At 68.9% G+C, this 54,868-nt stretch carries 56 protein-coding genes (2 of these 56 running past the window's edge); 28 read left to right on the top strand and 28 right to left on the bottom strand.

The window, feature by feature from the left end; all coding sequences use genetic code 11:
- Window positions 1-124, bottom strand: partial view of a hypothetical protein gene (locus ACSFA0_RS07070; protein WP_435449497.1) — the 5' portion only. 245 nt of this gene lie to the left of the window's left edge; only the first 124 of its 369 coding nucleotides appear in the window; it begins with the start codon at window positions 122-124; the stop codon falls past the left edge of the window.
- Window positions 125-243: 119 nt separating this feature from the next.
- Here ACSFA0_RS07070 and polA point away from each other — a divergent pair, with 119 nt between their 5' ends.
- From polA to ACSFA0_RS07100, 6 genes are all read left to right on the top strand, one after another.
- Window positions 244-3,060: a DNA polymerase I gene (gene polA / locus ACSFA0_RS07075; RefSeq protein ID WP_435449498.1), complete on the top strand. Its 2,817-nt coding sequence runs from the start codon at window positions 244-246 to the stop codon at window positions 3,058-3,060.
- Between the two features lie 5 nt (window positions 3,061-3,065).
- Window positions 3,066-4,319 (top strand): Lcl C-terminal domain-containing protein, encoded by a 1,254-nt coding sequence (locus ACSFA0_RS07080; protein WP_435449499.1) that lies wholly within the window; start codon window positions 3,066-3,068, stop codon window positions 4,317-4,319.
- A 56-nt stretch (window positions 4,320-4,375) separates the two neighbouring features.
- Window positions 4,376-5,278 (top strand): LysR family transcriptional regulator, encoded by a 903-nt coding sequence (locus ACSFA0_RS07085; protein WP_435449500.1) that lies wholly within the window; start codon window positions 4,376-4,378, stop codon window positions 5,276-5,278.
- 34 nt (window positions 5,279-5,312) lie between these two features.
- On the top strand, window positions 5,313-5,669 hold the full coding sequence (locus tag ACSFA0_RS07090; RefSeq protein ID WP_435449501.1) for a DUF2946 family protein: 357 nt from the start codon (window positions 5,313-5,315) through the stop codon (window positions 5,667-5,669).
- 97 nt (window positions 5,670-5,766) lie between these two features.
- The gene (locus ACSFA0_RS07095; protein WP_435449502.1) at window positions 5,767-8,100 is read left to right on the top strand and encodes a TonB-dependent receptor; all 2,334 of its coding nucleotides are present in this window, start codon (window positions 5,767-5,769) and stop codon (window positions 8,098-8,100) included.
- Between the two features lie 26 nt (window positions 8,101-8,126).
- Entirely contained in the window at window positions 8,127-9,005 is an 879-nt protein-coding gene (locus tag ACSFA0_RS07100) for a copper chaperone PCu(A)C domain-containing protein (protein ID WP_435449503.1), read from the top strand.
- Between the two features lie 6 nt (window positions 9,006-9,011).
- On the opposite strand, the gene ACSFA0_RS07105 is transcribed toward ACSFA0_RS07100, so the two are convergent.
- Window positions 9,012-10,229, bottom strand: a complete 1,218-nt coding sequence (locus tag ACSFA0_RS07105; protein ID WP_435449504.1) for a D-amino acid dehydrogenase — start codon at window positions 10,227-10,229, stop codon at window positions 9,012-9,014.
- A gap of 222 nt (window positions 10,230-10,451) precedes the next feature.
- Between ACSFA0_RS07105 and ACSFA0_RS07110 the strand changes: the two genes are divergently transcribed.
- The 5 genes from ACSFA0_RS07110 (at window position 10,452) to ACSFA0_RS07130 (ending at window position 14,441) form a co-directional block, all read left to right on the top strand.
- The gene (locus ACSFA0_RS07110) at window positions 10,452-11,330 is read left to right on the top strand and encodes a transporter substrate-binding domain-containing protein (protein ID WP_435449505.1); all 879 of its coding nucleotides are present in this window, start codon (window positions 10,452-10,454) and stop codon (window positions 11,328-11,330) included.
- A gap of 13 nt (window positions 11,331-11,343) precedes the next feature.
- Window positions 11,344-12,114, top strand: coding sequence for an aspartate/glutamate racemase family protein (locus ACSFA0_RS07115; protein ID WP_435449506.1), 771 nt, complete (start codon window positions 11,344-11,346; stop codon window positions 12,112-12,114).
- Between the two features lie 68 nt (window positions 12,115-12,182).
- On the top strand, window positions 12,183-13,094 hold the full coding sequence (locus ACSFA0_RS07120; protein WP_435449507.1) for a dienelactone hydrolase family protein: 912 nt from the start codon (window positions 12,183-12,185) through the stop codon (window positions 13,092-13,094).
- A gap of 108 nt (window positions 13,095-13,202) precedes the next feature.
- On the top strand, window positions 13,203-14,075 hold the full coding sequence (locus ACSFA0_RS07125) for a ZIP family metal transporter (protein ID WP_435449508.1): 873 nt from the start codon (window positions 13,203-13,205) through the stop codon (window positions 14,073-14,075).
- Between the two features lie 123 nt (window positions 14,076-14,198).
- Window positions 14,199-14,441 carry a hypothetical protein gene (locus ACSFA0_RS07130; RefSeq protein ID WP_435449509.1) on the top strand — a complete coding sequence of 81 codons (243 nt, stop codon included), beginning with the start codon at window positions 14,199-14,201 and terminating at the stop codon, window positions 14,439-14,441.
- A 43-nt stretch (window positions 14,442-14,484) separates the two neighbouring features.
- On the opposite strand, the gene ACSFA0_RS07135 is transcribed toward ACSFA0_RS07130, so the two are convergent.
- The 7 genes from ACSFA0_RS07135 to ACSFA0_RS07165 form a co-directional block, all read right to left on the bottom strand.
- Window positions 14,485-15,051, bottom strand: coding sequence for a DUF3299 domain-containing protein (locus ACSFA0_RS07135; RefSeq protein ID WP_435449510.1), 567 nt, complete (start codon window positions 15,049-15,051; stop codon window positions 14,485-14,487).
- Between the two features lie 41 nt (window positions 15,052-15,092).
- Entirely contained in the window at window positions 15,093-16,355 is a 1,263-nt protein-coding gene (locus ACSFA0_RS07140; protein WP_435449511.1) for an ABC transporter permease, read from the bottom strand.
- Window positions 16,352-17,050, bottom strand: coding sequence for an ABC transporter ATP-binding protein (locus ACSFA0_RS07145; protein WP_435449512.1), 699 nt, complete (start codon window positions 17,048-17,050; stop codon window positions 16,352-16,354). Before ACSFA0_RS07145 ends, ACSFA0_RS07140 begins: the two co-directional genes overlap by 4 nt.
- Before the next feature lie 7 nt (window positions 17,051-17,057).
- A complete protein-coding gene (locus ACSFA0_RS07150) occupies window positions 17,058-17,603 on the bottom strand; it encodes a DUF2796 domain-containing protein (RefSeq protein WP_435449513.1) in 546 nt (181 codons plus the stop codon).
- Window positions 17,600-18,508 carry a sulfurtransferase gene (locus ACSFA0_RS07155; RefSeq protein WP_435449514.1) on the bottom strand — a complete coding sequence of 303 codons (909 nt, stop codon included), beginning with the start codon at window positions 18,506-18,508 and terminating at the stop codon, window positions 17,600-17,602. The genes ACSFA0_RS07150 and ACSFA0_RS07155 overlap by 4 nt, the downstream gene beginning before the upstream one ends.
- Window positions 18,509-18,533: 25 nt before the next feature.
- Window positions 18,534-19,466, bottom strand: a complete 933-nt coding sequence (locus ACSFA0_RS07160; RefSeq protein WP_435449515.1) for a DMT family transporter — start codon at window positions 19,464-19,466, stop codon at window positions 18,534-18,536.
- 120 nt (window positions 19,467-19,586) lie between these two features.
- Window positions 19,587-20,729, bottom strand: coding sequence for an aromatic ring-hydroxylating oxygenase subunit alpha (locus ACSFA0_RS07165; RefSeq protein WP_435449516.1), 1,143 nt, complete (start codon window positions 20,727-20,729; stop codon window positions 19,587-19,589).
- 236 nt (window positions 20,730-20,965) lie between these two features.
- Between ACSFA0_RS07165 and xseB the strand changes: the two genes are divergently transcribed.
- The 4 genes from xseB (at window position 20,966) to ACSFA0_RS07185 (ending at window position 25,224) form a co-directional block, all read left to right on the top strand.
- Entirely contained in the window at window positions 20,966-21,235 is a 270-nt protein-coding gene (gene xseB / locus ACSFA0_RS07170) for an exodeoxyribonuclease VII small subunit (protein WP_435449517.1), read from the top strand.
- Window positions 21,232-22,152, top strand: a complete 921-nt coding sequence (locus ACSFA0_RS07175) for a polyprenyl synthetase family protein (protein ID WP_435449518.1) — start codon at window positions 21,232-21,234, stop codon at window positions 22,150-22,152. Before xseB ends, ACSFA0_RS07175 begins: the two co-directional genes overlap by 4 nt.
- A gap of 10 nt (window positions 22,153-22,162) precedes the next feature.
- Complete coding sequence (gene dxs, locus ACSFA0_RS07180) at window positions 22,163-24,025, top strand: 1-deoxy-D-xylulose-5-phosphate synthase (protein ID WP_435449519.1); 1,863 nt, start codon at window positions 22,163-22,165, stop codon at window positions 24,023-24,025.
- A gap of 116 nt (window positions 24,026-24,141) precedes the next feature.
- Entirely contained in the window at window positions 24,142-25,224 is a 1,083-nt protein-coding gene (locus ACSFA0_RS07185; RefSeq protein ID WP_435449520.1) for a TRAP transporter substrate-binding protein, read from the top strand.
- Window positions 25,225-25,329: 105 nt separating this feature from the next.
- Here ACSFA0_RS07185 and ACSFA0_RS07190 read toward each other — a convergent pair whose 3' ends face one another.
- Both ACSFA0_RS07190 and ACSFA0_RS07195 read right to left on the bottom strand, forming a co-directional pair.
- Window positions 25,330-27,168 (bottom strand): TRAP transporter large permease, encoded by a 1,839-nt coding sequence (locus ACSFA0_RS07190; RefSeq protein WP_435449521.1) that lies wholly within the window; start codon window positions 27,166-27,168, stop codon window positions 25,330-25,332.
- Window positions 27,169-27,192: 24 nt separating this feature from the next.
- Window positions 27,193-27,807 carry a TRAP transporter small permease subunit gene (locus ACSFA0_RS07195; RefSeq protein WP_435449522.1) on the bottom strand — a complete coding sequence of 205 codons (615 nt, stop codon included), beginning with the start codon at window positions 27,805-27,807 and terminating at the stop codon, window positions 27,193-27,195.
- A gap of 127 nt (window positions 27,808-27,934) precedes the next feature.
- On the opposite strand from ACSFA0_RS07195, the gene ACSFA0_RS07200 reads away from it, so the two are divergent.
- Window positions 27,935-29,215 (top strand): SUMF1/EgtB/PvdO family nonheme iron enzyme, encoded by a 1,281-nt coding sequence (locus tag ACSFA0_RS07200; RefSeq protein WP_435449523.1) that lies wholly within the window; start codon window positions 27,935-27,937, stop codon window positions 29,213-29,215.
- 15 nt (window positions 29,216-29,230) lie between these two features.
- On the opposite strand, the gene ACSFA0_RS07205 is transcribed toward ACSFA0_RS07200, so the two are convergent.
- The 3 genes from ACSFA0_RS07205 to modA form a co-directional block, all read right to left on the bottom strand.
- Window positions 29,231-29,935, bottom strand: a complete 705-nt coding sequence (locus tag ACSFA0_RS07205) for an ABC transporter ATP-binding protein (RefSeq protein ID WP_435449524.1) — start codon at window positions 29,933-29,935, stop codon at window positions 29,231-29,233.
- Window positions 29,936-30,083: 148 nt separating this feature from the next.
- Window positions 30,084-30,737, bottom strand: a complete 654-nt coding sequence (gene modB, locus ACSFA0_RS07210) for a molybdate ABC transporter permease subunit (protein WP_435449525.1) — start codon at window positions 30,735-30,737, stop codon at window positions 30,084-30,086.
- 16 nt (window positions 30,738-30,753) lie between these two features.
- Window positions 30,754-31,515 carry a molybdate ABC transporter substrate-binding protein gene (gene modA / locus ACSFA0_RS07215; protein WP_435449526.1) on the bottom strand — a complete coding sequence of 254 codons (762 nt, stop codon included), beginning with the start codon at window positions 31,513-31,515 and terminating at the stop codon, window positions 30,754-30,756.
- An 88-nt stretch (window positions 31,516-31,603) separates the two neighbouring features.
- Between modA and ACSFA0_RS07220 the strand changes: the two genes are divergently transcribed.
- Complete coding sequence (locus tag ACSFA0_RS07220; protein ID WP_435449527.1) at window positions 31,604-32,392, top strand: TOBE domain-containing protein; 789 nt, start codon at window positions 31,604-31,606, stop codon at window positions 32,390-32,392.
- A gap of 3 nt (window positions 32,393-32,395) precedes the next feature.
- Here ACSFA0_RS07220 and ACSFA0_RS07225 read toward each other — a convergent pair whose 3' ends face one another.
- Window positions 32,396-33,442: a formylglycine-generating enzyme family protein gene (locus tag ACSFA0_RS07225; RefSeq protein ID WP_435449528.1), complete on the bottom strand. Its 1,047-nt coding sequence runs from the start codon at window positions 33,440-33,442 to the stop codon at window positions 32,396-32,398.
- A gap of 106 nt (window positions 33,443-33,548) precedes the next feature.
- Here ACSFA0_RS07225 and ACSFA0_RS07230 point away from each other — a divergent pair, with 106 nt between their 5' ends.
- Complete coding sequence (locus ACSFA0_RS07230) at window positions 33,549-33,941, top strand: MerR family transcriptional regulator (RefSeq protein ID WP_435449529.1); 393 nt, start codon at window positions 33,549-33,551, stop codon at window positions 33,939-33,941.
- Window positions 33,938-34,921 (top strand): aldo/keto reductase, encoded by a 984-nt coding sequence (locus ACSFA0_RS07235; protein WP_435449530.1) that lies wholly within the window; start codon window positions 33,938-33,940, stop codon window positions 34,919-34,921. The genes ACSFA0_RS07230 and ACSFA0_RS07235 overlap by 4 nt, the downstream gene beginning before the upstream one ends.
- Window positions 34,922-34,930: 9 nt before the next feature.
- Here the strand turns inward: ACSFA0_RS07235 and ACSFA0_RS07240 are convergent, their stop codons facing one another.
- Window positions 34,931-36,055 (bottom strand): helix-turn-helix domain-containing protein, encoded by a 1,125-nt coding sequence (locus ACSFA0_RS07240; protein ID WP_435449531.1) that lies wholly within the window; start codon window positions 36,053-36,055, stop codon window positions 34,931-34,933.
- Window positions 36,056-36,219: 164 nt separating this feature from the next.
- Here ACSFA0_RS07240 and ACSFA0_RS07245 point away from each other — a divergent pair, with 164 nt between their 5' ends.
- The 9 genes from ACSFA0_RS07245 (at window position 36,220) to ACSFA0_RS07285 (ending at window position 44,424) form a co-directional block, all read left to right on the top strand.
- Complete coding sequence (locus ACSFA0_RS07245; RefSeq protein WP_435449532.1) at window positions 36,220-36,708, top strand: (2Fe-2S)-binding protein; 489 nt, start codon at window positions 36,220-36,222, stop codon at window positions 36,706-36,708.
- A gap of 13 nt (window positions 36,709-36,721) precedes the next feature.
- Complete coding sequence (locus ACSFA0_RS07250; protein ID WP_435449533.1) at window positions 36,722-39,166, top strand: xanthine dehydrogenase family protein molybdopterin-binding subunit; 2,445 nt, start codon at window positions 36,722-36,724, stop codon at window positions 39,164-39,166.
- Window positions 39,167-39,180: 14 nt separating this feature from the next.
- Window positions 39,181-39,972 (top strand): FAD binding domain-containing protein, encoded by a 792-nt coding sequence (locus ACSFA0_RS07255; RefSeq protein WP_435449534.1) that lies wholly within the window; start codon window positions 39,181-39,183, stop codon window positions 39,970-39,972.
- Between the two features lie 7 nt (window positions 39,973-39,979).
- A complete protein-coding gene (locus ACSFA0_RS07260; protein ID WP_435449535.1) occupies window positions 39,980-40,879 on the top strand; it encodes an AAA family ATPase in 900 nt (299 codons plus the stop codon).
- An 18-nt stretch (window positions 40,880-40,897) separates the two neighbouring features.
- Window positions 40,898-42,091: a vWA domain-containing protein gene (locus tag ACSFA0_RS07265; RefSeq protein ID WP_435449536.1), complete on the top strand. Its 1,194-nt coding sequence runs from the start codon at window positions 40,898-40,900 to the stop codon at window positions 42,089-42,091.
- A gap of 37 nt (window positions 42,092-42,128) precedes the next feature.
- Complete coding sequence (locus ACSFA0_RS07270; RefSeq protein WP_435450917.1) at window positions 42,129-42,692, top strand: SRPBCC family protein; 564 nt, start codon at window positions 42,129-42,131, stop codon at window positions 42,690-42,692.
- Window positions 42,692-43,711: an XdhC family protein gene (locus ACSFA0_RS07275; RefSeq protein WP_435449537.1), complete on the top strand. Its 1,020-nt coding sequence runs from the start codon at window positions 42,692-42,694 to the stop codon at window positions 43,709-43,711. Before ACSFA0_RS07270 ends, ACSFA0_RS07275 begins: the two co-directional genes overlap by 1 nt.
- 6 nt (window positions 43,712-43,717) lie before the next feature.
- The gene (locus tag ACSFA0_RS07280) at window positions 43,718-43,972 is read left to right on the top strand and encodes a YkgJ family cysteine cluster protein (RefSeq protein ID WP_435449538.1); all 255 of its coding nucleotides are present in this window, start codon (window positions 43,718-43,720) and stop codon (window positions 43,970-43,972) included.
- 131 nt (window positions 43,973-44,103) lie between these two features.
- Window positions 44,104-44,424 (top strand): hypothetical protein, encoded by a 321-nt coding sequence (locus tag ACSFA0_RS07285; RefSeq protein WP_435449539.1) that lies wholly within the window; start codon window positions 44,104-44,106, stop codon window positions 44,422-44,424.
- Between the two features lie 16 nt (window positions 44,425-44,440).
- Here ACSFA0_RS07285 and mnhG read toward each other — a convergent pair whose 3' ends face one another.
- The 12 genes from mnhG to lapB all read right to left on the bottom strand — a co-directional run.
- A complete protein-coding gene (mnhG, locus tag ACSFA0_RS07290; RefSeq protein ID WP_435449540.1) occupies window positions 44,441-44,809 on the bottom strand; it encodes a monovalent cation/H(+) antiporter subunit G in 369 nt (122 codons plus the stop codon).
- A 13-nt stretch (window positions 44,810-44,822) separates the two neighbouring features.
- Entirely contained in the window at window positions 44,823-45,101 is a 279-nt protein-coding gene (locus ACSFA0_RS07295) for a K+/H+ antiporter subunit F (protein WP_286648696.1), read from the bottom strand.
- Entirely contained in the window at window positions 45,098-45,589 is a 492-nt protein-coding gene (locus ACSFA0_RS07300) for a Na+/H+ antiporter subunit E (RefSeq protein ID WP_435449541.1), read from the bottom strand. The genes ACSFA0_RS07295 and ACSFA0_RS07300 overlap by 4 nt, the downstream gene beginning before the upstream one ends.
- Window positions 45,589-47,286 carry a monovalent cation/H+ antiporter subunit D gene (locus ACSFA0_RS07305; protein ID WP_435449542.1) on the bottom strand — a complete coding sequence of 566 codons (1,698 nt, stop codon included), beginning with the start codon at window positions 47,284-47,286 and terminating at the stop codon, window positions 45,589-45,591. The genes ACSFA0_RS07300 and ACSFA0_RS07305 overlap by 1 nt, the downstream gene beginning before the upstream one ends.
- Window positions 47,283-47,639 (bottom strand): Na+/H+ antiporter subunit C, encoded by a 357-nt coding sequence (locus ACSFA0_RS07310; protein ID WP_435449543.1) that lies wholly within the window; start codon window positions 47,637-47,639, stop codon window positions 47,283-47,285. The genes ACSFA0_RS07305 and ACSFA0_RS07310 overlap by 4 nt, the downstream gene beginning before the upstream one ends.
- Window positions 47,639-50,587 (bottom strand): monovalent cation/H+ antiporter subunit A, encoded by a 2,949-nt coding sequence (locus ACSFA0_RS07315; protein ID WP_435449544.1) that lies wholly within the window; start codon window positions 50,585-50,587, stop codon window positions 47,639-47,641. The genes ACSFA0_RS07310 and ACSFA0_RS07315 overlap by 1 nt, the downstream gene beginning before the upstream one ends.
- 93 nt (window positions 50,588-50,680) lie before the next feature.
- The gene (crcB, locus tag ACSFA0_RS07320) at window positions 50,681-51,052 is read right to left on the bottom strand and encodes a fluoride efflux transporter CrcB (RefSeq protein WP_435449545.1); all 372 of its coding nucleotides are present in this window, start codon (window positions 51,050-51,052) and stop codon (window positions 50,681-50,683) included.
- Window positions 51,053-51,061: 9 nt separating this feature from the next.
- Entirely contained in the window at window positions 51,062-52,363 is a 1,302-nt protein-coding gene (locus ACSFA0_RS07325) for a TRAP transporter large permease (protein ID WP_435449546.1), read from the bottom strand.
- Window positions 52,356-52,862, bottom strand: coding sequence for a TRAP transporter small permease (locus tag ACSFA0_RS07330; RefSeq protein ID WP_435449547.1), 507 nt, complete (start codon window positions 52,860-52,862; stop codon window positions 52,356-52,358). The genes ACSFA0_RS07325 and ACSFA0_RS07330 overlap by 8 nt, the downstream gene beginning before the upstream one ends.
- A gap of 21 nt (window positions 52,863-52,883) precedes the next feature.
- Window positions 52,884-53,864: a TRAP transporter substrate-binding protein gene (locus tag ACSFA0_RS07335; RefSeq protein WP_435449548.1), complete on the bottom strand. Its 981-nt coding sequence runs from the start codon at window positions 53,862-53,864 to the stop codon at window positions 52,884-52,886.
- A gap of 139 nt (window positions 53,865-54,003) precedes the next feature.
- On the bottom strand, window positions 54,004-54,327 hold the full coding sequence (locus tag ACSFA0_RS07340; RefSeq protein WP_435449549.1) for a ComEA family DNA-binding protein: 324 nt from the start codon (window positions 54,325-54,327) through the stop codon (window positions 54,004-54,006).
- A 147-nt stretch (window positions 54,328-54,474) separates the two neighbouring features.
- A protein-coding gene (gene lapB, locus ACSFA0_RS07345) for a lipopolysaccharide assembly protein LapB (RefSeq protein ID WP_435449550.1) crosses the window boundary here: on the bottom strand, window positions 54,475-54,868 show its end. 788 nt of this gene lie beyond the right edge of the window; 394 of the gene's 1,182 nt are visible here — the last part of the coding sequence; its start codon lies beyond the right edge, outside the window; it ends in the stop codon at window positions 54,475-54,477.

Here is a 54,868-nt window from a genome sequence, read left to right on the forward strand (position 1 = left end):
TGGCTTCTGCAGGCGGCACCGGCACAGGCTGCGCGGCGGTCTGGGCCTGGACGGCAGCGACAGGCGCGGCGCAGACGAGAGCCAGCAGCGCGCAACGGAAGAAGGAGAGGGGGGTGGAGGCCATGGCCAGATTGTAGGTGCCGGTCTGCATTCCCGCTGTCGGCGCTGGGCGTGAGAGAGCGTACTGCGGGCACGCACGCCGGCGGGCCCCGACCGTCGCGCCCGGGCGGGCAAAATGACCGGATGACCGACAAGAAAACGCTGCTGCTCGTCGATGGTTCGAGCTACCTCTACCGCGCCTTCCATGCCATGCCCGACCTGCGTGCCGTGCCCGGCGACCCGAGCAGCCCCGCCACCGGCGCCATCCGCGGGATGATCAACATGATGCAGTCGCTGCGCCGCGAGGTGCGCGCCGACTACGCCGCCTGCGTGTTCGACGCGCCGGGCAAGACCTTCCGCGACGACTGGTACCCGGATTACAAGGCCAACCGCTCACCGATGCCCGACGACCTGCGCAGCCAGATCCCGCCGATCCACGAGGTGGTGCGCCTGCTCGGCTGGCCGGTGCTGCACGTGCCGCTGGTGGAGGCCGACGACGTGATCGGCACGCTGGCCAAGACCGCCGCGTTGCAGGGCATCGAAGTCATCGTGTCCAGCGGCGACAAGGACATGAGCCAGCTGGTCGACGAGCACATCACCATCATCGACACGATGAACGGCAAGAAGCGCGACGTGGTCGGTGTCACCGCCGAGTTCGGCGTGCCGCCCTCGCTGATGGTCGACTATCAGACGCTGGTGGGCGACACGGTCGACAACGTGCCCGGCGTCGACAAGGTCGGTCCGAAGACGGCGGCCAAGTGGCTGCTGCAATACGGCTCGCTCGACGAACTGGTCGCGCACGCGGACGAGATCAAGGGCCAGGCCGGCGAGAACCTGCGCAAGGCGCTCGATTGGCTGCCGCAGGGGCGCCGGCTGGTCACCATCCGTACCGACTGCGACCTGGCGGAGCACATCGCCGGCCTGCCCGCGCTCGACAGCATCGCCATCGGCCCGCAGCAGGTCGACGCGCTCAAGGGCTTCTACGAAACCTACGGCTTCAAGAGCCTGGTCAAGACGCTCGAGTCCCACGCGGTGCCGCCCGAACTGATCGAGGAGAACAACCGAAAGAAGAAGAGCAAGGCCAGCGACACCGGCCCCGGCCTGTTCGACGAACCTGCGGTCGACAACCTGGGCGACGAGGCGGCAGAGAAGGCCAGCAACCTGGCCTACGACACGGTGATGACCTGGGAACAGTTCGACGCCTGGCTCGCCAAGATCGAGGCCGCCGACCTGGTGGCGATCGACACCGAGACCACCTCGCTCGACGAGATGCGCGCCGAGATCGTCGGCCTGAGCTTCAGCGTGACGCCGGGCGAAGCGGCCTACATCCCGGTCGCGCACAACTACCCCGATGCGCCCGAGCAACTGCCGCGCGACGAGGTGCTCGCGCGCCTCAAGCCCTGGCTGGAGAACGGCGCTAAGAAAAAGCTCGGCCAGCACATCAAATACGACCGCCATGTGCTCGCCAACCATGGCATCGAGGTGCAGGGCTATGCCCACGACACCATGCTGCAGAGCTACGTGCTCGAAGTGCACCGCCCGCATGGCCTGGCCAGCCTGGCCGAGCGCCACCTGGGGCGCAGCGGCATCGACTACGAAGACCTCTGCGGCAAGGGCGCCAAGCAGATCTCCTTCAGCCAGGTCGCGATCGACAAGGCGGCGGAGTATTCCTGCGAAGACAGCGACCAGACGCTCGACGTGCACCGCGTGCTGTGGCCGCAACTGGAGGCCGACGAGAAGCTGCGCTTCGTCTACGAGTTGGAGATGGCCAGCAGCGAAGCGCTCTACCGCATCGAACGCAACGGGGTGCTGATTGACGCGCCCACGCTGGCCGCGCAGAGCCACCAGCTCGGCACGCGCATCATGCAGCTGGAGCAAGAGGCGTACGAGATCGCGGGGCAGCCCTTCAATCTCGGCAGCCCCAAGCAGATCGGCGAGATCTTCTTCACCAAGCTGGGCCTGCCCGTCGTCAAGAAGACGCCGAGCGGCGCGCCCAGTACCGACGAAGAAGTGCTGGAGAAGCTGGCCGACGACTATCCGCTGCCGGCCAAGCTGCTGGAACACCGCAGCCTGTCGAAGCTCAAGGGCACCTACACCGACAAGCTCGGGCTGCTGGCCCACCCGCGCACCGGGCGCGTGCACACGCACTACGCGCAGGCGGTGGCGGTGACGGGCCGCTTGAGCAGCAACGACCCGAACCTGCAGAACATCCCGATCCGCACCGCCGAAGGCCGCCGCGTGCGCGAGGCCTTCGTGGCGCCGGCCGGCAGCGTGATCGCCAGCGCCGACTACTCGCAGATCGAGTTGCGCATCATGGCCCACATCAGCGGCGACGAGTCGCTGCTCCGCGCCTTCACCGAAGGCATCGACGTGCACCGTGCGACGGCGGCCGAGGTGTTCGGCACGGCGGTCGACCAGGTGTCGAGCGAGCAGCGCCGCTACGCCAAGGTCATCAACTTCGGCCTGATCTACGGCATGAGCAGCTTCGGCCTCGCGAAGAACCTGGGCATCGAGACCAAGGCCGCCGCGTCGTACATCGACCGGTACTTCGCGCGCTACCCGGGCGTGAAGGCGTACATGGACGAGACGCGCATGAGCGCCAAGGAAAAGGGCTACGTCGAGACGGTGTTCGGCCGGCGCCTCTACCTGCCCGAGATCAACTCGCCCAACGGCCCGCGCCGCGGTGGCGCCGAGCGCGCGGCCATCAACGCGCCGATGCAGGGCACGGCGGCCGACTTGATCAAGCTGAGCATGGTCAAGGTGCAGGACGTGCTCGACGCGGAAAAGCGCGCAACCAAGATGATCATGCAGGTGCACGACGAACTGGTCTTCGAGGTGCCCGAGGCCGAGGTCGAGTGGGTGCGCAGCGAGATCCCGAAGCTGATGGCCGGTGTGGCCGCGCTCAAGGTGCCGCTGCTGGCCGAACTCGGCGTGGGGCCGAACTGGGACCAGGCGCATTGAGCGCGATGCGCGCCATCGTGCGAGCAGGGGCCCTTCTGCTCGGGTTGACCACGACATGGGTTGCCGCTCAGCCGTCCGCAGCCGGGCCTGTCCCCTTGGTGAAGGTGCCGCCCACGGGGGTGCGGACCTGCCTGGCTTTCGATGCGAAAAAGGACGACTGGCCGACGCCGCAATCTTGTGCGGGCGGCGGCGCGCTGCGCCTTCTCCCCAAGCAGGACGGCATGCTGGGCGCGGGGGCGCCCGCCTACGAGGCCGTAGACGGCCGACCCTTGACTGAGTGCGTGCGTGATCGCGTGTCTGGCCTGGTCTGGGAGGGCAAGCTCGACAGCGGCAAGCTGCAGCGGATGGCGACGACATCCGGGCTATCGGTCGCGGGTGGCTTGCTCGACAGCTATGGCCCGGACAACGAGCCCCAACCCGGCAGCCGGGCCAACACCGATGCCTACTCCTACCATGGCGACGCTCGGCCCGGTGACGCCATGGCCTATGTGGCGCAAGTGAACGCCATGAAGCTGTGCGGCTACACCGATTGGCGCCTGCCCAGTGTCTTCGAGCTGTTCGGCATTGCCGACGTGAACACGCTGATGGGCGTCAGCGAGCGGTCCCTGCGGCTGGCACGCGGGCAGCCGGCCATCGACAGCCGATGGTTTCCCCATACGGTGCCGGGGCGTTACCTCGCCTCCGAGCCAGCGGACCAGACAAGCATGTGGTGCGTGGACTTCCGGACGGCCTATGTGTTCACCTGCCACCGTCGCATGCGCAGCAACACGTCCCCGCTGTTCGTGCGCCTGGTGCGCGGTCCCGAAGCGCTCGAAACCGGCCGTTGGCGCGAAGCGGCCGACGAGCGCGGCGTGCCAGGCGGAGTGGTTGAAGATCGCTACACCGGTCTGGTGTGGCGCCGTTGCGAGGAGCCCCAGACCTGGAATGGCAAACGCTGCACCGGTACCGCCAAGATTCACAACTATGTGCAGGCCGTGCAGCATGCGGGCGCCGTGCCGGGCTGGCGCCTCCCCACCATCAAGGAAGTGAACAGTCTCGTGGAGCGCTGGCTCGACAAGCTGGAAATCCCCCCCTCGGACTTTCCTGCGGCGGGTGCCGAGCCGCTCCACGGTGGCTTTTGGTCCTCCACGGTGTGCGCCGGCAGCCCCGAGACCGACACGGCACGCGCCGCCATCAGCGCTTGGGCGTTGAGCAGCGAAGGCAATCTGTACTGCGAGTCGCGCATCATGAGACTCGGTATTCGGCTCGTGCGCGAATGAGGGCGCCGCGATGCGTCCCGTGCCCGGATTTCCCCACCTGATCGTCGTCCTCCAGCATGCGCCTGCGCCACATCGAAGTCTTCAACGCCATCATGCTCACCGGCAGCGTGAGCGCGGCGGCGCGGCTCATCAACATCACGCAGCCGGCCGTCAGCCGCACGCTGCAGCACGCGGAGCTGCAGCTTGGCTTCTCGCTCTTCGCGCGCACCAAGGGCCGGCTCACGCCGACCACCGAGGCGCTCACGTTGTACCCGCACATCGAGCGACTGTTCGCGCAGCTCGACGAGGTGCAGCGGCTCGCGACCAACCTGCGTTCGTCCGGCGCGGCGGGTGAGTTGCGCATCCTCACCGTGCTGGCGCTCAGCTACGAGGTGCTGCCGCGCGCGCTCAAGGCCTTTCGCGAGAAGCACCCGGGCGTGGCGGTCATCGTCGAATCGCTGCACTCGCCGCAGATCATGTCGGCGCTGCTTTCGCAGCAGGCCGACGTGGGCTTCGCCTTCAGCCCGGCGGTGCATCCGTCGCTGCTGCAGGAGTCGATCGCCGACAGTCGCATGGTCTGCATCGCGCCCAAGGGCCTGCTGCCGCGCGCATTGGTGCGCAACGGCTCCGTGGCTCTGCACGACCTGGTCGATGTGCCGGTGGTCGGGCTCGACGGGCGCGACCCGGTGGGCACCAGCCTCAGCCAGGCCTGCCGACAGGCGGGTGTCGGCTTCCACCGCGCGGTGGTCACCGTGCAGACCTACCACGCGGCACTCGCGATGGCGCACCACGGGCTCGGCGTGGCGCTGGTCGATGGCTGCACTGCGGGCTCGGCCGACCGTGCCAAGGTCGACGTGCTGGCGCTGGAACCGCACATCCCGGTGCCGGTGCGCGCCCTGCGGCTGTCGGGGCGGCCCGATTCGGTGGCGGTGCGCGCGATCACGCAGGCGATGCGGGAAGCGATCGAAGCGATGGCCTGAGCGCCGGTCGAGCCAGCCCGCATAATCCGCTCCCATGTCCACCCTGCGCCACCTCACCATCCTGCACCGCTGCGTGCTGGCGTGGTTCCTGTTGTCGCTGGGCGTGGCCGTGGCCGCGCCGGTGGTGCATCCGCAGGCGATGGAACTCGTGTGCTCCTCGGCCGGCGCGATCAAGGTGATCGTGCAGACCGACGACGGCGCGCAGGAGCTGGCCCCGAGCCACATGGACTGCCCGCTGTGCGTGCTGACCGGCGCACCGCCGCCCACCGTCGGCTTCACGCTGCCGACCCCGTTGCCGCTCGCACGGGCGGTTCAGTCGATCCCCGCGGCGCGGATCGCCGCCGCCACCGCCGCGCCGCTGCCGGCGCGCGGGCCGCCTTCTCTCCTCTGACCCTGCATTCGACGGTGTAGCGCAACGCCCGCACGACGGAGCGTTGTCGCACACCTTTCGCATCGAGGCGGCACCGCGCGTGCCGAGGAGAATCTTCTTGAAGAAACGTGTTCTTTCGCTGGCGCTCGGCGCCGCATTTCCCTGGCTGGCCCTGGCGCAGCCGTCCGCATCCACCGAACCGGCGACCGATGCCGACGGCGCGCCCGCGCGCAGCCGCTCGCTCGGCGTGGTCACTGTCACGGGTGGGCAGCCCACGTCGCTGCCGACCCAGATTCCCACCACCATCGAGGGCGTGACGCGCGAGGAGATCGAGACGCGCATCAACGCCACCGACAGCGAGGACGCGCTGAAGTACCTGCCGAGCCTCTTGGTGCGCAAGCGCTACATCGGCGACTACAACCACGCCATCCTGTCGACGCGCGCCTCGGGCACGGGCAACAGCGCGCGCTCGGCGGTGTATGCCGACGGCATCCTGCTGTCGAACTATCTGGGCAACGGCATCGCCAACGGCAGCAACTTCGCGCCACGCTGGGGCCTGGTCACGCCCGAGGAGATCGAGCGGGTCGACGTGATGTACGGGCCGTTCTCCGCCGCCTACCCGGGCAACTCGGCGGGCGCCGTGGTCGACTTCGTCACGCGCATGCCGACGCAGCTCGAAGCCCATGTGAAGGCCGGCTACTCGTCGCAGCCCAACGACCTGTACAGCACGAACCGCGTGTTCAACAGCTGGCAGACCAGCGCATCGCTGGGCAGCAAGAGCGGCGACTGGTCGTGGTGGATCGACCTGAACCGCACCGACAGTCGAGGCCAGCCGCTGACCTTCGCGACGGCGACCGTGGCCTCGGGCACGCCAGGTTCGGCCGGTGTGCCGGTGACGGGCGCGGTGCGTGGCCTGAACACCACCAACACGCCGTGGGTCATCCTCGGCACCGGCACGCAGTACCACACGGTGCAGGACCACGCGAAGCTCAAGCTGGCCTACGACCTCACGCCGACCGTGCGCGCGACCTACACGCTCGGCGTGTGGCAGAACACCTCGGAAGGGCGCTCGGAGAGCTACCTGAAGAACGCGACCGGCGCGCCGGTCTACAGCGGTCCGGTCAACATCGACGGACGCCGCTACAACCTCGCGTCCACGGCCTTTCCGCTGACGAACGACGCGCAGACGCACGTCATGCACGGCCTGTCGGTGAAGAGTCACACCAAGGGCGAGTGGGACTGGGAAGTGGCCGCGAGCCTGTACGACTACGCCAAGGACCAGCAGCGCGCCGCCACCACCGCGTTGCCGCTGGCCGCGACGGGCGGCGCCGGCACGTTGCAGGACCAGGACGGCACCGGCTGGAACACGTTGGCCGCCAAGGGCACCTGGCGGCCGCAGGGCGTGGGCGGCGCGCACATCGTCGACTTCGGCATCGGCCGCGACGCGTACAAGCTGTCCATCCGCAAGACCAACGTTGCCGGCACCTGGCTCGACGGTGCGCCTTCGACGCTCGTGAGCGACGTGGGCGGCCGCAGCGAGACGGCCCACCTGTGGCTGCAGGACGCGTGGGCCTTCGCGCCGAAGTGGAAGGCGGTGCTCGGCCTGCGCTACGAAGACTGGCGCGCCAGTGACGGCACCACGTCGACGGCGACCAGCACGCTGCGCTACGCCGACCGCAGCGAATCCGACGTGTCGCCGAAGGCCGCGCTGGCGTACCAGCTGGCCCGCGCGACGGTGCTCAAGGGCTCGGTCGGCCGGTCGGTGCGCTACCCGACGGTCGGCGAGCTGTACGGCGCGACCTCGGGCGGTGCGCTGTCCTTCATCAACGACCCGACGCTCGCGCCGGAGAAGTCGTGGACCGGCGAGCTCTCGCTGGAGCAGGACCTGGGCAACGGGCTCGCGCGCGCCACGCTGTTCCACGAGACGACGAAGGACGCGCTGTTCAGCCAGCTCGTGCTCAACTCGACGGTCTCGCGCGTGCAGAACGTCGACAAGGTGCGCACCAACGGCATCGAGCTGGCCTACACCGGCCAGAACGTCGCGCAGGGTGTGGGGCTGCGGGGCCTCGACCTGGGCGCCAGCCTGACCTACGCCGACTCGAAGACCGTGGCCAACGCCGCCTTCCCGGCCAGCGTGGGGAAGTGGCAGCCGCGCGTGCCGCGCTGGCGCTCCACCGTCTACGCCACCTACAAGCCCGATGCGCAATGGGCCTTCACCGTGGCGGCGCGCTACAGCGGCCGGCAGTACTCGAACCTCGACAACAGCGACGTGAACGCCGACGCCTACTTCGGCGCCAGCAAGTACTTCACCGTCGACCTGCGCGTGCGCTATCAGATCGACAAGCAGTGGTCGGCCGCCGTCGGCATCGACAACGCCAACAACGCGCAGTACTGGAACTTCCACCCCTATCCGCAGCGCACCTACACGGCCGAGCTGCGCTTCGATCTCTGAACCCCGATCACCTCCAAGGAACCCGAATGACCCACCGTACGCACCACCTCTCGCGCCTCGCACTCGCCGCGCTGTTCGCCAGCACCGCCGCCGTCGCCCACGTCACCCTGCCACCCGGCGGTGCCACGGCCGGCAGCGACTACGAGGCGGCCTTCCGCGTCGGCCATGCCTGCAAGGACGCCCAGGCCACCACCGGCATCACGGTGCAGCTGCCGGACGGCTTTCGCCTGAGCGACGCGCAGGCGCGCAAGGGCTGGACGTTGACCAGCAACCCGCGCGAGGTGGCGTGGAAGGCCGAGTCGCCAGCGACCGCGCTGCCGGGTGCCGAGCGCGCCGAATTCATCGTGCGCGGCAAGCTCACTGCCACGCCCGGCCCGCTGTACTTCAAGGTGCTGCAGACCTGCGACAAGGGCAGTGCCGACTGGGCGCAGCTGCCCGGCGCCGGTGCCGACAAACCGGCTTTCCCCGCAGCGCGCCTCGACGTGCTTGCCCCCGGCGTCGCCGCGGTCGACGTGCGCGACGCCTGGGTTCGCCCCACGGTGCCGGGGCAGAGCGGCACCGGCGCCTTCATGAAGCTCAACGCCCCCTCGGGCGCGCGGCTGGTCGGCGTGTCGACGCCGGCCTCGGGCGTCGCCGAGGTGCACGAGATGAAGATGGACGGCGACACCATGCGCATGCGGGAGGTGAAGGGGGGCCTGGCGCTGCCGGCGCGCCAGACCGTCGAACTCAAGCCCAGCGGCTACCACGTGATGCTGATGGACCTGAAGCAGCCCCTGGCCAAGGGCGCGACCGTGCCGATGACGCTGCGCTTCGAAGACGCCAAGGGCGCGGCGAGCACGCTCGACGTGCAGGTGCCCGTCGGTGCGCCGGCGGGTGCTGGGGCCCCGGCCGCTCACGCGCACTGAAGCGCGTCACGCGAGCACGTTCACCGCAGCGCCGACGCGTTCGGCGGACCCGAAGGCCAGTGTGAAACCGAGCGCGCCGTGTCCCGTGTTGAAGATCACGTTGCGCGCGGTGCCGGGCCGGTGGCCGATGATCGGCAGCCCGGTGGGCGTGGCCGGGCGCATGCCGCTCCAGGGGTGCAGTTCGTCGTAGCGGTCGAGCTGCGGAAACACCGCGCGTGTGGCGTCCACCAGCGTTGCGATGCGGCCCGGCGGAATGTCGGTGCCGTGGCCGACCAGCTCGGCCATGCCGGCCACGCGCAGGCGGGCGCCGATGCGCGCGAACACCACCTTGCGCGCGCTGTCGGTCACGCTCACGCACGGCGCGGCGCCTGGCGCCTCGTCGACGTCGATCGTGATGCTGTAGCCCTTGAGCGGGTAGACCGGCACGGCCGTGCCCAGCTTGCGTCCGATGGCGTGCGACGCGGTGCCCAGCGCGACGACGAAGGCATCGGCTTCCACCGGTTCGCCATCGGTGCGGAGCGCGGCCACGCGGCCCTGGCGTTCGTCGAAGCCACGCACCTCGGTGCCGAGCACGAAGCGCACGCCGCGCGCGCGCAATGCGCGTTCCAGTTCGCGGCAGACCTTGAGGCAGTCCGCCGCGCATTCGCTCGGCGTGTGCACCGCGCCGGCGATGTGGCCGCGGTAACCGGCCAGCGCGGGTTCCAGCGCGATGCATTCGTCGGCACTCACCACCTGCTGAACGCTTCCCATCGTGCGTTGCAGCTCGACCTGTCGGCGCGCGGCTTCGACGCCCTCGACGTTCTGGTAGAGCACCAGCTTGCCGGTGGCGGAGAAGTCGCAGTCGGGGGCGATGTCGGCGCGCATCGCCTCGAAGGCCACGCGGCTCGACGCCGCGAGCGCCAGCAGCGCGGCCGTGCCTTCGCGCGAGGTCTGCGGGTTGCACGCCGCGAGGAACTCGATGCCCCAGCGCCACTGCAGTGGGTCCAACTGCGGCCGCAGCTTGAGCGGCGAATCGGCGGCCAGCAGCAGCTTGGGCAGCTGCCGCCAGATGGACGGGTCGGCCAGCGGCTGCACGTACGAATAGCTCAGCTGCGCGCCGTTCCCGCCGCTCGCGCCGGCGCCGGGCGTGGCCTTGTCGACCACCGTCACCTGGTGGCCTTCCCGTTGAAGGTGCCAGGCCGTCGCCAGGCCCACGATACCGGCCCCGAGCACACACACGTGCATGAAACTTCCTGTCGATGCTGCAATGCAGCGACTCTAGATCGCGACCCCGGGCGCGGGAAATGCCAAAACCGCGGTCGCCCATAGCCGGAGGGCATGGCCTGCGGGACACATAACTTTTGAACATGACCCTGGGCGCAAAAGGAATGATGGACTTCGGCGAACAAGTTTTTACACTGGCCGCTCCGTCATTCCCCTGTCACCTCTCTCGCCGAAAGGGCTCGCATGAAACTCTCCGTACTGATGGCCGCCGTGCTGCTGACCGCCACCGGCGCCCATGCCGCCGACACGCTGGCCAAGGTCGCCGCGTCGAACAAGATCACGATGGCGTACCGCGAATCGTCCGTGCCCTTCAGCTACCTCGAAGGCCCGGGCAAGCCGATCGGCTTCTCGGTCGAGCTGTCGAACGCCATCGTGGCGGAAGTCAAGAAGAAGCTGAACAAGCCGAACCTGGAGGTGGCCTGGATGTCGGTGACCTCGCAGAACCGCATCCCGCTGCTGTCGAACGGCACCATCGACGTCGAATGCGGCTCGACCACCAACAACACGGCGCGCGCCAAGGACGTGGCCTTCGCCATCAACCATTTCTACACCGGCACGCGCCTGCTGGTGAAGAAGACCTCGGGCATCAAGAACTACGCCGACCTCAAGGGCAAGCAGGTGGCCATCACCACCGGCACGACCAACATGCTGGTGGTGCGCAAGTACAACGAGGAAAAGAAGCTCGACATCGACATCCTCTCGGCCAAGGACCATGCCGACGCGCTGCTGCTGGTCGAGAGCGACCGCGCCGCGGCCTTCGCGATGGACGACATCCTGCTGTTCGGCCTGCGCTCCAACTCCAAGGCCCCGGCCGAGCTCGAAGTGGTGGGCGACTCGCTGCAGGTCGAGCCCTATGCCTGCATGCTGCCCAAGGACGACCCGCAGTTCAAGGCGCTGGTCGACGGCGTGATCACCGGGATGATGAAGTCGGGCGAGTTCGAGAAGCTCTACACCAAGTGGTTCGTCGGCCCGATCCCGCCGAAGAACCTGCCGATCGGCCTGCCGATGAGCCAGGAGCTCAAGGACAACATCAAGTCCCCGTCGGACAAGCCGGCGACCTGATCGGAACGCAGACGTGACGCAGGTGGTCGGCATCCTGGGTGGCATGGGCCCGGCGGCGGGCGCCGACTTCGTGCGGCTCTTCGTCGACGCGTGCGCGCAGCACATGCGCGCTGCGGGCGAGCCGGTGCGCGACCAGGCCTTCCCCGAGCACTGGCTCGCCCAGGTGCCCGTGCCCGATCGCACGGGTGCGCTCGAGCGTGCGGGCGAGGGCGCTCACCAGCCGCTCGAGCCGATGCTGCAGGCGTTGGGCCGGCTGGCGGCGCTGGGCAGCCGCGCCGTCGCCATCGCCTGCAACACGGCGCATGCCTGGCATGCCACGCTGCAGCAGCGCTTTCCGCAGATCGAGGTGCTGCACGTGGCGCGCGAGGTCGCGGCGCACCTCGCATCGCAGGGCGAGACGCGGGTGGCATTGATGGCCACCGAAGGCACCTACCGCGTGCGCCTCTACGAACAGGCGCTGGCCGATGCCGGCCTCGAATGCCACCTGCCGCTGCCCGCCGAACGCGCGCTGGTGATGCGCGGCATCTACGACGGCGTGAAAGCCGGCGACCTGCGACTGGCCGAGGCCAGTTTTTCCGAGGTGGCGCTCGCGCTGTCGCGGCGTCATGGCGATGTCGCCATCGTCATGGGCTGCACCGAAGTGCCGCTGGGCCTGCAGGGCAGCGCGGCGACGCAGGCGCTGAAGCTGGTCGACCCGGCGCGGGTGCTGGCGCGCGCGTTGGCGAGTCGCGCCTACGCGGGGTCATCCCCTCACGGCGCGCCGGGTTTCGTCGGAATCGCCTAGATTGCGGCGTGCGCTCGATCCAGCGCACATCTTCACCGTCAATCATCCGGACGATATCCAGGAGCGCCATGTCTTCTCACAACCATTCCCGAACCGACCTGCAAGCCGATTTCGATTCGCTGCGCCCCGGCGAGAGCACCACCGAGGGCGCCACGCGCCGCACCGCGCTGAAGGCTGCGCTCGGCGCCGGCTACGCGGCGGCCGCGTTGCCCATTGCCGCGCAGACCGCCATCGCCACATCCGCTGACGGCCTCCAGGCCGGCCCGATCAAGTACACCGTCAACGGCTTCGAGGTGCCCGCCTATGCGGCGGCGCCCTCGGGCAAGACCGGCCTGCCGGTGGTGCTGGTCATCCAGGAAATCTTCGGGGTGCACGAGTACATCGCCGACGTCTGCCGCCGCTTCGCGAAGGCGGGCTACCTGGCCATCGCGCCCGAGCTGTACGCGCGCCAGGGCGACCCGCGCAACTACACCGAAATCCCCAAGCTGCAGAGCGAGCTGGTGTCCAAGGTGCCTGACGCACAGGTCATGGCCGACCTCGACGGCGCGCTGCAATACGCGGCGGCCCACGGTGGCGACATCTCGAAGGCAGGCATCACCGGTTTCTGCTGGGGCGGCCGCGTCGTGTGGCTGTACGCCGCCACGGGCAAGGTCAAGGCGGGCGTCGCCTGGTACGGCCGGCTGGTCGGCCAGGCCAGCGAGAACACGCCCCGGCACCCGGTCGACGTCGCCACCCAGCTCAAGGCGCCGGTGCTCGGCCTCTACGGCGGCAAGGACCAGGGTATCCCTCTTGACACGGTTGATAAGATGAAATCAGCCCTGGCCAGCGGATCGGACGCAGCCAAGGCATCGCAATTCGTCGTGTACCCGGAGGCGGGTCATGCGTTCCATGCCGACTACCGGCCGAGCTACCTCAAGGAGGCGGCCGACGACGGTTGGCGCCGGGCCCTGGCCTGGTTCAAGACGCACGGCGTCGCTTAACCCTCGGCACGGCATCGCCTGGCCGGAGGGCGGGCGGCACCCGCCCCGCACACGACGAACCAGCCGCCCTTCGGGGCGGTTTTCGTTGGGGCATTGGAAGAAGCGTTTATGAATCTCTTGATCATCCTGGCGGCCACGCTGGTCGCGGGCATTGGCAGTGTGTGGATTGCGGCCCTGCTGATGCGCCTGGGCGTGCGCAGCACCGGCGGCGTCAATGCGCAGCACCTGTTGAGCCTGGCCGCCGGCGCGCTGCTCGCCACCGCCTTCATGCACCTGTTACCCGAGGCCTTCGAAAGCGGCATCGAGCCGGCCTGGCTGTTCGGCACGCTGCTGTTCGGCGTGGTCTTCTTCTTCCTGCTCGACAAGGCGGAGCTGTGGCACCACGGGCACGAGCATGGCGACGCGAACGGACATGCCCATGCGCACGACCATGGCCACGCGCACGGCCATTCCCACGCGCCACGCACCGGCGGCTGGGCGGTGCTCACCGGCGACAGCGTGCACTGCTTCGGCGACGGCATCCTGATCGCGTCGGCCTTCATCGCCGATGTCCGCCTGGGGCTGGTGGCTGCGCTGGCGGTGCTGGCCCACGAGGTGCCGCACCACATCGGCGACCTGGTCGTGCTGCGTCAGACCTCGTCGACCTCGAAGATCGCGCTGGTGAAGGTGTCGCTGGCCGGCACCATGACCGCGCTCGGCGGCCTGGTCGGCTGGTGGCTGGTCGACCAACTGCATGGCTGGCTGCCGTACTTCCTGGTGCTGGCGAGCAGCAGCTTCGTCTACGTGGCGCTGGCCGACCTGATCCCGCAACTGCAGAAGCAGCTGCCCGCGCGTCAGACCTTCGCGCAGATCGCCTGGCTGGTCGCCGGCATCGCGCTGGTCACGGGCGTCAGCCGGCTCGCGCACGGCGAGCACGACCATGGCGCGCACGGTGCAGGTGACGCGGCGCACAGCGAGGAAGCGCACGACCACAAACACTGATCGGGGCTTTCACGCAAGTCGGCAGCGAAGGCCCCTTCCGACAGCGGGGCGGCCTGTCGGCTGTTGCGTCGTCGCCGGTTGAGGCGCAGCATCGTCGCCACCACTTTTGTACGGAGCCCGACCATGACCGCAGCCCATCCACAGCGCCTCGAAGCCAAGCCGCCCGTCGACGACGCCGAGGATGTCGACGACGCCCTGAACATCGACGATGTGGAAGCGGACGAGTCCGACGACGACATCGACGACGAGGCGCCCGAGGAGCTGGCCGAAGAGACCGGCATCGACCTCACGGACGCGAGCGAACTGGATGCCGACAACGTGACGGCCGACGAAGAATACGACCGCGTGGTGCAAGCGCCCGACTGAGGACGCTTGTGGCGGCCTGCTTCTTGCGGGGTATTCGGGCGGCCTACTTCGCCGATGCGGGCGCCGTGTACACCGTCACGCTCTGCGCGTCCATGCGGTAGCCCGCGACGCCCATGCCTGAATCGCTGCGTACGGTCTTGAGCGTGCCGATCACCCACACCGCGTCCATCGACCGGAACTTTGCCGCCTTGGCCGGATGCACGTGCAGGATCTGGTTCGCGGGCGGTGGCGGCGTGTGGATGCAGGCACCGAAGTACGGCACCAGCAGGAACTCGGTGATCTCGCCGGCCTTCTTCTGTTCCAGCGGCACGATGTAGCCGGGGATCTTGACCTGCGCGCCGTTCATGGCGGGGTTGGCCGGCGCATTGTCGAAGGCGGCCTGCATCTTCTTCATGAGCGCGGCGGCGCGGGGGTCGCCGTCCTGCAACTGGCCGATGTCGGTGGCGCCGATCTCCTTCATCGGGTCCCAGTCCTTGGGCACCAGGTCGTCCCAGGTGATCTCGCGTGCGGCGCCCAGCTTGGGCAGCGCGGGGTCGGCGGCGAAGGCGAGGCCCATCACCGACGTGCCGATGGCGGCGATCACGAGGCGTCGAAGCGAAGAGGTCGTCATGGTCATTCCTTGTATTCGTCGTGAGCGGCGTGGCGATGACTTCACAGGCGCGGCGAAAGCCCGTCGGCCAGAGACAGGCGGTAGGCGCGCAACGCGGGCAACAGGCTGGCGGCCCAGCCGGCCAGGAGCAGGGCGCCCAGCAGCAGGCCTTCGTTCAGGGTCGGGGCCGAGAGCGCCAGGGTCAGCCCGAAGTGTGCCTGCAGCAACGGCGACAGCAGCGCGATGCCTGCGGCCGCGGCGGCGGCACCGAGCACCACGCCGGCCAGCGTGACCAGCGCGCCTTCGAGGGCCAGCAGCGCGAGCACATGGCGCAGCATCGCGCCGGCGGCGCGCAGCACGGCGAGTTCGCGGCGGCGCTGGTCGAGGCCGGCGAGCACCACCGCCACCAAGCCGGCCAGGCTCACCAGCGCGACCAGGGCCGACATCAGCAGCAGCGCGTTCTCGCCGACGCCGATCACGTCCCACAGCTCGTCGAGCGCGACGCCGGGCAGCACCGCCATCAGCGGCTCGCCGCCGTAGGTCGACACCCAGCGCTGCACGTCGAACACGGCCGCGCGGTTCTTCAGGCCGACCAGCGCGGCCGTCACGGTCTTCGGCGTGAGGTCCATCTCGCCCAGCTTCGCCACCGGCACGCGCAGACCCGGCATCGGCGCCCCGCCGCGCCAGTCGAGGTGGATCGCCTCCATGGCCTGCAGGCCGATGTGGACCGTGCGGTCGACTGGGGTGCCGGTGCGCGCCAGGATGCCGACCACGGTGAAAGGCTTGTCGGCATGCTCGGCCACCGTCAGTTCGCCGGTGCCATGCGCGAGTGTGATGCGCTGGCCCACGCGGTAGCCCAGGCGCTCGGCCACATCGGCACCGATCACGGCGTCGAACAGCGCACCGAAGGGCCGGCCTTCGCGCAGCACCAGCGCCTGATGGTCGCCGTAGTGGAAGTGCGTGAAGTAGGCCGGCGTGGTGGCCAGCACCGCGAAGCCGCGGTGCGAATCGCCCAGCGACAGCGGCACGACCCAGTCGACGCCCTCGTGCGCCTGCAGGGCCTGCACGCTCTGCCATGCGATGTTGTTGGTCGCCGAGCCGATGCGGAACACCGAATACAGCAGCAGCTGCGTCGAGCCGGTGCGCGCGCCGACGATCAGGTCGGTGCCCGAGACGGCCGACGAGAAGCTCTCGCGCAACTGCGTGCGGATGCGCTCGACGCCCAGCAGCAGCAGCGTCGACAGCGCGATCGACAGCACCGTCAGCACCAGCGTGAAGCGGCGGTTCCAGGCGCTGCGCCAGGCGATGGAGAAGAGGGCGCTCATGCCGGGTCGCCCTGCGCGCGGTTGATGTCCGGCAGGCTCAGCTCTCGTGCGAAGCGGGCGGCCAGGCGGCGGTCGTGGCTCACGAAGACCAGCGCGCTGTGGTGCGTGGCGCAGGCGGCCAGCAGCACGTCGAGGAAGGCGTCGCGGTGCGCCTCGTCGAGCGCCGAGGTCGGCTCGTCGGCGATCACCAGTTCGGGCCGGCCGATGAGCGCGCGCGCCGCGGCCACGCGCTGCTGCTGGCCGACCGACAGCGTCATCGCCGGGCGGCGCCATAGCGCAGGTTCGAGCCCCATGCCGTCGAGCAATGCCTCGGCTTGTGCGCGCGCCGAGCTTTCTTGCGCGGCCTGCATGCGGCGGCGCGGCGAGAAGCGACAGGGCAGCAGCACGTTGTCGAGCACGCTCAGGTACGGCAGCAGGTTGAACTGCTGGAAGATGTAGCCGACATGCGCGACGCGGCAGCGGTCACGTGAGGCGCCCGACAGCGAGGCCCAGTCGTGCCCCAGCAGCGTCACGCGGCCGGCGTCGGCCACCAGCACGCCGGCCATCAGCGACAGCAGCGTGCTCTTGCCGCAGCCGCTCGGGCCGTGCAGGAAAATCGTCTCGCCAGCCGCGACGTGCAGCCGCTCGATGTCGATGCAGGGCGCGGCACCCGGCCAGCCGAAGCGCAGAGCCTCGATCGAAAGAACGGTGGTCACGCCCGCTTCACTTGCCCCACGCGATGCGCGCGTTGGGCCGCTTGAGCGTGCGCTTGAACTGGCCTTGTGGCGCGGCGATCTGCACGTCGATCTGGCGTGGGCCCTTGAAGGCGGTGAACAGGCCGACGTCGATGAACTTCGTGGCGGCCGCGCTGGCGCAGTTGAAGGCGAAGGTCGCGTCCAGGTCGGCATGGCCGGCAGCGGCGGCGCCCGCGGGTGCTGTGCCCAGGCCCAGCACCGGTGCGCGCAACTCGACCGGGCCCAGCTTGCAGTTGCCGGCCGGGTCGATGGCGAAGAGCGTGTCGGCGGCGCGCAGCCTGGCCACGGCGTCATCGACGGCCTTCTTCTCGTCGGCGTTGCGCGGTGCGCGCTCGAAGCCGACGAAGTTGTCGAGCGGGGCCTCCATCGTGATGACGACCGTCGGGCCGTCGACCACGACGTCGAGCTCGATCTGGCCATGCACATGGGCGTGCTGCGATTGCGCCTGCAGCGCGAAGGGGGCCGCGACCAGCGCGGCGGAAGCGAGAAGACGGAAGAAGCGTCCGCACATCATGGTTCTGCGCCTTGCCGGGTCGGCAGCCCCGGCGTGTTGCTCCATTCGCTCCAGCTGCCGGCATAGAGCGCGGTCGGCCCGAGGCCCGCGATTTCCATGGCGAGCAGGTTCGGCACGGCGCTCACGCCGCTGCCGCACTGGTGGACGACCGTCGAGGGATCGCGCCCGGCCAGCAGCGTTTCGAACTCGGCGCGCAGTTGCGCCGCCGGCTTGAACTTGCCGTCCGGGCCGATGTTCTCGGCGAAGGGGCGGTTCAGCGCCCCCGGAATGTGACCGGCGATCGGGTCCAGAGGTTCCACCTCGCCGCGATAACGGGCACCGGCCCGTGCATCGATCAGCGTCTGGTCAGCCTGGCCCAGGTGCGCGGCGACCTCGCCCGTCACGCGCAACGCAGCCCGCGGCGCCGAGGGCACGAAGTTGGACTGGAAATGCGCGGGCTCGTCGCCGTGCGCCACCGCGCCGCCAGCGGCCTGCCAAGCCTGCAGACCGCCGTCGAGCACGGCCACCGCCTCGTGGCCCATCCACTTCAACATCCACCAGAGGCGGCCACAGTAGTTGGCGCCGTTGCGGTCGTAGACCACGGCCTGCATGTCGTTGCGAAAGCCCACGCTCGACAGCCAGGTCGCGAACTTCTCGCGGCTGGGCAGCGGATGGCGGCCGCCCGACGCAGGCTCGCCGTCTTCGTGCGCCACGACCACGGCGCCGTGCTTGCCGGGGCGGCCGTGCGCGGCGCTCAGGTCGGTGTCGAGGTTGGCATACACCGCACCGGTGATGTGCAGGTCACGGTACTGCGTGGCGCCGGCGTCGGGCTGCATCAAGTCGAAGCTGCAGTCGAACACCATCAGCGGTGTGCCGCTATCGCGCAGCGCCTGGAGTTGCTCGGAAGAGATCAGGGTGCTGTACATGCGGGTGTCCTTTGAAGGAAGAAAGTCAGTGTTCTTCGGCGGGCGCCTTGGGCAAGGAGCGCTGCCGCAGGAAGGTGGCGGCGATGCCGCTGCCGATGATCAGGGCCATGCCGGCCCAGCCGAGCGCGTCGATGCGGTCGCCGAACAGCACCACGCCATAGAACGCGGCGAACACGATGCCCGAGTACTGCAGGTTGGCGACCAGCAGCGTGCCGCTTTCCGATTTGGCGGTGGCGTAGGCGCGGGTCATGCACAACTGGCCGCCGGCGGCCAGCACACCGACCGGCAGCAGCCAGATGGCGTGCGCGAAAGTCCATTCCGAAAACGGCGTGAAGCCCTCGATCGCGGCCACCAGCCCGCCCGCCACGGCGGAGCCGACAGCGAAATAGAAGACGGTGCGCGCTTCGGGCTCGCCGGCACGCGACAGCGCCACGACCTGCATGTACGCGAAGGCGGCCGTCAGACCCGACAGCAGCCCCATCAGGCCGGCGAAGCCCTGGTCGCCGCCGACGCTGGGCTTGAGCATCAGCACCACGCCCGCGAAACCTGCGAGCACGGTCAGGATGAGCGGGCCTTGCAGGGGCGGCCGCGCGATCTTGCCGTCGCGTCCGGGCACCGGCACCCACGCCAGCAGCGCGCCGCCGACCAGGAAGGCCGCGATCCACACGCTGCTCATGTAGTTGAGGGTGACCGCGGTTGCCAGCGGCAGGTGTGCGATCGCATAGAACCAGGCCCCGAGCGAGACGACGCCGATCAGGCTGCGCCAGGCGTGCATGCCCGGGTAGCGCGTGCCGAGCGACACGCCAAGGTTGCGCGCCAGGAGCCACAGGAAAACGATGCCGATCAGGCCCCGGTAGAACACCAGCTCGGCACTGGTGAACCAGACCGAGGCGATCTTCACGCACAGGCCCATCGTCGCGAACAGGAGTGCGCCCAGCACCATCCACAAAGCTTGCATCGTTGTCGGTCGACGCGCGTCAGCAGCGTTCTGTATCCGTCGTGGAACACCGCGGAACAGGCTTCGCCTGGCCGCTGGTGTTGCCCCCGGTAGGGGGTGGAAGTCGTGACACGAAGTGCACTACGACCTGGGGGCGAGCCTGGTTTTATACCACTCGTGGAACTGCTGCATGCCGTCTTCCATCGGGCTCTGGTAGGGGCCGGTTTCGTTGTCGCCACGCTGCATCAGGGCGCGGCGGCCGGCGTCCATGCGCTCGGCGATCTCGTCGTCTTCCACGCAGGTTTCCATGTAGGCGGCCTGCTGGGCCTCGACGAACTCGCGCTCGAAGGCGACGATCTCCTCGGGGTAGAAGAACTCGACCATGTTGAGCGTCTTTTGCGGGCCGATGGGGTGCAGGGTCGACACGGTGAGCACGTGCGGGTACCACTCGATCATCACGTGCGGGTAGTAGGTCAGCCAGATCGCGCCGTACTTCGGCGGCTTGCCGTCACGGTACTTCAGCAACTGCTCCTGCCACTTCTGGTAGACCGGGCTGCCGGCACGGCCCAGCCGGTTGGCCACGCCCACCGTCTGCACCGAGAAGTTGTCCTTGAATTCCCATCGCAGGTCGTCGCAGGTCACGAAGCTGCCGAGGCCGGGGTGGAACGGGCCGACGTGGTAGTCCTCGAGGTAGACCTCGATGAAGGTCTTCCAGTTGTAGTTGCACTCGTGCAGCTCGACGCGGTCGAGCGCGTAGCCGCTGAAGTCGAGGTCGGCGCGCGGGCCGAGGCCGGCCAGGTCGGCCGCTACGTCGCGACCGCTGCCGTCGCGGTTCTTTTCGAACAGCAGGCCGTTCCACTCTTCCAGCGGGTAGTTGTGCAGGTTGAGGCAGGGATCCTGGTCGAAATGGGGCGCGCCGATCAGCGTGCCGGTGGTGCGGGCGTCGGCAGCTGCGTAGGTCCAGCGGTGCAGCGGGCAGACGATGTTGCCGCCGGTGCGCGCATCGAGCTGGCCCCGGCCCTGCAGGATGAGGGCTTGGCGGTGCCGGCAGACGTTGGAGATCAGCTCGACGCCTTTGGGCGTGTGGACCAGCGCGCGGCCGTCGTGCTCCTGCGGCAGCGTGTGGAAGTTGCCCGGTTCGGGCACCGCGAGCCGATGGCCGACATAGCGCGGGCCGTTGGCGAAAAGCGTCTGCAGCTCGCGGGCATAGAGCGCCTCGTCGAAGTACGCAGTCACCGGGAGTTGGCTCTGGGCCTGCTGCAGTTGAAGACTTAAATCAGACATGGGGGACCTGACCAAGCTCCCCACAGGGAGAAAAGGGCAAAAGAGGTGTTGGCTGGAGGCGCGACCGCCGCAGAACACAACGCCGGCGGGCGCCGGCGTGAAGGAGGTGGCGATTGTACCCGGGGGCCTTTTCCATGCGGGTTGACCTGGAACAGCCGATGAACGATCCCATGGCTGACAGGCGCGCGCCGCCGTGGAAACTAAAATGCGCGGTTTCATCCACGATTTGCCCCTGCATGCCCAAGGCGCCTTCCACTCTCCTGCCGCCTTCGCTGGCGGACGCTCCCGACACCGGTGCGCTGCCCGCGAGCTACGAAGCGGGGCTCCAGGAGCTCGAGCGTCTGGTGAACGAACTCGAATCCGGCCAGATGCCGCTCGACCAGCTGCTCGGCAGCTACCAGCGCGGCGCGGCGTTGCTGGGTTTCTGCCGCGACAAGCTGCAGGCCGTCGAGGATCAGATCAAGGTGCTCGACGCCGGAAGCCTCAAGGCGTGGTCGGCCGAATGACGGGCGCACGCGTGGACGCAGGCTGGGACGCACAGCGCCTGGCCGACTGGAGCGGTCCGCATCTGGCGAACGTCGAATCGGCGCTTTCGCGCTGGGTCGGCATCGACGCCCCGGTGCAGCTGGGGGACGCGATGCGCTATGCGGTGCTCGATGGCGGCAAGCGCCTGCGGCCGCTGCTCGTCATGGCCGCGAGCGAAGCCGTGCATGGCGACCCCGCGGCGGCGCTGCGCGCGGCCTGCGCCACCGAACTCATCCATGCCTACTCGCTGGTGCACGACGACCTGCCCTGCATGGACAACGACATCCTGCGCCGCGGCAAGCCGACGGTGCATGTGCAGTTCGGCGAAGCCGACGCCTTGCTCGCGGGCGACGCGTTGCAGGCGCTGGCCTTCGAATTGCTGACCCCCGACGACGCCGACATCGCGCCCGCCGTGCAGGCCAGGCTCTGCCGCCTGCTGGCCCGCGCGGCCGGCAGCCAGGGCATGGCCGGCGGCCAGGCGATCGACCTCGCCAGCGTCGGCCTCGCGCTCGACGAGGCGCAGTTGCGTGAGATGCATCGGCTCAAGACCGGTGCCTTGCTGCAAGGCAGCGTCGAGATGGGCGCGGCCTGCGCGCAAGGCGTGGCGCCTGCTGCGCTGGACGCGCTGCGTGCCTACGGTGCCGCGCTGGGCCTGGCCTTCCAGGTGGTCGACGACATCCTCGACGTGACCGCCGATTCGGCGACCCTCGGCAAGACGGCCGGCAAGGATGCCGCGGCCGACAAGCCCACCTATGTGTCGCTGCTGGGCCTCGACGGCGCCCGCGCCCAGGCGTCGCAACTGCTCGACGAGTCGCTCGCCGCGCTCGACTGCAGCGGCCTGGACGACACCGAGGCGCTGCGCGCGCTGGCAACCATGGTCGTAGACCGCGACCGATAACAAGACATTCATGGCCGAGTTGCTCCCCACCATTCACGATCCTTCGGTCCTGCGTCAGTACGACCGCGAACAACTCAAGCAACTGGCCGACGAGGTGCGCGCCTGCGTGCTGCACAACGTCTCGCGCACCGGCGGCCATCTGAGCTCCAACCTTGGTACGGTCGAATTGACGGTGGCGCTGCACCACGTGTTCCACACGCCGCACGACCGCCTGGTGTGGGACGTGGGCCACCAGACCTACCCGCACAAGATCCTCACCGGTCGGCGCGAACGCATGCCCACGCTGCGCCAGCAGGGCGGCATCTCGGGCTTCCCGCAACGCAGCGAGAGTGAGTACGACACCTTCGGCACCGCGCACTCGTCGACCAGCATTTCGGCCGCGCTCGGCATGGCCATGGCGGCCAAGCAGAAAGGTGAAGACCGGCATGCCGTGGCCATCATCGGCGACGGCGCGATGACCGCCGGCATGGCCTTCGAGGCCCTCAACAACGCGGGCGTCTCGGATTGCAAGCTGCTGGTCATCCTGAACGACAACGACATGTCGATCAGCCCGCCCGTCGGTGCGCTCAACCGCTACCTCGCGCAGCTGATGAGCGGCAACTTCTACGCCGCTGCCAAGAACGTCGGCAAGAGCGTGCTGCGCGCCGCGCCGCCGCTGTTCGAGCTGGCCAAGCGTTTCGAGCAGCATGCCAAGGGCATGGTGGTGCCGGCCACGCTGTTCGAACAGTTCGGCTTCAACTACGTCGGCCCGATCGACGGCCACGACATCGATTCGCTGGTGCCGACGCTCGAGAACCTCAAGCAGCTCGACGGCCCGCAGTTCCTGCACGTGGTCACGAAGAAGGGCCAGGGCTACAAGCTGGCCGAGGCCGACCCGGTGGCCTACCACGGGCCGGGCAAGTTCGACCCGGCGGTGGGCCTGGTCACGCCGACGACGGTGCCCAAGCAGACCTTCACGCAGGTCTTCGGCCAGTGGCTGTGCGACATGGCCGCGCAGGACGGGCGGCTGGTTGGCATCACGCCGGCCATGCGCGAAGGCTCGGGAATGGTGGCGTTCCAGCAGAAGTTTCCCTCGCGCTACCACGACGTCGGCATCGCCGAGCAGCATGCCGTGACCTTCGCAGCCGGCCTGGCCTGCGAGGGCCTCAAGCCGGTGGTCGCGATCTACTCGACCTTCCTGCAGCGGGCCTACGACCAGTTGATCCACGACGTGGCGATCCAGAAGCTGCCGGTGGTCTTCGCGCTCGACCGCGCGGGCCTGGTCGGTGCCGACGGCGCGACGCATGCGGGCGCCTACGACATCCCCTTCGTGCGCTGCATCCCCAACATGAGCATCGCCTGCCCGGCCGACGAGGCCGAGTGCCGTGCGCTGCTCACCACCGCGTATGAACAGGACCATCCGGTGACGGTGCGCTACCCGCGCGGTGCCGGCGCGGGTGTGGTGCCGCATCTCACGCTCGACGGTTTGCCTTTTGGCAAGGGCGAAATTCGCCGGCAGGGCACGCGCATCGTGATCCTGGCCTTCGGCACGCTGCTCTATCCGGCGCTGAAGGCGGCGGAATCGTTGAATGCCACGGTGGTCAACATGCGGTGGGTGAAGCCGCTCGATGTCGACCTGCTGCTGCAGGTGGCGGCCACGCACGAAGCGATCGTCACACTCGAAGAAGGCGCCGTCATGGGCGGTGCCGGCAGTGCGGTGCTCGAGGCGCTGCAGGCCGCGGGTGTGACCAAGCCGGTGCTGCAACTGGGCTTGCCCGACCAGTTCATCGAGCATGGCGATCCGGGCAAGCTGCTCGCAGGTGTGGGGCTCGACGCCGTGGGCATCGCGACGTCGATCACGGCCCGTTTCGGCGCGATGGATTCCGCAGGGTAAACCCCCAACGGGCGCCTTGTAGGCATTTCTTACAATCGCGACCGACCCACGAGGTCTTCAACTCAACGCGGCGAGGCCGCGTTTTGTTTTTTCCCCTTTGCAATCGGAGTGAATTCATGGATCGTCGTTCCCTCATCAAGAATGCCGGCATCGCTGGCGTGCTGGCTGCTGGCATCGCGCCCGCGGTGCATGCGCAGGCCGCTGTCCGCTGGCGTCTGGCATCGAGCTTCCCCCGTTCGCTGGACACGATCTTCGGCAGCGCCGAAATGCTCTCCAAGACGGTCAAGGCGCTGTCGGGTGGCAAGTTTGAAATCACCGTGCACCCCGCCGGCGAACTGATGCCGGCCTTCGGCGTGGTCGACGCGCTGCAGGGCGACAACATCGAGATGGCCCAGTCGGCCGCCTACTACTTCACCGGCAAGGACCCGGTCTTCGCCTTCAGCTGCGCCGTGCCCTTCGGCCTGACGGCCCGCCAGAACACCTCGTGGAAGGACTACGGCGGTGGCCGCAAGCTGCTCGACGATTTCTTCGGCAAGTACAACTTCAAGACGGCCAGCGCCGGCAACACCGGCACACAGATGGGCGGCTGGTACCGCAAGGAAATCAAGACCGTCGAGGACCTGAAGGGCCTGAAGATGCGCATGGGCGGCGGCGTGTTCGGCGAAGCGATGCAGAAGCTGGGCGTGGTGCCGCAGAACATGCCGGCCGGCGACGTCTACCAGGCGCTGGAAAAGGGCACGCTCGACGCGTCCGAATTCGTCGGCCCCTACGACGATGCCAAGCTGGGCTTCAACAAGGTCGCCCCGTTCTACTACTACCCCGGCTGGTGGGAAGGCGGCGCCGACCTGGAGTTCTTCATCAACGTGAAGAAGTACAACGCGCTGTCGGAAGAGAACAAGGCCATCCTCGACGCCGCCTGCAAGGTCGCGGCCACCGACATGACCGCCAAGTACGACGCCTGGAACCCGATCGCGCTGAAGAAGCTGGTCGCTGAGAAGACGCAGCTCAAGCCTTTCCCGAAGGCCGTGATGGACGCGGGCTTCAAGGCCTCGATGGAAGTGTTCGCCGAGCACGAAGCCAAGTCGCCCGATTTCAAGAAGATCCACCAGAGCATGCGCGCCTTCCAGCGCGACCAGATCCTCTGGAACCGCTTCTCGGAATTCCCGTTCAACCAGTACATGAACGGCGTGAAGATCTGAGTTCGCTCCGGTCGCGGGTCCATCGACCCGCCCACGAAAAAGCCGCGCACTGCGCGGCTTTTTTTCGTCTGCGGCACCGATGTCGGTGCCGCAGGTGTCATGCCCTCACTGCGCCGGCTTGGGCTTGAGGGCGTCCTGCATGGCCTTCATCGGGTCGTCCTCGGCGGCGGCAGGTTCGGGCGCCGGTGCGGGCGTTGTCGGCGCGGCGTCGCCACCGGGCGCTGGCGTGCCAAGCGACGGTGCCGGCTCGGCGCCGTAGCCCTGGTCGGACCCGTAGCCGCCTTCCTCGGAGGACGGCTGCAGCGCTTCGCGCATCTGGTCGCCGACCTGACGCAGGTCGACCTCCTGCTCCTTGTCCAGGTTGCCGGTGACCAGCCCCGGGAAGGCGATCAGCAGGCCCACCATGAAGAGCTGGATCAGCACGAAAGGCACGGCGCCCTTGTAGATCTGCATGGTCGTCACCGGATCCATGATCTTCTTGGTGACGCGGTCCATGTACGGCTTCTCGGGGGCGACCGAACGCAGGAAGAACAGCGCGAAGCCGAAGGGCGGGTGCATGAACGAGGTCTGCATGTTCACGGCCAGCAGCACGCCGAACCAGATCAGGTCGATGCCCAGCTTGTGCGCCACCGGTGCCAGCAGCGGCACGACGATGAAGGACAGCTCGAAGTAGTCGAGGAAGAACGCGAGGAAGAAGATCAGCACATTCACCAGGATCAGGAAGCCGATCTGACCGCCGGGCAGGCCGGTCAGCAGGTGCTCCACCCAGATCGGGCCGTCGGCGGCCTGGAACACCAGGCCGAACACGGTGGCGCCGATCAGGATGAACATCACGAAGCTGCCCAGCTTGGTGGTCGTCGCCAGCGCCTGCTTGAGCAGGCTGAGGTTCAGCCGCCGGCGCAGCGCGCCCAGCACGAGCGCGCCGATCGCGCCCATGGCGCCGCCTTCGGTGGGCGTCGCCACACCCAGGAAGATGGTGCCCAGCACCAGGAAGATCAGCAGCAGCGGCGGGATCAGCACGAAGGTCACGCGTTCGGCCAGGCGGGACAGCAGGCCGAGCCGCGTGACCTTGTTGAACACGGCGATCAGGAAGGCCACGAAGGTGCCGCCGCACATGGCGACGACCACCTTCTCATCGGTGGCCACCGAGGTGACGAGGGTGCCTTCCCACCATGTGTGGATCTCGGCCATGTGGCGCGCCATCAGGACCGCGACGAAGGCCGAGAAGCCCATCAGCGCGACCAGCGAGGCGTAGCCGCCACCGCCGTTGGGCTCGCGGTAGATCCGTGCCTCCACCGGCAGGGCCGGCACCTGCGACGGCTTGAAGATCGCCAGGAAGACCACGTACAGCACGTACAGCCCCACCAGGATGAACGCGGGAAGAAAGGCGCCCTTGTACATGTCGCCGACGCTCTTGCCGAGCTGGTCGGCCATGATGATCAGCACCAGCGAGGGCGGGATGATTTGCGCCAGCGTGCCCGACGCGGCGATCACGCCCGACGCCATGCGCCGGTCGTAGCCGTAGCGCAGCATGATGGGCAGCGAGATCAGGCCCATCGAGATGACCGAGGCGGCCACCACGCCGGTGGTCGCAGCCAGCAGCGCGCCGACGAAGATCACGGCCAGCGCGAGGCCGCCGCGCATCGGGCCGAAGACCTGGCCGACGGTGTCGAGCAGGTCCTCGGCCATCCCGCTTCTCTCGAGGATCAGCCCCATCAAGGTGAAGAAGGGCACGGCCAGCAGGGTGTCGTTGGCCATGATCCCGATGAGCCGCTGCGGCAGCCAGGCCATGACGGACGACTGGAACACGCCGAGCTCGACGCCGACGAAGCCGAAGAAGAGGCCGCAGGCCCCCAGACTGAAGGCGACCGGGAAGCCCAGCAGCAGAAAGACGATCAGCCCCGCGAACATGATCGGGGCGAAATTGGCGGTGATGAATTCCATGGTTCTTGTGCTCTGCGCCGCGGGTCAGCGTGCCTGGGGCGTCGCCGCCGGATCAATGACGTCCGAGCGCTCGCGCAGGGCCTCGGCCAGTTCTTCCTCGGCGGTCTTCTCGCCCTGCTTGATCGTCGGGTCGGGGCCGGCGCCGCGCAGGAAGGCCACGCGCTTGATCAACTCGGACCAGCCCTGCAGCATCAGCAGCGTGAAGCCCACCGGCAGTGCCAGCCACACGGGCCAGCGGATCAGGCCGCCGGGGTTGCCGGACATCTCGCCGGTCTCGTAGCGCTGGATCGTCATGGGGATGGTGTAGTACAGCACCACGAGGCACAGCGGCGTGAGGAAGGCGGCGAAGCCCAGGATGTCGATCCACATCTGCGTGCGCTTGGACAGGCGGCTGTTGAGCACGTCGATGCGTACATGTTCGCGGTTGAGCAGCGTGAAGCCGGCCGCGATCAGGAAGGACCAGGCGAACAGGTACCACTGCACCTCGAGGTACGCGTTGGAGCTGGTGTTGAACACCTTGCGAACCACGGCGTTGACGGTGCTGATCACGGTCGACGCCAGAATGATCCAGATGGCGTACTTGCCCACCTGGGCGTTGAGCCAGTCGATCGCTTTCGACAGCTTCATCAAGCCTTGCATAGTTGCTCCGTCTTTTTAAAGGGTTGCCCGGATACGAATGCACCCGACACGCCGGCGTTGTGCGCTGGCGGGTCGGGTGCAGGGCGAGCGGATTTTATCGGTGTGCGGCGGCGCCGATAATCAGGCCATGCCCGCACCCTCCGGCCCCGCACCGCGACGCGCCCCGGCCGGCGCGCACGCCATCGATGCCCTGGCGATGGCGCACGCCGGCCGCGACCTGCTGTCGCTGGCGCTCATCGATGCACGCAACCACACGCTGCACCTGCTGTCCTTGTGCGAAGAGGCGGCGGGGGGCGAGGCTGCAACGGCCGAGCCGCAGCCCGGTACGGTGCAGCCGCTCTGGCTGGCCGGCCACATCGGTTGGTTCTCCGAATGGTGGATCGCGCGCAACACGCAGCGGGCCTTCGGCATCGAGTGCCCGATGCGCCCCACGCGGTTGGCGTCCATCGAGCCGCGTGCCGACGAGGGGTGGTCGACACCGTCGGGAGGCGGGGCGGAGCTGCCGGATGCCGAAGCGACCCGCGCCTACCTGCTCGAGACGCTCGAATGCACGCTCGAGTTGCTCGATCGTGCCGCCGAGACCGATGCCGGCCTGTACTTCTACCGCCTCGCGCTGTTCCATGAGGACCTCCGCGGCGAGGAGCTCGTCGTCATCGCGCAGACGCTCGGCCTGCCGATCGGTGTCGATACGCCGCCCGCGGTCGTCTCGCGCGAGCCGCTCCTCATGCCCGCCACGCGCTGGACGCTCGGCCGCGGCGAAGGCAGCGCGGGCTTCGGCTTCGCGCAGGACGGCGGCACGCTCGCCGTCGATGTGCCGGCTTTCGAGATCGACGCGCAACCGGTGAGCTGGCAGCAGTTCGCCGAGTTTGTCGACGACGGAGGCTACGACCGCAACGAGCTCTGGTCGCCTGGCGGCCAGGCCTGGCTCGGGCAGCAGCGCGGCGAGCGCCGCGCCCCGCGCCATGTCGAACAAATCGGCGCCGGCCGGCGCGGGCAGGGCGGCGCCGTGTTGCAGCGCCGCTTCGGCCGCGTGGTGCAGGCCGCGGGCCATCAGCCGGCCGTGCACCTGAGCTGGTGGGAAGCCGACGCCTGGGCGCGCTGGGCCGGGCGGCGCGTCGCCACCGAGGTCGAGTGGGAGATCGCCGCGCATGCCGGCGCGCACCGCGGCTTTCACTGGGGCGGCGTGCACGAATGGACCGCCGGCACCTTGCGGCCCTGGCCGGGCTACCGCGCCGACCCGTGGAGTGTCGGTACCGTGTTCGACCCGGCACCCGCCTTCGGCGAGGCCCGGGTGCTGCGCGGCGCGTCGTTCGCCACGCGCGCGCGCTTGCGCTCGCCGCGTGCGCGCCACTTCGCGCTGCCGGCGCGCGACGACGGCTTCTTCGGATTTCGCACCTGCGCGCTCTGAGCAGCCGGCTGCGTGTCAGCCGATGGGTCGGCGCGCGGACGCCGGCAGTGGAGGGCCAATGACGTGGCCTGCGTCGAGATGCACCGCCGACTGCGCCAGCGCTGCCACGTCGCTCGGGTCGTGCGTGACCAGCAGGGTCGGCACCGGCACGCGTTCCAGCATCTCCGCAAGTTCGGTGCGCAGCCGGATGCGCAGGGGCGTGTCGAGCGCCGACAGCGGTTCGTCCAGCAGCAGCAGGTCGGGCTGTGGCGCCAGCGCACGCGCCAGGGCGACGCGCTGGCGTTGTCCGCCGGAGAGATGGCGGGGCCGGGCACCGCGCAGCGCATCCAGATCGAACTGCCGCAGCAGCGCGTCGATGCGTGCGCGCTCGGCCTCGCTCGGCCGCTGCCCGAGCCTGCACAGCCCGAAGGCGAGGTTCTGCGCGACAGTCATGTGCGGGAACAGCGCGTAGTCCTGGAACACCATCCCAACGCGGCGTTCGCGGGCGGGCAGGTCGACGGCGTCGGCCGTGTCGAGCAGCGTGCGGCCTGCCACACGCACATGGCCCTGCACCTGCGGCAGCAGCCCGGCGATGGCCATCAGCACCGTGGACTTGCCCGAACCGGATATCCCGATCAGCGCCGTGCGAGATGTTGTCGAGACGAAGCGTGCGTCGAGCACGAAGCGGCGGCCCGGCGATTCGAGCGTGGTCTGTACGTGGATGTCGAGTACCGGTTGCATGTCAGTTCCATGGCTCTGCTCATCACCGGCAGCCGATGAAACCGGCGTGGCCGGATGCCAGGGCACCCGCGGAACTGGCTTTGCCAGGCCGCCAGGTGCGCCCCCTTGAGGGGGAGGCGCCGCAGGCGCATCGGGGGTGGGTTTCATGTCAGTGCTTGGCCTGCAGCATGCGGCCGGCGGCGACCAAGACCACCACGCACACGACCGAGATCACCAGCGTGAGCCACAGCGCCTGCGCGTCGTTGCCGGCCTGCACCGCGTCGTAGATGGCGATGGACAGCGTCTGCGTTTTGCCCGGCAGGTTGCCGGCGATCATCAGCGTCGCGCCGAACTCGCCCATGGCCCGCGCGAAGGCGAGCATCAGGCCAGCGGCGATGCCGCGCACCGCCAGCGGCAGGGCGATGCGTACGAAGATCTCGAACTCGCCTGCGCCGAGTGTGCGCGCGGCATGCAGGAAACGGCCGTCCACGTCCTCGAAGGCCGCGCGCGCCGCCTTGTAGATGAGCGGCAGCGACACCAGCGACGCGGCGATGACAGCGCCCTGCCAGGTGAACATCAGGTTGATGCCGAACCAGCGGTCGAGGTACTGGCCCAGCACGCCGTTGCGCCCGATCAGCACGATGAGGTAGTAGCCCAGCACCGTCGGCGGCAGCACCATCGGCAGCATCAGCAGGGCATCGACGATGTTCTTGCCGGCGAAGCGGCGCTGCGACATCCACCAGCCCAGCGCGATGCCGACCGCGCCGGCCATCAGCGTGGCGAGCAGGGCGACCTTGAGCGTGAGCCAGAGCGGTGTGAGCAAGTGCGGCGCGTCCGGGTCAGGGCCTGGCAAAGCCGAAGCCGTCGAGGATGCGCTGGCCGGCGTCGCTGCGCACGAAGGCGATGAAGTCCCGCCCGAGCGCTGTGTTCTTGCTGGTGGCGATCTGCGCGATGGGGTAGCTCACCGGCGTGCGCGTCGGCACCGTCAGCGCGATGCGGGTCTTGTCCTTCTCGATCAGCGCGTCGGTGCGGTAGACGAAGCCGGCGTCGACCTCCCCGCGGGCGACGTAGTTGAGCACCTGGCGCACGCTTTCGCCGTAGATCCACTTGGGCTCCAGGGCGGCGGCCAGGCCGGCGTCCTGCACCGCGGCGACGGTGTAGCGGCCGACCGGCACGGCGCTGGGCGTGCCTGTGGCGATGCGTCGGTAGGCATCGCCGCCGAGCTCGGCCAGTTGCTTCGGCACGTTCGCAGCGGCGGGGACGATCAGCACCAGCGTGTTGCGCGCGAAGTCGGCGCGGGTGCCGTCGGCGAGCAGGTGGGCCTTGGCGGCGCGGTCCATCGTCTCCTGGTCGGCGGAGGCGAACACATCGACCGGTGCGCCCTGCTGGATCTGCGCGAGCAGCGGGCCGGAGGCGGCGAAGTTGAAGGTCACCTTGGCGCCCGGCCGCGTCTTCTCGAAAGCCTGGCCGACCGCCTGGAACGCGTTCGTCAGACTGGCGGCGGCAGAGACGATCACCTCTTGTGCGTGCAGGGCCGCGGTGCCCAGCGAGAAAGCGGCCAGCAGGGCGGCCTTTCCGAGCCAGCGGGAGGGGGTGTTCATCTCGCGTTCTTTCGATGCGCTATTCAAAACAGGAATAGCGAAATCATAGCAAGGCGCCCCGCTGCGGCGACCCACGCACAATCGGCGCATGCCCAGCCCCCGATTCATCGACGCCCTCGGCCACGGACCCAGTGACAAGCGCATCGACATCCTGCGCGGCATCGCGTCCACCGGCAGCATCTCGCAGGCCGCGCGCGAGGCCGGCGTGAGCTACAAGGCCGCCTGGCAGGCGATCGACACGCTCACCAACCTGGCGGGCGTGCCGCTGGTCGAACGCGCCGTCGGCGGTGCGGGCGGCGGCGGGGCCTTGCTCACGGCGCAAGGCGGCCATCTGCTGGAGCTGGCCGATGCGCTCGACACCGCGCGGCGCGAGGTGCATGCGCGCTGGTCGTCACGGGGCGCCGATGCCGGCGCACAGGCCGATGCCACCATGGCCCGGCTGGCGGTCCGCACCAGCATGCGCAACCAGCTACCGGCGACCATCGATGCGCTGACCCCGTTCGACCGCACGGTGCGCGTGCAGATGCGGCTGGGCACCTGCGGTGCCATGGCGGCGCGCATCACGCAGGAGAGCGCCGAGCTGCTCGGCCTGCAGGCGGGCATGACCGTGATCGCGCTGTGCAAGGCCACGGCGGTGCGCGTCGAGCGCGTCGACGCCGTCGCACAGGGCGCTCGCCGACAAGGCGCCATGGGCAACCGCCTGCTCGGCGCGGTGGCGAGCGTCCTGCGCGGCGACAGCGGCGACGAGATCGCCGTGGCCCTCGAGGGGGGGCTGCAGCTCGTCGGCTTCGCGCCCAGCGGCAGCGGCCTGCGTGTGCGCCAGCGCGCGGCGGTGGTGGTCGACGAGTCGGCCCTGGTGGTGGCGCTGGCGGGGTGATCGCTATCTGCTCGCCGCCGCCGCCGCTGTCTCTTCGCCTGGCGCGAGCTCGCGCAGCAGGCGAAAGCCCACCAGCGTGTAGCGCGTCTCCGGCGAATTCCAGTTGCGGAACGACGAGCGCGCGTAGAAGGCCCAGGTGTGCCACGAGCCGCCGCGCCGCACGCGCACGCTGCCCTCGGCAGGGCCTTGCGGATCGTCCACCGGCGAGTGCGCGTAGGTGTCGTCGGCATGCCAGTCGGCACACCATTCCCACACGTTGCCGTGCATGTCATGGAGCCCGAAGGCGTTCGGCGCGAAGCGACCGACGGGCGCGGTGAAGGCATGGCCATCGCGGCCGTCGATCGCGAAGGCTTGCCACCGCGGCCAGTTCGGTGCGGCGGTCTGGTCGAACACGTTGGCCCCCTGCAGCAGCGTGCGCGGGTTGTCACCGGTGTGGAAGCGGGTGCGCGTGCCGCCGCGCGCGGCGTATTCCCATTCGGCTTCGGTCGGCAGGCGGTAGGTGACGCCTTCCCGGGCGCTCAGCCAGCGCGCCATCGCCACGGCGTCGTTCCAGGTCACGTTGACCACCGGGTGGTCGTCGCCTTGTGGGAAGCCGGGGTTGCGCCAGTCGTATGTGGGGTTGCGGCCCTCGAAGGCATCACCGCGGGCCGAGGTCGCCGGGTCGTAGGCCGGGTTGAAGCCGTAGCCGCCGGTGCCGTCGGCGACGGACTCCGGGACATGGCCCGAGGCTTCGACGAAGCGGCGGAACTGTGCGACCGTCACCTCGTGGCGCCCGAGCCAGAAGGCGCGCGTGATGCGCACCCGGTGCACCGGCCCTTCGTCGCCGAGTTGCGCGAAGCGGGCGGGGTCGTACGCGGGGAAGGCCTGCGCCAGCGCGCCCGGGTCTTCGTCGCTGCCCATCAGGAATTCACCGGCCGGGATGCGCACGAACTCGATGCCGAGCACGTCGCCCCGGTGCTCGGCCACCGGGGTGGCGGTGCAGGCGCTCAGCCAGAGGCACGCGACCGGCAGGAAGCAGGCGAACCAGGGGGCGAAGCGGCGAGCGGGCATAGACGTTTCGGGGAGGGTGGTGCGCAGTCTAGCGAGCGGCGCTGTGGCGAAACAAATGCACGATGGCGCTTGACTTCGAGCGCGCTCGAACTTCGAGAATGCACCCATGAACGCATTGCTCACGATCGACGAGGTGGCACAGCGCACCGGGCTCACGGCCCACACGCTGCGCTACTACGAACGCATCGGCCTCATCGCGCCGGTGCCCCGCGCCGCCGGCGGTCAGCGACGCTATGCCACCGCCGACCTCGACTGGATCGAGTTTCTGCTGCGGCTGCGCGACACCCGCATGCCGGTCGCGCAGATGCTCGTGTTCGCGCGGCTGCGGGCCGAGGGCGGCGCCACCGTGCCGCAGCGTCGTGCCTTGCTCGAAGCGCATCTGGCCGAGGTGAACGCGTCGCTGCACGCGATGCAGCAGGCGGCGGCCGTGCTGGGCACCAAGATCACCTTCTACCGTGCGGCCGAGCAGGCCGCGAAACCTCTGGAGACAGCAGCATGAAGCAACGTTCCATCGGCCGCAGCGGCCTTACCGTGGGGGCGCTCGGCCTCGGGTGCATGGGCATGTCGGAGTTCTACGGCCCCACCGACGAGGCGGAGTCGCTCTCGACACTCGCGCATGCGCTCGACCGCGGCGTGACGCTGTTCGACACCGCCGACGCCTACGGCTTCGGCCACAACGAAGAGCTGCTCGGTCGCTTCATCAAGGGCCGCAGCGAGCGGGTGACCATCGCCACCAAGTTCGGCCTGGTGCGCAAGCCCGGCAGCTACGAGCGCCGGGTCGACAACTCGCCGGCCTACATCCGCGCAGCCTGCGAGGCCTCGCTGAAGCGGCTCGGCATCGACACCATCGACCTGTACTACGCGCACCGCCTCAACCTCGAGACGCCGCTGGAAGACTCGATCGGCGCGATGGGCGATCTCGTGAAGGCCGGGAAAGTCCGCGCCATCGGCCTGTCGGAAGTCTCGCCCGACACGCTGCGCCGCGCCGCCGCCATCCACCCGATCGCGGCCGTGCAGAGCGAGTATTCGCTGTGGACGCGCGACCCCGAGCTGGGGGTGCTGCAAGCCTGCCGCGAGGTTGGTGCCGCGTTCTGCGCGTACAGCCCGTTGGGCCGCGGCTTCCTCACCGGCCAGGTGGTCAGCGACACGCTGGCCGCCACCGACTTCCGCCGCCAGAACCCGCGCTTCGCCGACGAGAACGCGCAGCAGAACCAGCGCATCGTGGACACGGTGAAGGCGCTGGCCGCCGAGAAGGGCTGCACGCCCGCGCAGCTCGCGCTGGCCTGGCTGCTGGCGCAGGGCGACGACGTGATCCCGATCCCCGGCACCAAGCGCATTCGATACCTCGACGACAACCTCGGCGCGCTCGACGTGGCGTTGTCCGCCGACGACCTGGCGCGCATCGGCGCCGCGCTGCCGCCGGGCATCGCAGCCGGCGGACGCTATACGGAAGAGGGGATGAAGGGCTTGAATGCCTGATAGGGGCCGTCAGCGCCCGCGCGCTGCCAGCTTGCGGTAGACCGTCGCACGGCTGATGCCCAGCGCCCGAGCGGCTTCGGCCACGTTGCCGCGCGCCTCGTCGACGGCCTTGCGGATCAGTGCTGTCTCCACGTCGCGCAGGCGTGGCCTCGCCATGGACGAGGCCGCCGAAACATCTGCATCGGCCAGCCGCGCCCAGGCCTGCAGCCGCAGTCCCGACCACAGCGGCACGTCGACCGCGTCGCCGCGTCGTGCCGCGTTCCAGAGCATGTCGACCGGCAGCGCGAACAGGTCACTCGCGTGGCAGGGCTGTGACGCCGTGCCGCGCGCCAGGGGCTGCTGAAGCATTTGCCGCGCAGTGCCGTTGCTGGCGACCACGCGGCCATCGGCATCGAGCCCCAGCAGGCCGTCGGCGTCGTCGCCGCTCGCGCAGCCCGGCCAATTCAAGCGCAGCAGCAGGGCATGCGGCTGCGCGCGCACCAGCGCGTTCTCGATGCTGCGCGCGGACAGCGCCGCCAGGTGCCGCAGTTCGGGCCGCTCGACCACCTGCACGCCGGTCAGGTCGAGCATGCCGATGCAGTCGCCCTGCGGGCCGAACAGCGGGGCGCCGGCGCAGCTGTAGATGCCGGTGTCGTCGAAGAAGTGCTCGGCGCGGTGCAGCCACACCGGCGCCTGCTCGGCCAGCACCGCGCCGATGGCGGTGGTGCCGACGGCGCGCTCCGACAGGTCGATGCCCACGCGGCCGATGTCGTGGGCGCGTCGCGTGGCCTCGTCGCTGCCGCCGGGCAATTCGCCGACGTCGATGACGATGCCGCGCGCGTCGGTGAGGAGCGCGAAGTAGCGCGTGTCCGCGATGGCCCGCGACAGCCGCGCCAGCACCGGTCGCGCGGCGCCGATCAGCGCGCGGTGGTGCTCCTGCGCCTCCTGGATCGCTGCGCGCGTCACGGTGTTGAAGGCCACCCGCTGGTCTGGCCGATGGCCTGCCGTCAGGCAGCGCTGCCACGAGCGCAGCAGCCACGGTTCGACGGGCGCATCACCGGCCGAGCCCATGCCATGAATGCAGGCACGACGTGCCTGCGTGATGGCCAGAGCGCGCGCGGTGTCGGCAGAGGGCGTGGGGAGGTGGGGTGTCATCGTGGAGGTGGTCGGCCGGCATCGCGGCCAGCGGGTGGCTGTTCCATTTTGAGAATTTCCAAGCATGGCGGCAAGCGCCGAGGGTTTTGCCTAGGATGTCGGTCCGGGCCGGCGTCCAAGATGCCATGCGCTTCCCCAGCCATCACCTTCACGGAGACAGCCACATGCAGGTTTCTTTCACCGTCAACGGCCGCGCGGCCACGGTCGACGCTCCCCCCAACACCTTCCTCGTGCACGCCATCCGCGAGCACCTGCACCTGACCGGCACCCACGTGGGCTGCGACACGGCGCAGTGCGGCGCCTGCACCGTTCATGTCAATGGCCGCGCCGTCAAGTCGTGCAACGTGCTGGTCGGCCAGGTGGCCGGTGCCGAGATCACCACCATCGAGGGCATCGCGCAGCCCGACGGCACCATGCACCCGATGCAGGCGGCCTTCAAGGAATGCCACGGCCTGCAATGCGGCTTCTGCACCCCGGGCATGGTGATGAGCGCCATCGACCTGTGCACCTACCACCCGAATTCGAGCGAGACCGAGATCCGCTCGCTGCTCGACGGCAACCTGTGCCGCTGCACCGGCTACCAGAACATCGTGAAAGCGGTGCAGATGGGTGGCAAGGACATGGCGGCCGCCTCCAAGCCCGTCGCGGCCTGAACAGGAGCACACCATGGGTGCATCCGATTTCGCCAACCTTCCGCACATCGGCGAGGCGGTCCGCCGCAAGGAGGACTACCGCTTCCTGACCGGCGCCGGCAACTACACCGACGACGTGACCATGGCCGCGCAGAGCCATGCCGTCTTCGTGCGCTCGCCGCACGCCCACGCGACCATCAAGTCGGTCGACATCGCAGAGGCCTCGAAGATGCCGGGCGTCATCGGCATCTTCAGCGGCAAGGACATCGAAGGGAAGATGGGCGGGCTGCCCTGCGGCTGGCTCATCAACAACCCCGACGGCACGCCGATGAAGGAGCCGTTGCACCCGATCCTCGCGATCAAGAAGGTGCGCTATGTCGGCGACCATGTCGCCATGGTCGTGGCCGAGACGGTCGAGCAGGCCAAGAATGCCGCCGAGGCCGTGGTGGTCGACTACGACGTTCACACGCCGGTCGTGAGCGTGGCCGACGCGGCGAAGAAGCAGAGCGGCGTGGTCATCCACGACGAGGCGCCCGACAACCAGTGCTACAAGTGGACGCTGGGCGACAAGGGCGCGGTCGACGCGGCCTTCGCCAATGCGGCGCACGTCACGAAGCTCGACCTGGTCAACAACCGGCTCATCCCGAACCCGATCGAGCCGCGCGTGGCCATCGGCAACTACAGCCGTGCGACCGAGGAGTACGTGCTCTACGTGTCGAACCAGAACCCGCACGTCGAACGCCTGCTGATGACGGCCTTCGTGCTGGGCCTGCCGGAGCACAAGGTGCGCGTGATCGCGCCCGACGTGGGCGGCGGCTTCGGCTCCAAGATCTACCTCTATGCCGAGGACGTGTGCCTGACCTGGGCGGCCAAGCAGCTCAACCGCAGCATCAAGTGGACGGGCGAGCGCTCGGAGTGCTTCCTGTCGGATGCGCATGGCCGCGACCACGTGAGCCATGCCGAGATGGCGATGGACAAAGACGGCAAGTTCCTCGCGCTGCGCGTGCATACCGACGCCAACCTCGGCGCGTACCTGTCGACCTTTTCGACCGCCATCCCGACCATCCTCTACGCGACGCTGCTGGCCGGCCAGTACGCCACGCCGCAGATCTATGTGGAGGTGGACGCCTGGTTCACCAACACCGCGCCGGTCGATGCCTACCGCGGGGCGGGACGGCCCGAAGCGACCTACCTGCTCGAACGGCTGGTGTCGCGCTGCGCCTGGGAGATGAACCTGGCGCAGGACGAGATCCGCCGGCGCAACTTCATCAGCAGCTTTCCGTACCAGACGCCGGTCGCGCTGCAGTACGACACCGGTGATTTCCCGGCGCTGCTGAACCGCGCCAATGAACTCGGCGAGGTCGCGGGCTTTGCCGCGCGCAAGGCCGAGAGCGAGAAGAACGGCAAGCTGCGCGGCATGGGTTACTCCTGCTACATCGAGGCCTGCGGCCTGGCACCGTCGAACGTGGCGGGCGCGCTCGGTGCGCGCGCCGGCCTTTTCGAAGCCGGCGAAGTGCGGGTGCACCCGACCGGCAGCGTGACGGTGTTCACCGGCTCGCACAGCCATGGCCAGGGCCACGAGACGACCTTCGCGCAGCTGGTGGCGGCGCGCCTGGGCATTCCGGTCGAGAACGTCGACATCGTGCACGGCGACACCGGCCGCGTGCCCTTCGGCATGGGCACGTACGGATCGCGCTCGCTGTCGGTGGGCGGTACGGCGATCATGAAGGCGCTCGACAAGATCGAGACCAAGGCGAAGAAGATCGCGGCGCACCTGATGGAGGCGAGCGATGCCGACATCGAGTTCGCGAACGGCGAGTTCACCGTGAAGGGCACCGACAAGAAGATCCCCTTCGGCCAAGTGGCGCTGACGGCCTACGTGCCGCACAACTACCCGCTCGACAAGCTTGAGCCGGGCCTGAACGAAACGGCCTTCTACGACCCGACCAACTTTACGTACCCGGCGGGCACCTACATCTGCGAGGTCGAGATCGACAAGGGCACCGGTGAGGTGAAGATCGACCGCTTCACCGCGGTGGACGATTTCGGCACCATCATCAACCCGATGATCGTCGAGGGCCAGGTGCACGGCGGCATCGTGCAGGGCATCGGCCAGGCACTGATGGAAAACTGCGTGTACGACAACGAGACCGGCCAGCTCCTGACCGGCAGCTTCATGGACTACGCCATGCCGCGCGCCGAGGACTTCCCGATGTTCAAGCTCGACACGCTGAGCACGCCCTGCACCCACAACCCGATCGGCTCCAAGGGCTGTGGCGAGGCGGGTGCCATCGGCTCGCCGCCGGCCGTCATCAACGCCGTGCTAGACGCGCTCGCGCCGCTGGGCGTTAAGGAGTTCGACATGCCCGCGTCGCCGCACCGCGTGTGGGAGGCGATGCAAAAAGGATCCACCACGTCGACCCAGCAACCGCAGACGCCGTCGCTCGCCGCCAGCACCCAGGGCCGCCCGGCCGCCTGAACCAGGAACACACCATGTATCCCTTCACCCTCGAACGTCCGACCAGCGTGGCCGATGCCGCGAAGCTCGCCACCGCCGGCGGCAAGCCGCTGGCCGGTGGGCAGACCTTGCTCGCGTCCATGAAGCTGCGCCTCTCCGCGCCGGAGCAACTGGTCGACCTCGGCGGCATCGCCGAACTGGCCGGCATCACGAAGGACGGCGACACGCTGGTCATCGGCGCGATGGCGCGGCACCTGGCCGTGGCGAACGATGCCGCGGTCAAGTCGGCCTACCCGGCGCTGGCGGACCTGGCGTCGCGCATCGGCGACCGGCAGGTGCGCGCCATGGGCACGCTCGGCGGCTCGGTCGCCAACAACGACCCGGCCGCCTGCTACCCGAGTGCGGTGCTGGCCTCGGGCGCGACCATCGTCACCGACAAGCGCGAGATCGCAGCCGACGACTTCTTCCAGGGCCTGTTCACCACCGCGCTGGAAGAGGGTGAGCTGATCACCGCTATCCGCTTCCCCATCCCGAAGCGCGCGCACTACGAAAAGCTGCGCCAGAAGGCGTCGCACTTCCCGCTGGTCGGCGTGTTCATCGCGCAGTACGATGCGGGCGTGCGCGTGGCGATCACGGGGGCCGGCAACGGTGTGTTCCGCCACACCGGGCTTGAAGACGCGTTGAACCAGAGCTTCACACCGGAGGCCGCCGCCGCGGTGACGATCGATGCGAGCGAGCTCAACAGCGACCTGCATGCGTCGGCGCCGTACCGCGCCAACCTGATCAGCGTGCTGACGCAGCGCGCCGTCCGGGCCGCGCTGGGTTGATGCAGGGGTGATCTTCTCCAGCATCGACGCCGTTGCCACCGGCCTGCAGCAGGCAGGCTACTTTGCCGACCGGCGCCTCGCCACGGCCGTGTTCCTGGCGCTCAAACTGCAGCGCCCGCTGCTGCTCGAAGGCGAGCCCGGCGTCGGCAAGACCGAGCTGGCCAAGGCGCTGTCGACGGCGCTGCAGCGCGAGCTGTTGCGCCTGCAGTGCTACGACGGCCTGGAGCAGCGCGAGGCGCTCTACGAATGGAACTACGCGGCGCAGCTGCTGCACATGCGCGCGGCCGAGGCGAGCGGTGCATCGAGCGACATTGAGTCCGAGGTCTACCAACCGCGCTACCTGATCCGCCGCCCCTTGCTGCAGGCGCTGCAGACGCCCGCGCCGGGCGCGGTGCTGCTGATCGATGAGGTTGACCGCGCCGACGAGCCCTTCGAGGCCTTCCTGCTCGAGTACCTGGGCGAGTACCAGGTGAGCATTCCGGAGCTCGGTACCATCACCGCCGCAGTGCCGCCGGTGACCATCCTCACCAGCAACCGCACGCGCGAACTCAACGACGCGGTCAAGCGCCGCTGCCTCTACCACTGGCTCGACTACCCCGAGCGGGAACGCGAACTGGCCATCGTGCGTGCCCAAGTGCCCGAGGCCGGCGACGCGCTGTCGAAGCAGGTGGCCGATTTCGTCGGCCGGCTGCGCAGCGCACCGTTCGCCAGCGCCTTCCAGCGCGCACCCGGCATCGCCGAGAGCGTGGAGTGGGCGCGCGCGTTGGTGGCGCTCGATGCGCTGGTGCTCGACCCGGAGGTGGTGGTCGACACGGCCGGCATCCTCTTCAAGCAGCGCGACGACGTGGCCGCGGTCACGCAGGCGCTCGCTGCCGAGCTGCTGCAGCCGGAGGACGCGGGCGCCTGAGCGCCTGCGTCGCGACGCATGGAGCAGCTCGGTGATGCGCGTCGCGGCAAGATGGCCGGCAACATCGCCGGCTTCGGCCGCGCGCTGCGCCGTGCCGGCGTGCCCACCGATGCCGCGCGCATCGCGCTCGCGACCGAGGCGGCCGTGCTGGTCGGCGTCGATGCGCGCGACGACCTCTGCGCCGCGATGGAAGCCGTGATGGTCAGCCGGGAGCAGGACCGTCTCGTTTTTCGCGAGCTCTTCGACGCGTGGTTTCGCGACCCCGAACTCGCCAACAAAATGCTCGCGCAGATGCTGCCCAGCGCCGAAGGAAAGATGGAGCCGGCCAAGCGCCGCCCGCGCGTGCGCGAGGCGCTGGCCGCACCGCGCGATGCCGACCGGCCTGCGCAGGGTGAACGGGAGATCGAGTTCGACGCGGCCATGACCGCGAGCGACCTGCAACGCCTGCACCACGCCGACTTCAACGCGCTCGGCGCCGCGGAGTACCGGCTGGTCGAGCGCCTGGCGCGCGACATCGCGCTGCCCGTGCCCACCGTGCCGTCGCGCCGCCTGCGCGTGGCGGCCGGTGCGGGCACGCATGCGCGCATGCACTGGCCCGGCGTGTTGCACGAGGCGGCGCGCACCGGCGGCGAGATGCTGCGCCTGCCGCGGCTGACGCGCCGCGCGCAGTCCCTGCCGCTGCTGGTGCTGATCGACGTCTCCGGCTCGATGGAGCGCTACGCGCGCCTGCTGCTCGCCTTCCTGCACGCGGCCACGCGCCACGCCGGGCGGCGCGACGTGTTCGCCTTCGGCACCCGCCTGACCGACCTGACGCCGGCTTTCCGCCTGGCCGACACCGACGACATGCTCGCGAGCGCCAGTGCGGCCATCGACGACTTCGCCGGTGGCACGCGGCTGGGCGATTCGCTGGCGCAACTGCGGCGCGACCATGCCCGGCGCCTCACCGGACGCCGCACGCTGGTGCTGGTCATCAGCGACGGCTTGGACACCGGGGAGCCGGCGTTGCTTGACCAGGAGCTGCAGTGGCTCAAGCGGCATTCGCGCCGCGTGCTGTGGCTCAACCCGCTGTTGCGCTTCGAGGGCTACGCTCCCCTGGCGCGCGGTGCGGCCATGTTGCACCGCCATGCAGACGCGATGCTGGCGGTCCACAATCTCAGCGCGCTCGGCCAGCTGGCCGCGAGCCTGGCAGCGCTGATGCGTGCCGGCCGCTGAGCCGCTGCCCGACGATCACGACAAGAAGGAAGAACTCATGGAAATGCTCGGCAACCGCCGTCTCGGCGTCACGCAACAACAGGCGTGGGACGCGCTCAACGACCCGGAGACACTGAAAAAGTGCATCCCCGGCTGCGACAAGTTCGAGCTGACCGGCGACAACCAGTACACGGTCGCGGCCGCCGTCAAGGTCGGCCCGGTGTCGGCCAAGTTCACCGGCAAGGTGACGTTGACGGACATCGCGCCGCCAGACGGCTACAAGCTCAGCTTCGAAGGGCAGGGCGGGGTGGCGGGTTTCGCCAAGGGCGCGTCGAGCGTCACGCTCAAGCCCGCGGCCGACGGCGCCGAAGGCTGCGAGCTGGACTACACCGTGCAGGCGCAGGTCGGCGGCAAGATCGCGCAACTCGGCCAGCGGCTCATCGATGGCGCCGCCAAGTCGACCGCCGACGATTTCTTCAAGCGCTTCGACGCCGAGATGCAGCGCCGCTACGGCCCCGCGCCGGTCGAAGGCGAGGCGGTGGCCGAAGAGAAGCAGGGCGCAGTCAAAGGCTTCATGAACAAGATCGGCCTGGGCGGCAAGAAAGACACGGACGCCGCCTGATGGAAAACCTCGACGTCATGGTGCTGCGGACGCTGCGCGACTGGCGGCTCGCCGGTCGTCGCGCGCTGCTCACGACCGTGGTGCGGACTTGGGGCTCGTCGCCACGGCCGGTCGGCTCGATCATGGCGCTGGCCGAAGACGGCGCGGTGGTGGGCTCCGTGTCGGGCGGCTGCATCGAAGACGACCTGATCGCACGCTACAGCCGCCTGCATGGCGCCACCGAGCCGATGCCGGCGGGCGGCGCGCCGGCGCTGGTCAAGTACGGCATCACGGCCGACGAGGCGCACCGCTTCGGGTTGCCCTGCGGCGGCACGCTGGAGCTGCTGCTGGAGTACGACCCCGAGCCGGCGTCGCTCGAAGCGCTGGTCGCCTCGCTGGAGCAGGGACGGCTGATGCAGCGCACCGTGTCGCTGGTCGATGGCCGCGTGACGCTGGCCGAGGCGTCCTCGCCCGCGGCGCTGAGCGTGGACGAACGCCAGCTGGTCAACACCTTCGGCCCCGAATACCGCATGCTGCTGATCGGCGCGGGCCAGCTGGCCGAATACCTCGCGACCATGGCCAAGTTCAGTGGCTTCGCCGTCACGCTGTGCGACCCGCGCATCGAATACCGCAGCGCCTGGACCGTGCCCGGCGTGACCGTGACCACCGAGATGCCCGACGACGCGGTGACCGCCTTTCGGCCCGACCGCCGCAGTTGCGTGGTCGCGCTCACGCACGACCCGAAGCTCGACGACCTCGCGCTGCTCGAGGCGTTGGCGACCGACGCCTTCTATGTCGGCGCGATCGGCTCGCGCCGCAACGCCGAGGCCCGGCGCGCGCGCATGGTCGAGCACTTCGAGCAGACCGCCGAGTCGCTGGCGCGCCTGCGCGGGCCGATCGGCATCTACATCGGCAGCAAGACGCCGCCCGAGATCGCGGTGAGCGTCATGGCAGAAATCCTGGCGGTGAAGAACGCCGTGGCGCTGCCGCGGGAGACCGACGTGGCGAACGCCAAGACCTTGCACGAAGCGCTGGGCTGAGGGCGCATGGATTGCCGCCCCGGCTGCGGCGCCTGCTGCACCGCGCCCTCCATCAGCAGCCCGATTCCCGGCATGCCCCACGGCAAGCCTGCAGGCGTGCGCTGCGTCCAGCTGATGGCCGACCAGCGCTGCGCGATCTTCGGCCGGCCGGAGCGCCCGGCCTGCTGCGGCGGGCTGCAGCCTGCGGCGGAGATGTGCGGCAACTCGCGTGGCGCGGCGATGCTGTGGCTCGAGCGGCTCGAGGCCGCGACGGCGCCCTGAAGGCTCGCACAGGCCGAAGTCGGCTTTTGTGCGCAAAAGTACGCGAATCGCCCAGAGTGCGCGGCTGTAAGTCCTTTGACTTCACAGAGCGACGATTAACAATTGTCTAACACTCTCAGCCGCGCACGACCATGGACGTCCTCTTCCTCTTCCGTTCGATCCGTCACCTCTTCGGTCGGCACACCCGGGACACCGCAGAGGCGCGCTTGATCGCGCAGCCGGTGGTGCGAGCACCCGCGGCGCCCGTTCGCGTCGCAGCACCCGTTGTGGCCGTACAGGCAGCGCGGGTCGACAGCGCGCAGGCGCCGATCCGCAAGATGCGCACCCTGGAAGAGGTGCGCGCCGACCTGGCTCGCCTTCGCTTGAGCGCCAGTGAGCGCCATGCGCGCAGCTACGCCTGGCGTGACACCAACTTCGCGCCGACCGACTTCATCGGGCTGGCCAACCACTGAGGCCGGCGGAGCGAGTTCAGTCCCCGCGGTCGGAGGTCGGCGGCACGTCGCCGCCCTTCTGGCGTTCGCGGAACAGCGCGGCCCGCATCAGAAAGATGGTGGTGACCGGCGCGGTGAGCGCGACGAACAGCGCGATCAGCACCGCATGCAGGAACAGGTTGTAGCCTTGCACCGAGAAGTAGACGATGGTCGCGATGGTCAGGCACCACACGCCGGCCGTGGCGCCCAGCGTGGGCGCATGGATGCGGTGGAAGAAGGTCGGCAGCCGCACCAGGCCGAAGGAACCCACGGCGGCGAAGGCGGCGCCGAGCACCGCGAACAGCCCGGTGAGGATCTCGGCCCACAGCGGCAGCGGGCCGATGATGAAGTCGGGGACGATGTTCACGCGTGGGCTCCCGTCATTCGATCACCTCGCCCCGCAGCAGGAATTTCGCGAGCGCGGTCGACCCCACGAAGCCGAACAGCGCGATCAGCATCGCCGCCTCGAAGTAGACGTTGCTCGCGTAGTTGATGCCCAGCACCAGCATCATCAGCATGCCGTTGATGTAGAGGCAGTCGAGCGCCATCACGCGGTCCTGCGCGGTCGGGCCGATCAGCAGCCGCCACACGGCGCAGAGCATCGCCACGGCCAGCAGGAAAAGGGCGCCCTTGAGGGCCCAGAACAGGATGGGCGTCATGATTCGAAGATCTCCATCAGCGGGCGCTCGTAGCGCGTGCGGACCATCTCGATGAAGGCGGCTTCGTCCTCCAGGTCGAACACATGCAGCAGCAGCTTGCTGCGGTCGAGCGACACCTCGCCCCACGCGGTCCCGGGCGCCAGGCAGAAGATCATGGCGAGCACCGCCAGGGCGTTCGGGTCACGCAGGGTCAGCTGTATTTCGACGAAGGCGCTGCGGATCTGCGGCGTGCGACGGGTCAGCAGCGCGCGGCCGACGGTCAGTGCGGAATGCAGCAGGTCGCGCAGTACCGTGCCCGTGAGGCGCAGGGCCACCAGCGGTCGGCGCATCCGCACCGCGGCGGGCCGCAGGCCTTGGGTGAGGAGCGGCACCACGACCGCAAGGATGGCGGCGAACACCATCGTCGCGACATGCAGCGACTGGTTCAGCAGCAGCCAGACGACGAAGAGCGCCAGCGACAGCGGCGGCGACGGCAGGATTCGGCGCATCAGGGTGTGGCTCCCTTGGGTGGCGGGTTGGGCACCTGGCGTGCACCAAGCACCGCGTCGCGGTAGGCCTGAGGCGCGAACAGGCCGTTGGCCGTGTCACTCGCGTGCTGCATCACGGGGCCGGCCTCGATCGTGAGCGCGACCGACGCCGCCAGCAGCGCCGCCACCGGCAGCACTTCCATCGCGCGCAGGCTGGGCATCGCGCTCAACGGCTGGGTCCAGAAATGGCGGATGCCGGTGCGGCTCAGCGCCACCAGCGTCAGAAAGCCAGAGGCCAGCAGCAGGCCGAGGAAGAGCCAGCTCGAGCGGCTCACGACCGGGGCGTCGAGCAGGCCCGACAACATGGCGAACTTGCCGACGAAGCCCGACAGCGGCGGCAGACCGGCCAGCAGCAGCGTGCAGCCGATGAAGCCCAGTCCGAGGAAGGCCACGCCGGCCGGGATGGCGCGACCGTAGAGCGCCTGCTGCTCGTCGTCGAGGTTCACGTCGTTCGATGCCGTGAGGTCTTCGGACAGGAAGGGCGCGTTGTCGGCCGCCTCGTGCGGCGCAATGCTGGCGCCCGCATTGCGCCAGCGCTCGATCATGTCGATCAGCAGGAAGAAGGCGCTGATTGCGAGCGTGGAGCTCAGCAGGTAATACAGCGCCCCCGCCCAGATGGCGGGCTGACCCAGCCCGACCGCCGCCAGCAGCGTGCCGGCCGACACCAGCACGCTGAAGCCGGCGAGGTTGGACAGCCGCTGCGTCCCGACGATGCCGAGCGCGCCGACGCACAGCGTGGCCAAGCCGATGCCGACCAGCACGTCGTGGCCGAACTGCGCGGAGGCGCCGGTGTCGGGCGCGAACAGCAGCGTCCACAGCCGCAGCACAGTGTAGAGGCCCAGCTTGGTGAGCAGCGCGAACACCGCGCTCACCGGCGACACCGCGGCGCTGTAGGCCGGCACCAGCCAGAAGTTGAGCGGCCAGGCGCCGGCCTTGGCGAAAAAGGCGGTCGCCAGGATGGCGGCGGCCGCATGCACCAGCCCGCGGTCGCCCGCGTCGAGCTGGGCGATGCGAACGCCGAGGTCGGCCATGTTGAGCGTGCCGGTCACGCCGTAGAGCAGCGCCGCGCCGATCAGGAACAGCGACGAGGCCGCGAGGTTGATGGCGACGTAGTGCAGCCCTGCGGACACGCGCAGGCGCCCCGAGCCGTGCAGCAGCAGCCCGTACGACGCAGCCAGCATCACTTCGAAGAACACGAACAGGTTGAACAGGTCGCCGGTGAGGAAGGCACCGTTCAGGCCCATCAGCTGCAGCTGCAGCAAGGGGTGGAAGTGCACGCCCGCACGGTCCCAGCGCGAGGTGGAGTAGATCGATGCCGCGAAGGCCACCACGCCGGTGAGCGCGACCATCATGCTCGAGAGCCGGTCGGCCACCAGCACAATGCCGAAGGGCGCACGCCAGTTGCCGGCCAGATACACCCCGACGGAGCCCGGGCCGTTGCCGGTGTCGACCGCATTGACCCAGCGCAGCAGCGCCAGCGCGACCAGCAGGCCGATGAGGCCGGAGGCCACGCTCAGCGCCGACTTGATGCGGCGGCGCTTTTCGTCGAGCAGCAGCATCAGCGCGGCCGTCAGCATGGGCACCAGGATCGGCACCGCCACCAGGTGCGGCATGCTGAACTCGAGGAAGCGATCGAGGAAGCGCATCAGCTCGGTCATTCGCCGGCCTCCTGCGTCCGCTCTTCGCCATCGACATGGTCGGTGCCGCTCAGCCCGCGCGAGGCCAGCATCACGACCAGGAACAGCGCGGTCATGGCGAAGCCGATCACGATGGCAGTCAGCACCAGGGCCTGCGGCATCGGATCGGCGGTGTTTGCCAGCGTGGCGGCCACGCCGGGGATCAGCACCGGCTCGCTGTCGACCTTGAGCCGGCCCATGCTGAAGATGAACAGGTTGACCGCGTAGGCGATCAGCGTGAGCCCCATGATGACCTGGAAGGTGCGCGGACGCAGCAGCAGGTACACCCCGGAGCCGGTGAGCACCCCGATGGCGATGGCGAGCACGGCTTCCATCAGCGCGCGCCCTCCGCCGTCGGCACGGCATCGGCCTCGGCGGCTTCGCGCTCGGCCTGTTCGTCGGCCCAGCGGTGGCTGCGCACCGACTGGTGGGCCAGCGCCGTGAGGATGAGCATCGTCGCGCCGAGCACCAGCGAGAACACGCCGATGTCGAAGAAGAGCGCGCTCGGCACGTGGATCTCGCCGAGCACCGGCAGGTGCAGGTGGGCGGTGTGCGTCGTCATGAAGGGGTAGCCCAGCAGCACCGAGCCGCCGCCCGTGGCCAGCGCGAGCAGCAGGCCGATGGCGATCCAGCGGCGCGGGTAGATGCGCAGGTGCTCCTCGACCCATTCGGTGCCTGAGACGATGAACTGCAGCAACAGGGCCACCGACATCACCAGGCCGGCCACGAAGCCACCGCCCGGCGCGTTGTGACCGCGCATGAAGAAGTAGACCGCGACCAGCACCGACAGCGGCAGCAGCAGGCGCACCAGCACGGCCGGCACCATCAGGTAGCCGATGGCGGTGTCTTGCGCGCGGCGCGGGTTGAGCAGGTCGCTGCTGCCGTCGTCGGTCTGAAGGCGTTGCTGTGCCGGCAGCGCCATCGACTCGATGGCCGGGCGGAAGCGGCGCAGCAGCGCGTACACGGTGAGCGCGACCACGCCGAGCACGGTGATCTCACCGAAGGTGTCGAAGCCGCGGAAGTCGACCAGCATCACGTTGACCACGTTGGTGCCGCCGCCCAATGTGAGCGCGTTGTCGAGGAAGAAGGGCGAGATGCTCTGCGGGAAGTCGCGGGTCATCATGGTCCAGGCCAGGGCGGCCATGCCGGTGCCGGCCGCGCCGGCCACCAGCAGGTCGCGCCCGCGGCGGCCCCAGGGCCGCAGCCGCGCCGAGGCAGGCTGCACCGCGGCCTTGCTGCGCATGGGCAGCCAGCGCAGGCCCAGCAGCATGAGCACGGTGGTCACCGCTTCCACGACCAATTGCGTGAGCGCCAGGTCGGGCGCGGAGAACCAGATGTAAGTGATGCAGCACACCAGGCCCGCTGCGGCGGCAAGCATCAGCGACGCGAGCCGGTGGAACTTGGCCTGCCAGGCGGCGGCCAGCGCGCAGCCCATGCCGATGATCCAGGTCATCGCGAACATCGGCGAGAAGGGCAGCAGCTCGCGCGTGCCGCGGCTGCCCGGCGTGAGCCACATCGACGCGCCGGCACCGGCCACTGCGACGAGCACCATCCACAGCAGCTGGGTCTGCAGGCGGCGCGTGCCGAAGAGGCGGCGGCTGCGTCGCCCCGCTTCGCTCAAGCGCGCCAGCAGGTTTTCGAAGATGCGCTGGCCGTCGAGGCGGTGCAGTCCGGGCGTGTGGTCGAGGTGGCCCTGCGCGCGGCCGCGGCGTTGCAGCAGGTACAGCGCGGCACCGCCAGCCAGCGCGACGAAGCTCATCACCAGCGGCAGGTTGAAGCCGTGCCACACCGCCAGGCTGTAGTCGGGCAGCACGCCGCCTACGACCGGCAGCGCGGCGGCCGCCAGCAGCGGGCCGACCGACCAAGCCGGCGCCACGCCCACCACCAGGCAGATCAGCACCAGCAGCTCGACCGGCACGCGCATCCAGTGCGGGGGTTCGTGCGGCTGCTTGGGCACCGCGTCGCCACACGGAGGGCCGAAGAACACGTCGAACACGAAGCGTGCCGAATAGGCCACGCTGAAGACGCCGGCGAGGGTGGCGATGACAGGCAGGCTGAAGTCGATCCAAGGCGTCGACTGGATGAACACCGTTTCGGCGAAGAACATTTCCTTCGACAGGAAGCCGTTGAGCAGCGGCACGCCGGCCATCGACGCGCTGGCGATGATGGCCAGCGTGCCGGTGATCGGCATCAGCTTCATCAGCCCGCTGAGCTTGCGAATGTCGCGCGTGCCGCTCTCGTGGTCGATGATGCCGGCCGCCATGAAGAGCGAGGCCTTGAAGGTCGCATGGTTCATGACGTGGAAGACGGCCGCCACGGCGGCCAGCGGACTGTTCAGCCCCAGCAGCAGCGTGATGAGCCCGAGGTGCGAGATGGTCGAATAGGCCAGCAGCGCCTTCAGGTCGCGCTGGAACATCGCGGCGAATCCGCCCAACAGCAGGGTGATCGCGCCAGCGCCGCCCACCAGCCAGAACCATGGCTCGGTGCCCGACAGCACCGGCCAGAACCGCGCCATCAGGAACACGCCGAGCTTGACCATGGTGGCCGAGTGCAGGTAGGCCGACACAGGCGTCGGCGCCGCCATGGCGCGCGGCAGCCAGAAGTGGAAGGGGAACTGCGCGCTCTTGGTGAAGGCGCCGAGCAGCACCAGCACCAGCACGGTCGTGTAGAGCGGGTGGTTGCGGATCAGGTCGCCCGAAGCAAGCACCACGTCGAGCTCGTAGCTGCCAACGATGCGGCCCAGCACCAGTACGCCGGCCAGCAAGCACAGCCCGCCCATGCCGGTGACCGTGAGCGCCATGCGCGCGCCGCGCCGTGCGTCGCGCCGGTGGTGCCAGTAGCCGATCAGCAGGAAGGAGAACAGGCTGGTGAGCTCCCAGAACATCACCATCTGGACGATGTTGCCCGAGAGGACCACGCCCATCATCGAGCCCATGAAGGCGAGGAAGAACGCGAAGAAGCGCGGCACCGGGTCGGACGCCGACATGTAGTAGCGCGCATACAGCACCACCAGGGCGCCGATGCCCAGCACCAGCATGCAGAACAGCCAGGCGAAGCCGTCCATGCGGAACACCAGGTCGAGGCCGAGGGCGGGCAGCCATTCGATCCGCTGGCGGATCACGTTGCCGTTCGCGAGGTCGGGGAAATGCAGTGCGGCGCCGATCGCGCAGACCAGTGCGACCAGCCCTGCCAGCGTCGATTCCCGGTTGCGGGCGTTCGAAGGCAGCAGAGCTGCCAGCACGCTGGCGACGAAGGGGAGTGCGACGAGCAAGACAAGGGGCATCGCGGTCGATTCTATCGACCGTACCTGCTCGGTAGCTTCCTGAAACTGCAGCGCGGCCGACGGCTTTTCAGGCCATCGGCTGCGTGTGGGCGCTCAGGCCGACAGCCACTGCACGCTGCGAAAACCGAGCCAGGTCAGCATGAAGGAACCCGCCAGGTGGGTGAGGGCGGTGAGGGCGGCGACGGCCGCGCGGCCTTCCATCATCATCGTGACCACCTCGAGCGAGAAGCTCGAGAAGGTCGTGAGCCCACCCAGGAAGCCGGTGATGATCGCCAGGCGCCAGACCGGGTCGAGCCCCGGCATGGCCTGGAACAAGGCGACGACCACGCCGATCAGGTAGCCGCCGACGAGGTTGGCCGCGAGCGTGCCCCAGGCCATCAGCCCGGCGCCCAGCCACAGGCCGAGCGCCCATCGGCCGAGGGCGCCCAGCGAGGCGCCGACGCAGATGGCGATGACGGACAGCATCGCGCCGCCCTACATCGACATGTGCTGCGGCAACCAGGTGACGATGCCGGGCACGAAGTAGATGAGGAGCACCGACGCGATCATCAGGATGAACATCGGCAGCGTGACACGCGCGATGTAGAGCAGATCGCGCCCGGTCATGCCCTGCAGCACGAACAGGTTGAAGCCCACCGGCGGCGTGATCTGCGCCATCTCGACGACCAGCACGACGAAGATGCCGAACCAGATCGGGTCGATGCCCGCGGCGGTCACCGTCGGCATGATCACGCCCATGGTCAGCACCACCATCGAGATCCCGTCCAGGAAGCAGCCGAGCACGATGTAGAAGACGCCCAGCATCATGATCAGCTGGAACTTCGACAGGCCCAGCGAGCCGATCCACTCGGCCAGGTGCCGCGGCAGGCCGATGTAGCCCATCGAGAGGGTGAGGAAGGCCGCGCCGGCGAGGATCAACGCCATCATGCAATAGAGCCGCGTGGCGCCGAGCAGCGCCTCCTTGAAGCTGTGCCAGCTGAGCGATCCCTGCGCGGCCGAGATCACCAGCGCGCCCACCACGCCGACAGCGGCTGCCTCGGTGGCCGTGGCGATGCCCGCATAGATCGAGCCCAGCACCGAGAGGATCAACAGCGCGACCGGGATCAGGCTGCGCGATTCGTTGAGCTTCTGCAGAAAGCCCATCTTCTTGTCGGCCGGTGGGATCTTGTCGGGATGGCGCAGGGCCCAGATGGCGATGTAGCCGGAGAACAGCAGGGCCAGCAGGATGCCCGGCAGGATGCCGGCGATGAACAGCTTGGCGATCGACACGTCGGCACTGACGCCGTAGACGATCATGATGATCGACGGCGGGATCAGCAGGCCCAGCGTGCCGGCCCCGGCGAGCGTGCCGATCACCATGTCTTCGGGGTAGCCGCGCTTCTTGAGCTCGGGCAGCGTCATCTTGCCGATCGTCGCGCAGGTGGCGGCGCTCGACCCTGACACCGCCGCGAAGATCGCGCAGCCGACCACGTTGGTGTGCAGCAGCCGGCCCGGCAGTGCCTGCATCCAGGGCGCGAGGCCCTTGAACATGTCCTGGGACAGGCGAGTGCGAAACAGGATCTCGCCCATCCACACGAAGAGCGGCAGCGCGGTGAGCGTCCAGCTCGAGGCGGAGCCCCAGATGGTGACGGCCATCGCATCGCCCGCGGAGCGGGTGGAGAACAGCTCCATGGCGATCCACGCCACGCCCGAGAGGGTGAGGCCGATCCACACGCCGCTGCCCAGAATGAGGAACAGCGTGAGGATCAGCACACCGGCAACGGCGACGTCATTCATGGCGCAGGGCCTCGGCGTGTTGCGGGGCGACGCGGCCGCGCCATTCCAGGATGAACTCGTCGATGGCAGCGATCGCGAGGATCACGGTGCCGACCGCCATGGCGAGCTGCGGAATCCACAGCGCCGTCGCGTCGTTGCCGGTGGAGATGTCGTCGAAGGCGTGCGAGTTCCAGACCAGGCGCACGCTGAAGACAGCGAACAGCACAGCCAGCACGGCAGCGGCGCCCATGGCCCAGCGCTCGAGCCAGCGCCGGGCCGACGGGCCGAGGTGCGTCAGGATCAACGTCACGCGGATGTGTTCGCCGCGCTTGAGCGTGTGCGCCAGCGCGAGGAAGCCCGCGCCGGCCATCAGGTAGCCGGCATAGGCGTCGACACCGGGGACGTTGAAGTGCAACTGTCGGCTGACGATCGACAGCAGGATCATGGCCAGCAGACCGACCATGAAAAGCGCCGCCAGGGCGGCGGCGCTGTTGTAGAGGAAGTCCAGAGACTTTCGCATGGGATGTGGCGATGGCCTCGTTTACATCTTCTTGTAGGCGTCGACGACACCCTGGCCTTCGGCGCCCGACTTCTCCAGCCATTCCTTGAGCATGGTGTCGCCCACCTTCTTCATGTCGGCCTTGAGCGCGTCGGAGGGCACGTGGATGGTCATGCCGTTTTTCTTGAGCAGGTCGAGGTACTCGAGGTTCTTCTTCTTCGACGTGTCCCAGCCGCGCTTCTCGGCATCGGCGCCGGCCTTGAGCACCGCGTCCTGCGTGGGTTTGTCGAGCGCGTCGAAGGCCTTCTTGTTGATCAGCACGGCGTTTTTGGGCAACCAGGCCTGCGTGTCGTAGAAATTCTTGATGTACTCGTAGGTCTTGGTGTCGTAACCGGTGGAGCCGGACGACATGTACGACTCGATCACGCCGGTGGCCATGGCCTGCGACAGCTCGGCCTGCTGCACGGTGACCGGCTGAGCGCCCACCAGTTCGGCGATGCGCGCGGTGGCCGGGCTGTAGGCGCGCCACTTCACGCCCTTGAGATCGGCGGCGGATGCGATGGTCTTCTTCACGAAGATGCCTTGCGGCGGCCAGGCCACTGCGTACAGCAGGACGATGCCCTGTTCGGCCAGCTTCTTTTCGAGCACCGGCTTCTGGGCCTGGTAGAGCTTCCAGGAGGCGTCGTAGCTGTCGGCCAGGAAGGGAATGCCGTCGGCGCCGAACATCTGCCACTCGTTCTGGTAGTTCACCAGCAGGATCTCGCCCATCTGCGCCTGGCCGCCCTGGACGGCGCGCTTGATCTCGGGCGCCTTGAACAGCGACGCGTTGTTGTGCACCGTGATCTTGAGCTTGCCGCCGCTCGCCTTGTCGACGTCGTTGGCGAACTGGGTGACGTTCTCGGTATGGAAGTTGGTCGCGGGGTAGGCCGTCGGCAGGTCCCACTTGGTTTGTGCAAAGGCGATGCTGCCGACGGTGAGGGCGGCGACCGCTGCGATGGCGGCGCGGGCGAACTTGTGATTCATGAGCTCTCCAGGATGGGATGAAAGTGCGAAGCGAGCATACGTGCAAATATTGGGCCACCTGGAGGGGCCTTTCCCGAGGCGCGAGGCCCCAAGAAAAAGGCCGCCCATGGGCGGCCTCGTCGACGGGTGCAGGCTGCCCTTACTTGGACGCGCTTGCAGCCGCCTTGGCGGCGGGGGCCTTGGCTGCTGCGGCGGGCGCCGTGAAGGTCTTGCCATTGACCGTCAGGCCTTCGGCCGAAAGCTTGGCGGCCGTTTTTTCCTTCACGCCCTTCACGCGTTCCATGAAGTCGTCCCAGTCCTTGAACTCGCCCTTCTGGCGCTCATTGAGGATGCGCTTGGACATCGCGGGTCCGACGCCCTTGAGGCCGTCGAGGTCGGCTGCGCTGCCCTTGTTGACGTCCACGGCTGCGAACGCCGCCGTCGCGAACAGCATGGCCGATACGGCCAGAATTTTCTTGAGCATGACTCTCTCCCTGATTTTGTGGATGGATGACACACGGCATGCGATGCGTTCGCACTTCGTGCGGCAGGGAGCTTAGAAGCCCGGTACACCCGAAATCAAGGCAGAAGTTCGCGCTGCGGACGCAATCCGTCAGTGCAGGCTACCCACTCAGAGTTCCTCGACGCGCCGCGGCGGGTAGCTGTCCCAGGCCTGGCAGCCCGGGCAGTGCCAGAAGTGCTGGTGTGCCTCGAAGCCGCAGGCGGCGCATCGGTAGCGCATCAGCGGGCGTGCCGCCTGGTCGAGGGCACGCTGCACCTGCGGGTGGTACTGCTCGTCCGCGAAGGTCTCGCCGGCCAGCCAGCGCGACGCAGCGATCAGCGAGGGCTGGTGCGCCAGATGCGCGATGTAGCCATCCCGCGGCGTGGGCGCGTCGTCGGTGGCGCCCAGCCCGTCGGGCAGCGGCACATTGCCGCCCAGCGCGATGATGGCCTCGAGCACGTCGACCGATGGCGAAGCGGCGTAGCGGCGTTGCAGCAGCGACAGCGCCTCGCCGCTGCGCTGG

It is taken from the genome of Variovorax restrictus (genome assembly GCF_051216715.1).
Lineage (GTDB): Bacteria > Pseudomonadota > Gammaproteobacteria > Burkholderiales > Burkholderiaceae_C > Variovorax.

What these genes read in the sequence shown, in the direction of transcription:
- polA (WP_435449498.1), top strand. Translation starts at nt 244, where the DNA reads ATGACCGACAAGAAAACGCTGCTGCTCGTCGATGGTTCGAGCTACCTC.
- ACSFA0_RS07080 (WP_435449499.1), top strand. Translation starts at nt 3,066, where the DNA reads ATGCGCGCCATCGTGCGAGCAGGGGCCCTTCTGCTCGGGTTGACCACG.
- ACSFA0_RS07085 (WP_435449500.1), top strand. Translation starts at nt 4,376, where the DNA reads ATGCGCCTGCGCCACATCGAAGTCTTCAACGCCATCATGCTCACCGGC.
- ACSFA0_RS07090 (WP_435449501.1), top strand. Translation starts at nt 5,313, where the DNA reads ATGTCCACCCTGCGCCACCTCACCATCCTGCACCGCTGCGTGCTGGCG.
- ACSFA0_RS07100 (WP_435449503.1), top strand. Translation starts at nt 8,127, where the DNA reads ATGACCCACCGTACGCACCACCTCTCGCGCCTCGCACTCGCCGCGCTG.
- ACSFA0_RS07105 (WP_435449504.1), bottom strand. Translation starts at nt 10,229, where the DNA reads ATGCACGTGTGTGTGCTCGGGGCCGGTATCGTGGGCCTGGCGACGGCC.
- ACSFA0_RS07110 (WP_435449505.1), top strand. Translation starts at nt 10,452, where the DNA reads ATGAAACTCTCCGTACTGATGGCCGCCGTGCTGCTGACCGCCACCGGC.
- ACSFA0_RS07120 (WP_435449507.1), top strand. Translation starts at nt 12,183, where the DNA reads ATGTCTTCTCACAACCATTCCCGAACCGACCTGCAAGCCGATTTCGAT.
- ACSFA0_RS07125 (WP_435449508.1), top strand. Translation starts at nt 13,203, where the DNA reads ATGAATCTCTTGATCATCCTGGCGGCCACGCTGGTCGCGGGCATTGGC.
- ACSFA0_RS07130 (WP_435449509.1), top strand. Translation starts at nt 14,199, where the DNA reads ATGACCGCAGCCCATCCACAGCGCCTCGAAGCCAAGCCGCCCGTCGAC.
- ACSFA0_RS07135 (WP_435449510.1), bottom strand. Translation starts at nt 15,051, where the DNA reads ATGACGACCTCTTCGCTTCGACGCCTCGTGATCGCCGCCATCGGCACG.
- ACSFA0_RS07140 (WP_435449511.1), bottom strand. Translation starts at nt 16,355, where the DNA reads ATGAGCGCCCTCTTCTCCATCGCCTGGCGCAGCGCCTGGAACCGCCGC.
- ACSFA0_RS07150 (WP_435449513.1), bottom strand. Translation starts at nt 17,603, where the DNA reads ATGATGTGCGGACGCTTCTTCCGTCTTCTCGCTTCCGCCGCGCTGGTC.
- ACSFA0_RS07155 (WP_435449514.1), bottom strand. Translation starts at nt 18,508, where the DNA reads ATGTACAGCACCCTGATCTCTTCCGAGCAACTCCAGGCGCTGCGCGAT.
- ACSFA0_RS07160 (WP_435449515.1), bottom strand. Translation starts at nt 19,466, where the DNA reads ATGCAAGCTTTGTGGATGGTGCTGGGCGCACTCCTGTTCGCGACGATG.
- ACSFA0_RS07165 (WP_435449516.1), bottom strand. Translation starts at nt 20,729, where the DNA reads ATGTCTGATTTAAGTCTTCAACTGCAGCAGGCCCAGAGCCAACTCCCG.
- xseB (WP_435449517.1), top strand. Translation starts at nt 20,966, where the DNA reads ATGCCCAAGGCGCCTTCCACTCTCCTGCCGCCTTCGCTGGCGGACGCT.
- ACSFA0_RS07175 (WP_435449518.1), top strand. Translation starts at nt 21,232, where the DNA reads ATGACGGGCGCACGCGTGGACGCAGGCTGGGACGCACAGCGCCTGGCC.
- dxs (WP_435449519.1), top strand. Translation starts at nt 22,163, where the DNA reads ATGGCCGAGTTGCTCCCCACCATTCACGATCCTTCGGTCCTGCGTCAG.
- ACSFA0_RS07185 (WP_435449520.1), top strand. Translation starts at nt 24,142, where the DNA reads ATGGATCGTCGTTCCCTCATCAAGAATGCCGGCATCGCTGGCGTGCTG.
- ACSFA0_RS07190 (WP_435449521.1), bottom strand. Translation starts at nt 27,168, where the DNA reads ATGGAATTCATCACCGCCAATTTCGCCCCGATCATGTTCGCGGGGCTG.
- ACSFA0_RS07195 (WP_435449522.1), bottom strand. Translation starts at nt 27,807, where the DNA reads ATGCAAGGCTTGATGAAGCTGTCGAAAGCGATCGACTGGCTCAACGCC.
- ACSFA0_RS07200 (WP_435449523.1), top strand. Translation starts at nt 27,935, where the DNA reads ATGCCCGCACCCTCCGGCCCCGCACCGCGACGCGCCCCGGCCGGCGCG.
- ACSFA0_RS07205 (WP_435449524.1), bottom strand. Translation starts at nt 29,935, where the DNA reads ATGCAACCGGTACTCGACATCCACGTACAGACCACGCTCGAATCGCCG.
- modA (WP_435449526.1), bottom strand. Translation starts at nt 31,515, where the DNA reads ATGAACACCCCCTCCCGCTGGCTCGGAAAGGCCGCCCTGCTGGCCGCT.
- ACSFA0_RS07220 (WP_435449527.1), top strand. Translation starts at nt 31,604, where the DNA reads ATGCCCAGCCCCCGATTCATCGACGCCCTCGGCCACGGACCCAGTGAC.
- ACSFA0_RS07225 (WP_435449528.1), bottom strand. Translation starts at nt 33,442, where the DNA reads ATGCCCGCTCGCCGCTTCGCCCCCTGGTTCGCCTGCTTCCTGCCGGTC.
- ACSFA0_RS07230 (WP_435449529.1), top strand. Translation starts at nt 33,549, where the DNA reads ATGAACGCATTGCTCACGATCGACGAGGTGGCACAGCGCACCGGGCTC.
- ACSFA0_RS07235 (WP_435449530.1), top strand. Translation starts at nt 33,938, where the DNA reads ATGAAGCAACGTTCCATCGGCCGCAGCGGCCTTACCGTGGGGGCGCTC.
- ACSFA0_RS07240 (WP_435449531.1), bottom strand. Translation starts at nt 36,055, where the DNA reads ATGACACCCCACCTCCCCACGCCCTCTGCCGACACCGCGCGCGCTCTG.
- ACSFA0_RS07245 (WP_435449532.1), top strand. Translation starts at nt 36,220, where the DNA reads ATGCAGGTTTCTTTCACCGTCAACGGCCGCGCGGCCACGGTCGACGCT.
- ACSFA0_RS07250 (WP_435449533.1), top strand. Translation starts at nt 36,722, where the DNA reads ATGGGTGCATCCGATTTCGCCAACCTTCCGCACATCGGCGAGGCGGTC.
- ACSFA0_RS07255 (WP_435449534.1), top strand. Translation starts at nt 39,181, where the DNA reads ATGTATCCCTTCACCCTCGAACGTCCGACCAGCGTGGCCGATGCCGCG.
- ACSFA0_RS07265 (WP_435449536.1), top strand. Translation starts at nt 40,898, where the DNA reads ATGGAGCAGCTCGGTGATGCGCGTCGCGGCAAGATGGCCGGCAACATC.
- ACSFA0_RS07270 (WP_435450917.1), top strand. Translation starts at nt 42,129, where the DNA reads ATGGAAATGCTCGGCAACCGCCGTCTCGGCGTCACGCAACAACAGGCG.
- ACSFA0_RS07275 (WP_435449537.1), top strand. Translation starts at nt 42,692, where the DNA reads ATGGAAAACCTCGACGTCATGGTGCTGCGGACGCTGCGCGACTGGCGG.
- ACSFA0_RS07280 (WP_435449538.1), top strand. Translation starts at nt 43,718, where the DNA reads ATGGATTGCCGCCCCGGCTGCGGCGCCTGCTGCACCGCGCCCTCCATC.
- ACSFA0_RS07285 (WP_435449539.1), top strand. Translation starts at nt 44,104, where the DNA reads ATGGACGTCCTCTTCCTCTTCCGTTCGATCCGTCACCTCTTCGGTCGG.
- ACSFA0_RS07295 (WP_286648696.1), bottom strand. Translation starts at nt 45,101, where the DNA reads ATGACGCCCATCCTGTTCTGGGCCCTCAAGGGCGCCCTTTTCCTGCTG.
- ACSFA0_RS07300 (WP_435449541.1), bottom strand. Translation starts at nt 45,589, where the DNA reads ATGCGCCGAATCCTGCCGTCGCCGCCGCTGTCGCTGGCGCTCTTCGTC.
- ACSFA0_RS07305 (WP_435449542.1), bottom strand. Translation starts at nt 47,286, where the DNA reads ATGACCGAGCTGATGCGCTTCCTCGATCGCTTCCTCGAGTTCAGCATG.
- ACSFA0_RS07310 (WP_435449543.1), bottom strand. Translation starts at nt 47,639, where the DNA reads ATGGAAGCCGTGCTCGCCATCGCCATCGGGGTGCTCACCGGCTCCGGG.
- ACSFA0_RS07315 (WP_435449544.1), bottom strand. Translation starts at nt 50,587, where the DNA reads ATGCCCCTTGTCTTGCTCGTCGCACTCCCCTTCGTCGCCAGCGTGCTG.
- crcB (WP_435449545.1), bottom strand. Translation starts at nt 51,052, where the DNA reads ATGCTGTCCGTCATCGCCATCTGCGTCGGCGCCTCGCTGGGCGCCCTC.
- ACSFA0_RS07325 (WP_435449546.1), bottom strand. Translation starts at nt 52,363, where the DNA reads ATGAATGACGTCGCCGTTGCCGGTGTGCTGATCCTCACGCTGTTCCTC.
- ACSFA0_RS07330 (WP_435449547.1), bottom strand. Translation starts at nt 52,862, where the DNA reads ATGCGAAAGTCTCTGGACTTCCTCTACAACAGCGCCGCCGCCCTGGCG.
- ACSFA0_RS07335 (WP_435449548.1), bottom strand. Translation starts at nt 53,864, where the DNA reads ATGAATCACAAGTTCGCCCGCGCCGCCATCGCAGCGGTCGCCGCCCTC.
- ACSFA0_RS07340 (WP_435449549.1), bottom strand. Translation starts at nt 54,327, where the DNA reads ATGCTCAAGAAAATTCTGGCCGTATCGGCCATGCTGTTCGCGACGGCG.